The 57,671-nt window shown below is 72.3% G+C and carries 12 protein-coding genes (2 of these 12 running past the window's edge); 6 read left to right on the forward strand and 6 right to left on the reverse strand.

Annotation, left to right across the window (positions count from 1 at the left end; genetic code table 11):
• The 3 genes in view from KOI35_RS10005 to KOI35_RS48840 are tightly spaced (at most 1 nt apart) and all read left to right on the forward strand, a layout consistent with a single transcriptional unit that may run on beyond the window.
• Window positions 1–9,066 carry the 3' end of a type I polyketide synthase gene (locus KOI35_RS10005; RefSeq protein WP_215785857.1) on the forward strand. Its footprint begins 11,211 nt before the window's first position, so only the last 9,066 of its 20,277 coding nucleotides appear in the window; its start codon lies off the left edge, out of view; the stop codon is at window positions 9,064–9,066.
• Between the two features lies 1 nt (window position 9,067).
• Window positions 9,068–15,010: a type I polyketide synthase gene (locus KOI35_RS10010; protein WP_215785859.1), complete on the forward strand. Its 5,943-nt coding sequence runs from the start codon at window positions 9,068–9,070 to the stop codon at window positions 15,008–15,010.
• Complete coding sequence (locus KOI35_RS48840) at window positions 15,007–16,200, forward strand: cytochrome P450 (RefSeq protein WP_215785861.1); 1,194 nt, start codon at window positions 15,007–15,009, stop codon at window positions 16,198–16,200. Before KOI35_RS10010 ends, KOI35_RS48840 begins: the two co-directional genes overlap by 4 nt.
• 64 nt (window positions 16,201–16,264) lie before the next feature.
• Here the strand turns inward: KOI35_RS48840 and KOI35_RS10020 are convergent, their stop codons facing one another.
• The 3 genes from KOI35_RS10020 to KOI35_RS10030 are packed head-to-tail and all read right to left on the reverse strand — an operon-like array spanning window position 16,265 to window position 19,041.
• A complete protein-coding gene (locus KOI35_RS10020) occupies window positions 16,265–16,468 on the reverse strand; it encodes a ferredoxin (protein WP_215785864.1) in 204 nt (67 codons plus the stop codon).
• Window positions 16,469–16,484: 16 nt separating this feature from the next.
• Window positions 16,485–17,660: a cytochrome P450 gene (locus tag KOI35_RS10025; protein ID WP_215785873.1), complete on the reverse strand. Its 1,176-nt coding sequence runs from the start codon at window positions 17,658–17,660 to the stop codon at window positions 16,485–16,487.
• A gap of 13 nt (window positions 17,661–17,673) precedes the next feature.
• Entirely contained in the window at window positions 17,674–19,041 is a 1,368-nt protein-coding gene (locus tag KOI35_RS10030) for a glycosyltransferase (protein ID WP_215785875.1), read from the reverse strand.
• A 94-nt stretch (window positions 19,042–19,135) separates the two neighbouring features.
• Here KOI35_RS10030 and KOI35_RS10035 point away from each other — a divergent pair, with 94 nt between their 5' ends.
• Window positions 19,136–21,625, forward strand: a complete 2,490-nt coding sequence (locus KOI35_RS10035) for a LuxR C-terminal-related transcriptional regulator (protein ID WP_215785877.1) — start codon at window positions 19,136–19,138, stop codon at window positions 21,623–21,625.
• A gap of 29 nt (window positions 21,626–21,654) precedes the next feature.
• On the opposite strand, the gene mhpA is transcribed toward KOI35_RS10035, so the two are convergent.
• The 3 genes from mhpA to KOI35_RS10050 are packed head-to-tail and all read right to left on the reverse strand — an operon-like array spanning window position 21,655 to window position 25,374.
• Entirely contained in the window at window positions 21,655–23,205 is a 1,551-nt protein-coding gene (mhpA, locus tag KOI35_RS10040; RefSeq protein WP_215785879.1) for a bifunctional 3-(3-hydroxy-phenyl)propionate/3-hydroxycinnamic acid hydroxylase MhpA, read from the reverse strand.
• Between the two features lie 13 nt (window positions 23,206–23,218).
• The gene (locus tag KOI35_RS10045) at window positions 23,219–24,358 is read right to left on the reverse strand and encodes a 3-deoxy-7-phosphoheptulonate synthase (protein WP_215785881.1); all 1,140 of its coding nucleotides are present in this window, start codon (window positions 24,356–24,358) and stop codon (window positions 23,219–23,221) included.
• On the reverse strand, window positions 24,358–25,374 hold the full coding sequence (locus tag KOI35_RS10050; protein ID WP_215785883.1) for an FkbO/Hyg5 family chorismatase: 1,017 nt from the start codon (window positions 25,372–25,374) through the stop codon (window positions 24,358–24,360). Before KOI35_RS10050 ends, KOI35_RS10045 begins: the two co-directional genes overlap by 1 nt.
• A 208-nt stretch (window positions 25,375–25,582) precedes the next feature.
• Here KOI35_RS10050 and KOI35_RS10055 point away from each other — a divergent pair, with 208 nt between their 5' ends.
• Entirely contained in the window at window positions 25,583–33,280 is a 7,698-nt protein-coding gene (locus tag KOI35_RS10055; protein ID WP_215785885.1) for a type I polyketide synthase, read from the forward strand.
• Window positions 33,277–57,671, forward strand: partial view of a type I polyketide synthase gene (locus tag KOI35_RS10060; RefSeq protein WP_215785886.1) — the 5' portion only. 2,860 nt of this gene lie beyond the right edge of the window; 24,395 of the gene's 27,255 nt are visible here — the first part of the coding sequence; the start codon lies at window positions 33,277–33,279; its stop codon lies off the right edge, out of view. Before KOI35_RS10055 ends, KOI35_RS10060 begins: the two co-directional genes overlap by 4 nt.

Raw genomic sequence — 57,671 nt, forward strand, 5'->3', positions numbered from 1 at the left:
CTGCGGCCGCGCTACCTGGCCGGCCACTCGATCGGCGAGGTGGCCGCGGCGCACGTGGCCGGCGTGCTCTCGCTGGGCGACGCCTGCCGCCTGATCGCCGCGCGCGCCAACCTGATGCAGGCCCTGCCCGCGGGCGGCGCGATGGTGGCAATCCAGGCCGCGGCGGACGAGATCGAGCTGACGGCGAACGTATCAATCGCCGCGATCAACGGCCCGCAGTCGACAGTCATCTCCGGTGCTGAGGACGAGGTCCTGGCAGTAGCCGCGAAACACGAAAAAACCCGGCGGCTGAAAGTCTCCCATGCCTTCCACTCGCTGCTGATGGAACCGATGCTGGCCGACTTCCGCGAGGTCGTCGCCGGGCTGGAATTCCACCAGCCGCGCATCCCGATCGTGGCGTCCGGCGACGTGACCGACCCCGAGTACTGGGTTTCGCACGTACGGGACGCGGTCCGCTTCCACGACAACGTGGTCAAGCTGGGCGAGCTCGGCGTCACCGCGTTCGTCGAGCTCGGCCCGGACGGCGTGCTCTCCGGCATGGCCGCCGCGTCGGCCCCCGAGGGCGCCGAGCTGGTGCCGCTGCTGCGCAAGAACCAGCCCGAGGAACTGGCGACCGTCACCGCGCTCGCCCGGCTGTGGACGAGCGGCGTAGCCGTCGACTGGCGGGCCTGGTTCGACGGCACCGGCGCCCGGACGACCGACCTGCCCACCTACCCGTTCGACCGCCAGCGCTACTGGCCCACCGCGGGCGTCGGCATGCGCCCGGGCGACCTGGCCGGGTACGGCCTCAGCTCGCCCGGCCACCCGCTGCTCGGCGCGACCGTCACCGTGGCCGACTCCGACGAGGTGGTGCTGACCGGTCGCGTCTCGCCGCGTGACCAGCCCTGGCTGGCCGATCACGTCGTCGGCGGCACGATCCTGTTCCCCGGCACCGGCTTCCTCGAGCTGGCCATGCGGGCGGGCGACCTGGTCGGCTGCGAGCGCATCGCCAACCTCACGCTGGCCGTGCCGCTCGCGCTGGAGGCCCACCAGGCGGCCGCCATCCAGGTCCGCGTCCGCGCGCTGGACGCGAACGGCGAGCGGTCGATCGGCGTCTACTCGCAGCCCAGCGACGACCGCGGCACCATGTGGACCGAGCACGCCCTGGGGACACTGGTTCCCGCCACCGGGACGGTCACCGGGCTCGACACCCGGTCCTGGCCGCCCGCCGGGGCCCAGCCGGTCGAGCTGGACGGCTTCTACGACCAGCTCGCCGAGCGCGGCGGCCTCGCCTACGGCCCGGTCTTCCGCGGCCTGCGCGCGGCCTGGCGACTCGACGGCGACCTGTACGCCGAGGTGAACCTCCCCGAGTCGGTCGAGGACGCGCCCATGTACGGCGTCCACCCGGCCCTGATGGACGCCGCGCTGCACGGCATCGGCCTGGTCGAAGGTGCCGGTCAGGGCCTGCCGTTCGAGTGGAGCGGCGTCGCCCTGCACGCCACCGGTGCGTCCACGCTCCGGGTCCGCCTGCACCGCACCGGCACCGACTCGGTGTCGGTCACCGCGGCCGACCCCGACGGCAACCCGGTCATCACCGCCGACGGCCTGATCATCCGTACGCCGTCGGCCCCGCCACGCGCCGCCGTCACCGGTTCGCCGGTGCTCGAATCGCTCTTCCACGTCGAGTGGGCGCCGGTCGACGCCTTCGGGAGTCCGCGCCCGTGGACGATCCAGGGTGACGACCCGTTCGGCCTGGCCGCCCATCTGCCGGCCGTCGAGGGCGACCCGGAACTGCTTCTCGTGCCGATCGCCGGTGGCGAGGGGCCCGAGGCGGTCCACGAGCTGACAACCGCCGTTCTGGCCACGCTGCAGGACGCCCTCAAGACCACGGCTCGGACCGTCTTCGTCAGCCGGGGCGCGGCCGCGGTGGGCGAGGAGCCGATCAGCGACCTGGCCGCGGCCGCCGCGTGGGGTCTGGTGCGCTCGGCCCAGGCCGAGAACCCGGGCCGCTTCCTGCTCGTCGACATCGAGCAGGCGGCGGACATCGTCCCGGCCGCTTTCGCCGACGACGAGACCCAGATTGCCGTACGCGGTAACGCCGTCAAGGCCCCGCGACTGGCCCGCCTGGCCTCGGCGCCCGCGCTGGTACCTCCGCCGGACGGTCCGTGGCGCCTGGCCACCGCGGCCAAGGGCAGCCTGGACGCGCTCACCCTGGCCCCCAGTCCCGAGGTGCTCGAGCCGCTGACGCCCACGCAGGTGCGGGTGGCCGTACGGGCCGGCGGTCTCAACTTCCGTGACGTGCTCAACGCGCTCGGCATGTACCCGGGCGAGGCCGGACTCTTCGGTGCCGAGGCGGCCGGCGTGGTCACCGAGGTCGGCGCCGACGTGACCGGCGTGGCCGTCGGCGACCGCGTGATGGGCATGATGTTCGGCGGGTTCGGCCCGGTCGTGGTGGCCGAGGACCGTTACCTGACCCCGATCCCGGACGGCTGGACGTGGGAGCAGGCGGCCTCGGTGCCGCTGGTCTTCTTGACCGCCTACTACGCGCTGGTCGACCTGGCGAACGTGCAGCCGGGCGAGAAGGTGCTCATCCACGCGGGCGCCGGCGGCGTCGGTATGGCCGCGATCCAGGTCGCCAAGCACCTCGGCGCCGAGGTCTACGCGACCGCGAGCGAGGCCAAGCAGGACGTGCTGCGCGGTCTCGGCGTCGCCGACGACCACATCGCGTCGTCCCGCACGACCGAGTTCGAGCAGCGGTTCGCGGGCGGCGTCGATGTGGTGCTGAACGCGCTCACCGGCGAATTCGTGGACGCCTCGCTGCGCCTGCTCGGCGAGGGCGGACGGTTCCTGGAGATGGGCAAGACCGACCTGCGCGATCCGGCGAGCCTGCCGGGGATCGCCTACCAGGCGTTCGACCTCGGGCAGGTCGACCTCGACCGGGTCCAGCAGATGCTGGTGGCGCTGGTCGAGCTGTTCGCCGCCGGTGCCATCGAGCCGCTGCCGATCCGCGCGTTCGACGTGCGCCGGGGCCGGGACGCGTTCCGCCACATGAGCATGGCCCGGCACGTCGGCAAGATCGTGCTGACCGTCCCCGAGCCGTGGGACCCCGAGGGCACCGTGCTGGTCACCGGTGGCACCGGCGGTCTGGGTGCCGAGCTGGCCAAACACCTGGTGCACGAGCGCGGCGTACGGAAGCTGCTGTTGCTCAGCCGCAGCGGACCGGCCGCCGGAACCGCGGACGAGCTCCGCGCGCTCCCGGCCGACGTGGACATCGTCGCGTGCGACGTCGCCGACCGCGACCAGCTGGCCGCCGCGATCGCCGGCCGCCGCCTCAGCGCCGTGGTGCACACCGCCGGCCTGCTCGACGACGGCGTGGTCTCGTCGCTGACCCCCGAGCGCCTCGAGAAGGTGCTGCGGGTCAAGGTGGACGCGGCCTGGCACCTGCACGAGCTGACCCGCGACCACGACCTGGCCGCGTTCGTCCTGTACTCGAGTGTTTCCGGTGTCATGGGCGCGGCCGGCCAGGGCAACTACGCGGCGGGCAACAGCTACCTGGACGCCCTCGCCGCCCACCGCCACGGTCAAGGACTGAACGCGACCTCGCTCGCCTGGGGCGCCTGGGCGCCGGGCGTCGGCATGACCTCCACGCTCGACGCGGCCTCGCTGGAACGGATGGAGCGCTCGGGCATGCCGCCGCTGCCGCTCCCGCTGGGCCTGTCGCTGTTCGATGCGGCCGCGGCGTCGGACCTTGCCCTGCTCGTGCCGACCCGCCTGGTCACCGGCGGTTCGGGTCCGGCCCAGGTCGCCGGACAGGTGCCGCCGATGCTGCGCGGCCTGGTCCGCACCCGCCGGGCCGCGGCCAGCGGGGGTCAGGTGGCCGGCCGGCTCGAGCGGCTCAAGCCGGCCGAACGGGCCCGCGCGGTGCTCGAGACCGTCCGCGAGGAAGCCGCCGCGGTCCTCGGTCACGCTTCCGGCCAGGCCATCGACGTCGCGCAGGAGTTCCGTCAGCTCGGCTTCGACTCGCTCACCGCGGTCGAGCTGCGCAACCGGATCAGCACCGCGTTCGGCCTGACCCTGCCGGCCACGCTGGTCTTCGACTACCCGACGCCGCGTGCGCTGGCCGAGCACCTCCTCGCCGAGATCTACGGCGACGAACGAGCGACCGCGGACGACACCGTCAAGGTGGTCGACGACGCCATCGCGATCGTCGGCATGGCCTGCCACTTCCCGGGCGGCGTCAACTCGGCCGACGACCTGTGGGACCTGGTCGCCGCGGGCCGCAGCGCGATCGGCGGGTTCCCGGCCGACCGGGGCTGGGACCTCACCATGCTCTCGGGCGAGGGCGCGGGCAGCAGCATCACCCAGCGGGGCGGTTTCGTCGACGGGATCGCGAACTTCGACCCCAGCTTCTTCGGCATCTCGCCGCGGGACGCGCTGTCGATGGACCCGGCTCAGCGCATGCTCCTCGAGACGGCGTGGGAGGCCATCGAACGTACGGGAATCGACCCCGTCTCTCTGCGTGGCAGCCGCACCGGCGTGTTCGTCGGCGCGGGCGGCACCGACTACGCCCACATGCTGCTCAGCTCGCTGGACAACATGGAGGGTTACAACGGCACCGGTACGCTCCCGAGCGTCACCTCCGGCCGCGTCTCCTACACCCTCGGGCTCGAGGGGCCGGCCATGACCATCGACACCGCCTGCTCGTCGGCGCTGGTCGCGACGCACCTGGCGGCGCAGGCGCTGCGCGGCGGGGAGTGCTCCCTCGCCCTGGCCGGCGGCGTGCAGCTGATGTCCGGGCCGGGCGCGTTCATGGAGTTCACTCAGCAGGGTGGCCTGGCCGCGGACGGCCAGTGCAAGCCGTTCTCGGACAGCGCCGACGGCACCGCCTGGAGCGAGGGCGTCGGCGTCCTCGTGCTCGAACGGCTGGCCGACGCGGTCAGGAACGGTCACGAGGTGCTCGCCGTGGTCAAGGGCTCGGCGATCAACCAGGACGGTGCCTCGAACGGGCTCACCGCCCCCAACGGGCCGTCCCAGCGGCGCCTGATCCGGCAGACCCTGGCCACGGCCGGGCTCACCGCGGCCGACGTCGACGCGGTCGAGGCGCACGGCACCGGAACCGTGCTGGGCGACCCGATCGAGGCCCAGGCGCTGCTGGCCACCTACGGCCAGGACCGTGAGACGCCGCTGCTGCTCGGCTCGGCCAAGTCGAACATCGGCCACACACAGGCCGCGGCCGGTGTCGTCGGCGTCATCAAGATGGTGCAGGCACTGCGGCACGGCGTTCTCCCGGCGACTCTCAACGTCACGGCGCCGACCACCCACGTGGACTGGACCACCGGCCAGGTCGAGCTGCTCACCGAGCGGCGGGAGTGGCCCGAGACCGGCCGGCCGCGCCGCGCGGGCGTCTCGTCGTTCGGCCTGAGCGGCACCAACGCCCACCTGATCCTCGAGCAGGCGCCGGTGACGGAGCCACCCGCGCAGGCGCCGACGCCGATGGAGATCGTGCCCCGGGTCGTGTCGGCTCGCACCGGCAAAGCGCTGGACGAGCAGATCGCCCTCGTCGACGCGCTCGACAACGACCTGGTCGACGTCGGTCACTCGCTGCTCACCGGCCGGTCCACCTTCGAGCACCGGGCCGTGCTGCTGGGCGACGACGTCGTCCGGGGCGTGGCCGCCCGCGACCGCCGTCTGGCCATCCTGTTCACCGGGCAGGGTTCGCAGCGCGCGGGGATGGGACGTGAGCTGTACGAGCGGTTCCCGGTCTTCGCGGCCGCCTACGACGAGGTCACGTCCCGCCTCGACATCGGCGACGACCTCGACCGGACCGGCAACGCTCAGCCCGCCATCTTCGCCCTCGAAGTGGCGCTCTACCGCCTGGCCGAGTCGTTCGGCATCGCCGCCGACCGCCTGGCCGGTCACTCGATCGGCGAGATCGCCGCGGCCCACGTGGCCGGGGTCCTGAGCCTCGACGACGCCTGCACGCTCGTGTCGGCCCGCGCCCGCCTGATGCAGGCCCTGCCGGCCGGCGGCGCGATGGTCGCCCTGCAGGCCGCCGCGAGTGAGGTCGTGGAAACGAGCGATCTGTCGATCGCCGCGGTGAACGGCCCGGAGTCGATCGTCGTCTCCGGCGCGGAAGCGGCCGTAGCGGCGATCGAGGCGGAAATGAAGGGCCGCGGGCGGAAGACTAGCCGTTTGCGGGTCAGCCATGCGTTCCACTCTTCCCTGATGGAACCGATGCTCGACGAGTTCCGCACGGTGGTGGCCGGCCTGACGTTCGACCGGCCCACCGTGCCGATCGCGGCCGCCGGCGACGTGTCCACCCCGGACTACTGGGTGCGGCACGTGCGCGACACCGTGCGCTTCGCCGATTCCGTACGGACCCTGGCCGACGACGGTGTCACCGCGTTCCTCGAGCTCGGCCCGGACGGCGTGCTCGCCGCCCTGACCAGCGAGCAGGCGCCCGAGGGTTCGGTCGTCGCGTCGCTGCTGCGCAAGGACCGCCCCGAGGAGCTGTCGGCCCTTACCGCCCTGGCCCGCCTGCACGTCAACGGGGTCACCGTCGACTGGTCCCCGGTCTTCGCGGAAACCGGCGCCCACCGGGTCGACCTGCCCACCTATCCGTTCCAGCGCGAGCGGTTCTGGCCCGCCACCGGCGTGGCCCGCACCGACGCGACCGGGCTCGGCCTGCGTTCGGCCGCCCACCCGCTGCTCGGCGCCGCGCTGCCGGTGGCCGGGCGCGAGGGGCTGGCGCTGACCGGCCGCCTGACCGCCGACGCGCTGCCCTGGATCGGCGCCGACCGGCGGTTCCCCGAGGCGGGCTTCGCCGAGCTGGCCATCCGCGCGGCCGATCTGGCCGGCTACGACCGGGTCGCCGACCTGACCGTGACCACGCCGCTGGTGCTCGACACCGCCACCGACCTGCAGATCTGGGTCGGCCCGGACGCGATCACCATCCACTCCCGCCCGGCCGGCGCCGAGGGGGAGTGGACGTCACACGCCACCGGCACGGTCGCCGCCGACGCGGGCCCGGTCCCGTCGATCGGGCCGGACGACCAGCTGGTCGAGGTGGCGCTGCCCGAGGACGTCACCGACGCCGACCGCTACGGCATTCACCCGGCCCTGCTGGCGGCGGCGCTTTCGGTCGACGACATCAAGAACGCGCCGGTTGCCTGGCGCAACCTGACGCTGCACGCGGTCGGTGCGCCGGTTCTGCGGGTCCGCCTGACCGCGGACTCCGCGCTGGCGGCCTTCGACCTCGACGGCAACCCGGTGCTGTCGGCCGAGGCGGTCACCCTGGCCGAACCGGCCGAGGTCGTGACCCGCAAGGGCGGCGAGCCCCTGCTGCGGCTCGACTGGACGCCGATCGAGACACCGGCGGCGTTCGACGGCCGCTGGGCCGAGACGACCGACCTGAGCACCCTGACCGACGTGCCCGACGTCGTGGTCCTCCCGCTGCGACCGGACGCGGACGCCGACCCGGTGGCCGCGACGCACGAGCTGACCGCCCGCACCCTGGAACTGGTGCAGCAGTGGACCTCGGACGAGCGGTTCACCGGCAGCCGGCTGCTGGTGACCGTCGGCGACGACCTCGCGTCGTCGGCCGCGGCCGGACTGATCCGGTCGGCGCAGTCGGAGAATCCGGGTGCCTTCCAGATCGCGTACGGGGAAACCGACCTTGATCTTCTGAAGGTTGTCCCGACGCTGACCGACGAGCCGCAGGTCCGCCTGCGTGACGGTGTCGTCGAGGTCGCCCGGCTGGCCCGCGCCGGAGACGACGCGGCCCCGGCCCGCGCCTGGGATCCGGACGGCACCGTGCTCATCACCGGCGGTACCGGCGGCCTCGGCGCCCAGCTGGCCCGGCACCTGGTCGGTCGCGGCGTGAAGCGGCTGCTGCTGGTCTCGCGGCGCGGCCCGGACGCCGAGGGTGCGACCGAGCTGCGCGACGAGCTGACCGGGCAGGGTGCGCTGGTGACCGTGGTCGCCTGCGACACCACCGACCGTGAGGCCGTGATGTCGCTGGTCAAGGGCGAGTCCAAGCTGACCGCGGTGGTGCACACGGCCGGCGTGCTCGACGACGCGACCATCGGCTCGCTCACCCCGCAACGGCTGTCGACCGTGCTGCGGCCCAAGGTGGACGGCGCCTGGCACCTGCACGAGGCGACCCGCGAGCTCGACCTGGCCGGCTTCGTCCTCTACTCGTCGGTGTCCGGCGTGATGGGTGCGGCCGGTCAGGGCAACTACGCCGCCGCCAACGCCTTCCTGGACGCCCTCGCGGCCCACCGGCAGGCCGAGGGGCGGCCCGCGACCTCGCTCGCCTGGGGTCCGTGGCAGCAGGCCGGCATGGCCGCCGACCTGGGCGGTCGCAGCGACCTGCCCGCGCTGACGGTCGAGCAGGGCCTGGCCATGTTCGACAGCGCCACCAGTCGCGACGACGCACTGCTGGTGCCGGTCCGGCTCGGCGCGAGCACGCCCGGCATGACCGTTCCCGCCCTGCTGCGGGGTCTGGTCCGGGCCGGGCGCCGCACCGCGGGCGGCCGGGCGTCGGCCGAGGGGCTGCGCCAGCGGCTCGACCCGATGACCCCGGCCGAGCGTTCCGCGCTGCTCATCGAGCTGGTGCGGGCGCACGCGGCGGGCGTGCTCGGGCACGCCTCGCCCGAGACGGTCGAGACCGACCGTGAGTTCCGCCAGCTCGGGTTTGACTCCCTGAGTGCGGTGGAGCTGCGCAACAGTCTCACCGAGGCGACCGGGCTGCGCCTGCCGGCCACCCTGGTCTTCGACTACCCGACCCCGATCGCGCTGGCCGGGCACCTCGGCGACGAGATGTTCGGTGCCGTCGAGGAGGGCTCGGCCCTGCTCGGCGAGCTCGACCGGCTGGAATCCGCGCTGTCCGCGAGCACGGCCGGCGACCGGGACTCGGCGGGCGTGGCCGCACGACTTCGGGAGCTGCTGGCGCGCTTCGCGAACGGTGCGGACGCGCCCGCCGAGGACAAGGCGGTGGCCGACCGGCTGAACGCCGCCAGCACCGACGACATCTTCGCCTTCATCGACCAGGAACTGGGCCGAGGCAATCAGCAGAAGGGCCACTGACGTGCCGGACGAACAAGAGAAGCTCGTCGAGTACCTCAAGTGGGTCACGGCGGACCTGCACGAGACACGCCAGAAACTGGAGCGGGCCGAGGCCGGCGCGCACGAGCCGGTGGCCATCGTGGGGATGGCGTGCCGGATGCCGGGCGGGGTCACCACCCCCGAGCAGTTCTGGGAGGTGGTCTCGGGCGACCGGGACGTCATCACCTCGTTCCCGGGCGACCGCGGCTGGAACCTCGACGTGCTGGCCGGCGACGCGGGCGGGCACAGCGCCACACTGCAGGGTGGCTTCCTGTTCGACGCGGCCGAGTTCGACCCCGAGTTCTTCGGCATCTCGCCGCGCGAGGCCCTGGCCATGGACCCGCAGCAGCGTCTGCTGCTCGAGACCTCGTGGGAGGCCTTCGAGCGGGCGGGTATCGACCCGGTCTCGCTGAAGGGCAGCCGCACCGGCGTCTTCGTCGGCACCAACGGCCAGGACTACGGCCACGTGCTGATGATGTCGGGCGAGGACGTCGAGGGCCACGCGGGCACCGGCACGGCGGCCAGTGTCATCTCGGGCCGCCTGTCCTACACCTTCGGGCTGCAGGGCCCGGCCGTCACCGTCGACACCGCCTGCTCGTCGTCGCTGGTCGGCATGCACCTGGCCAGTGCGGCGCTGCGGGCCGGGGAGTGCACCCTGGCGCTGGCCGGCGGCGCGACCGTGATGAGCACGGCGGCCAACTTCGCCGGTTTCACCCGGCAGGGCGGACTCGCACCGGACGGGCGCTGCAAGGCCTTCTCGGACGACGCCGACGGCACCGGCTGGTCCGAGGGCGCGGGCATGCTCGTGCTCGAGAAGCTCTCGGACGCGCAGCGCAACGGCCACCCGGTACTCGCCGTGCTGAAGAGCAGCGCGATCAACCAGGACGGCGCCTCCAACGGGCTCACCGCCCCCAACGGGCCGGCCCAGGTGCAGGTGATCCGGGCCGCGCTGACCCGGGCCGGGCTGACGCCGTCCGATGTGGACGCCGTCGAGGCGCACGGCACCGGAACCGTGCTGGGCGACCCGATCGAGGCGCAGGCCCTGCTGGCCACCTATGGCCAGGGCCGGGACAAGCCGCTCAAGGTCGGCGCCGTGAAGAGCCACATCGGCCACACCCAGGCCGCCGCCGGCGTCGCCGGTGTCATCAAGATGGTGCTCGCGCTGAAGAACCACCAGCTTCCCCGTACGCTCCACGTCACCGAGCCGTCGACCCACGTCGACTGGACCGCGGGTGCCGTCGAGCTGCTGACCGAGTCGCAGCCCTGGCCGGTCGGTGAGCGTCCGCGCCGGGCCGGGGTGAGCGCGTTCGGCGTCAGCGGCACCAACGCCCACGTCATCATCGAAGAAGCACCCGCTTCGCCGCCGTCCGAGCGAGTCGTTTCCCGTACGCCCAAGGTGGTCCCCTGGGCAGTATCGGCGCGCTCGGCCGCCGCCCTCGACAAGCAGATCGAGTCCCTCCGCACGGTGTCCGACGATCCCGTCGACGTGGCGCACTCGCTGATCACCACCCGCACGCTGTTCGCGCACCGCGCCGTGCTGGCCGCCGGCCCGGGCGGCGTCACCGAGCTTGCCCGTGGCGTGGCCGCCCGGCGCCCGCTCGCCGCCCTGTTCAGCGGCCAGGGCAGCCAGCGGATCGGCATGGGCCGGGAGCTGTACGACGCCTACCCGGCCTTCGCCGCCGCCCTCGACGAGCTGTTCGCGCGTCTCGACCCCAAGCTGCGCGAGGTGATGTGGGGGACCAGCCGCGACCTGCTCGCCGAGACCGGCTGGACGCAGCCCGCGCTGTTCGCCGTCGAGGTCGCGCTCTACCGCCTGGCCGAGTCGTGGGGCGTCGTGCCCGCGTTCGTCGCCGGCCACTCGATCGGCGAGGTGGCCGCGGCCCACGTGGCCGGCGTGCTCTCGCTCGACGACGCGTGCAAGCTGGTCACCGCGCGCGCCTCGCTGATGCAGGCGCTGCCCCGCGGCGGGGCGATGGTGGCGATCCAGGCCGCACCCGACGAAATCGAGCTCACCGCGAACGTAAGCATCGCGGCGATCAACGGCCCGCAATCGGTCGTCATCTCCGGCGCTTCAGCGGAAGTCGAAGAGATCGCCGCGAAGTTCGAGAAGACGAAGCGGCTGTCGGTCAGTCACGCGTTCCATTCGGTGCTGATGGATCCGATGTTGGACGACTTCCGCGTGATCGTCGGCGGACTTACGTTCCACGAACCGCAGATCCCGGTGATATCCACCGGCGATGTGACCGATGCCGAGTACTGGGTCCGCCAGGTCCGCGAGCCGGTGCGGTTCGCCGACGCGGTGGCCGAGCTGACCGAGCGCGGCGTGACCGCGTACGTGGAGATCGGCCCGGATGCGACGCTCAGCGGGCTCGCGGCCCGCGACGGCGCGATCACCGCCCCGCTGCTGCGCAAGGACCGGCCCGAGGAGGACGCGCTGCTCGCCGGCCTGGCCCGGCTGCACGTCGGCGGGGTGCCGGTCGACTTCGCCGCCTACCTCGACGGCACCGGCGGGCGCACCGTCGAGCTGCCCGCCTACCGCTTCGACCGGCAGCGCTACTGGCCGTCCGGCGGCAGCGGCTTCGGGGCCGACCCGGCCAGCCTCGGCATCAACCCGGCCGGGCACCCGCTGCTCGGTGCCGCGGTCACCGTGGCCGGCTCGGGCGACCTGGTGCTGACCGGCCGGCTGTCGACCACGGCCCAGCCCTGGCTGGCCGACCACGTGGTCGGCGACGTCATCCTGTTCCCCGGCACCGGATTCCTCGAGCTGGCCGTGCGGGCCGCCGATCTGGCCGGCTTCGCCCGGGTCGAGGGCCTGACCCTGGCCGTGCCGCTGGTGCTGCCGGCCGACCGGCCGGTGGCCGTGCAGGTGCGGGTCAGCGAGGGCCGGGTCGGCATCTATTCGCAGAACGGCGACGAATGGGTCCAGCACGCCACCGGTGAGCTGGCCGAGGACGAGATCGTCCCGGCTGACACGAGCGAGTGGCCGCCCGCGGGGGCCGAGCCGATCGAGCTCGACGGCTTCTACGACCAGTTGGCCGCCCACGCCAAGCTCGTCTACGGCCCGGCCTTCCAGGGCGTCAAGGCGGCGTGGAAGCGCGACGGCGAGGTGTTCGCCGACGTGGTCCTGCCGACGGCCGCCGGCGGGGTGGACGAGTACGGCCTGCACCCGGCCCTGCTCGACGCCGCGCTGCACCCGATCGTCTTCCTGGGCGAGGAGAGCAAGGGGCTGCCGTTCGACTTCCGCGGTGTCTCGCTGCACACGACCGGTGCCACCGCCCTGCGCGTACGCCTGACCCCGCTGCCCGGCGGCGAGGTGCGCGTCACCGCCGTCGACGGCCGCGGCGTCCCGATCGTGTCCATCGAGTCGCTGGAGCTGCGCACGACGTCCCGGTCGTCCGCGGCCGCGGTCAACGCGTCGTTCCGCATCGACTGGACCGCCTCGCCGGTGCCGGACGCGAGCGTGCACAGCACGTGGGGCGTCATCGGCACCGACCCGCTCGACCTCAGCTTCAAGATCCACTCGGCCGGGCAGACCGTTGTCGCGTACGGCGACACGCTCGCCGCGTCGGGCAGCGTCGCCGACGTCTACGTCGTGCCGCTCATCCCGGCGCCGGGCACCGACCCGGCGGTAGCGGCCCACGCCCTGACCCGGACGGCGCTCGAGATCGTGCTCGAGGCTGTCAACGACGACCGTTTCCAGGCCAGCCGGGTCGTGTTCGTCACCAGCGGCGCGGTGCTGCTGCCAGGTGAGTCGGACGTGGATGTCGCGGGCGCGGCGGCCGCCGGTCTCGTGCGGTCGGCGCAGTCGGAGAACCCGGGCCGGTTCCTGCTGGCCGACCTCGACAAGTCGGAGATGTCGGCGGCGGTGCTGCCCCGGCTGCTCACCGGCGAGGAGCCGCAGGTCGCGGTGCGCGGGGGGACGGCGTACGCGCCCCGGCTCGTGCCGCTGACCGGTGACCGCCCCGAGCCGCGTACGTGGGACCCGAACGGCACTGTCCTCATCACCGGCGGCACGGCCGGTCTCGGCGCCGACCTTGCCCGTCACCTCGTGAACAACGCCGGCGTGAAGCACCTGCTGCTCGCGTCCCGTCGCGGTGGCGCGTCGGAACTCGTCGGCGAATTGGACGCCACGGTCACGGTGGCCTCGTGCGACGTCACCGACCGTGCGGCCGTCGAGGCGCTGATCGCGTCGGTTCCCGCTGAACACCCACTGACGGCGGTCATCCACGCGGCCGGTGTGCTCGACGACGGCCTGGTCGCCACGCTGAGCCCCGACCGGGTCGACCCCGTGCTCGCCCCCAAGGCCGACGGCGCCTGGCACCTGCACGAGGCCACCGCCGGGCTCGACCTGGCTGTCTTCGCGCTCTACTCGTCGGTGGCCGGCCTGATGGGCGGCGCCGGGCAGGGTAACTACGCGGCGGCCAACTCGTTCCTGGACGCGCTCGCCGAGCTGCGCCACGCCCGCGGGCTGGCCGGCACGTCGATCGCGTTCGGCCCGTGGGAGCCGTCCAGCGGCATGACCGCCGAGCTGAGCGCGGCCGCCCTGGAACGCATCGCGCGGTCCGGCTTCCCGCCCCTCACGAGCGCCCAGGGCCACGCCGCGTTCGATGCCGCCGTCGCCGGGACTGTCCCGGCGGTGGCCGCGCTCAACCTCAGCTCCGGAGGCGCTCGCTCGGCCTCCGGTCAGGTGCCGCCGCTGCTGCGCAGTCTGGTGGCGGCCGGCCCCCGCCCGGTGGTGCGGGCCGACCGTACGGCGGCCAGCGTGCGCGACAAGCTCGCAGCCCTCGACCCCGAGGCCCGCGTGACGTTCCTCGAGCAGATGGTCGTCGAGGCGGCGGCCAAGCTGCTCGGCCACGCCGACCCGGCCGACCTCGACCCCGAACGCGACTTCCTCGAACTCGGCTTCGACTCGCTCATCGCCGTCGAGCTGCGCAACCAGCTCGCCGACGCGCTGAGCCTGCGCCTGTCCACGTCGATCGTGTTCGACAGCCGCACCCCGGCCGCGTTCGCCCGCACGCTGGTGGGCGAGCTTCAGCAGAACCCGGCCGAAGCCGCCGCCAGTGACCTGGTGGTCGCGCCGAAGGGGGAGACGGTCCACGAGCTGTTCCAGCAGGCGGTGGCCGAGGGCAAGTCGCTGGCCGGCCTGCGCCTGCTGTCGGCGGTCGCGGCCCTGCGGCCCAGCTTCGAGTCGCCGGCCGAACTCGAGGAGCTGCCCCAGGCGGTCACCCTGGCCGAGGGGTCCCGCGAGCCCCGGCTGATCTGCATCAGCTCCCCGGGGGCCAGCGCCGGCGTGCACCTGTACGCCCGGATGGCCGCCCACCTGCGCGGGAAGCGCCACGTCTCGGCCCTGCCGCTGGTCGGGTTCGCGCCCGGCGAGCCGCTGCCCGCGACCACCGAGGCGGCGGGCCGGGTGGTGGCCGAGAGCGTGCTGCACGCGTCCGACGGGGAACCGTTCGTCCTGATCGGACACTCGTCGGGCGGCACGCTGGCCTACTTCGCGGCCGGCATCCTCGAGCAGACCTGGGGCGTCAAGCCGGAAGCGGTCATCATGCTCGACACGCTGAGCCTGCGCTACGACGACAGCGAGAACATCAACTTCGACGCGACCAGCAACAACTACTTCACCAGCATGGATTCGCCGGCGGTGAGCATGAACAGCGCGAGGCTGTCGGCGATGTCGCACTGGTTCGTCAAGATGACCGGCATCGGCGACGAACCGACCGTGCCCAAGCTGATGATCCGCTGTGCCCAGGAGGCCGAGGGCACCGACTTCGAGACCGCGTCGAGCGTCGCCACCTCGGTGCCGGCCGACGAGGTGCGCGAGATCGCGACCCACCACATGGCCATGGTCATGGAGGACGCCGCCATGACCGCGCAAATGATCGACGAGTGGCTGACCGATCTGAGTTCAAGGAGTGTCGAGTGACTACCACCACGCATGACGAGCTTCCGCTGGTCACGCTGGACCAGCCGACCATCATGACGTTCGGCGACCTGCGGCTCGACCTGCAGAAGCAGGCCGGACTGTGCAAGATCCGGACCCCCGCCGGGCACGAGGCGTGGCTGGTGACCCGGCACGCCGAGGTCAAGGCGCTGCTCAGCGACACCCGGCTGGGCCGTTCGCACCCCGACCCGGCCAACGCCCCCAAGTTCCTCAACAACCCGATGCTCGACATGCTCATCACCGACGCGCCGCCGGCCGTCGAGCGCCAGGAGCACATGAAGAAGCAGCGGCTCTACACCGGCAGCTTCGCCGCGCGCCGGGTGCTCGACCAGCGGGCCCGGGTCGAGGCGATCAGCGAGCGGATGCTCGACGACATCCTGGCCAAGGGGATGCCGGCCGACCTGCACGGCGACTACTCGATGCCGTTCTCGCAGGAAGCCCTGTGCGACATGATGGGCGTGCCCGACGCCGACCGCACCGAGCTGCTGAGCATGATGGACCGGGTCGGCAACGCCAACGATGAGGCCGACTCGTACGTGGGCATGGATACGCTGTTCGCCTACTCGCTGGGCATCGCCGCGAAGGTGCGGGCGAACCCGGGCGACAACGTGATCTCCCGCTTCACCGAGGCCGGCCTGCCCGACCAGGAGATCGCCACCCACATCGTGGCGCTGCTCTTCACCGGCCTGTCCGGGCTGGCCAGCCACATCGACTACGGCATCACGCTGTTCCTGCGCAACCCCGACCAGCTGGCCCTGGCCATGGCCGACCCCGAGGTCATGTCGCAGGCGGTCGAGGAGGTGCTGCGGGCCACCATCGGCTCGCCGGTGCTGCCGCGCTACGCCCACGAGGACATCGAGCTCGACGGCAAGACCATCAAGCAGGGCGAGCTCGTGATGATCGACTTCTCGCTGGCCAACTACGACCCGCGGGTGTTCGAGGAGCCGTTCGCCTTCCGGGTCAGCCGCTCGCCCAACCCGCACTTCACGTTCAGCTACGGCATGCGCCACTGCACCGGGGCACCGCTCGTCCGCATCGTGCTGCACGTCGCGTACAGCACGCTGTTCCGCCGCATTCCCTCGCTGAAGCTGGCCGTGCCGTACGAGGCGCTGCACCGCCACCCCGGCGGCCGGCTCGCCGGCGGCCTCGCGGAGCTGCCGGTCACCTGGTGATCTGACACAGCGAAAAGCGGCCGGGCACACGCCCGGCCGCTTCTCTTTTCGGGGGGATGGGGACTTAGTCTTCGACGAGCACGATCGACTGCGACGGGCAGATCATTTCGGCCGTACGGGCGTGGTCGAGCTGCTCGTCACCGGCGGGTTCCTTGTTGAGGACGACGACGTAGCCGTCCTCGTCCTGGTCGAACAGCTCGGACGCGGTCAGCACGCATTGCGCGGCCCCGACACACTGCCCCGGCTCGATCTCGATGCGGGCTGCCATGGGAATCCTCCGTTGGTTACCAGGTGACCGGCAGGGCGTGCAGTCCGTACAGCACGCCGTCGTACTTGAAGGGCAGTTCCTCGACCGGCACCGCGATGCGCAGCGTGGGCACCCGCTCGAACAACGTCCGGTAGGCCAGTTCCATCTCGACCCGCACCAGGTTCTGCCCGAGGCACTGGTGAATGCCGTAGCCGAACGCGACGTGCGCGCGGGCCGAGCGGCTGGGGTCGAAGTCGGCCGGGCACGCGTACTGCTTCTCGTCGTGGTTGGCCGCGGCCATCAGCGGCACGATGCCCTCGCCGGCCTTGATGAGCTGGCCGCCGATCTCGACGTCCTCGATCGCCACCCGCAGGGCCACGATGTCGGCCACCGAGTGGATCCGCAGAATCTCCTCGACGGCCCGGTCGTCGCCGATCCACTCGGGGTTCTGCATCAGCGTGACCGCGCCCAGCGCGATGTTGTTGGCCGTCGTCTCGTGCCCGGCGATGAGCAGCAGCATGGCGACGCCGGACAGTTCCTCGGTCGTCAGCACGTCGTTCTTGATGAGCCGGCTGAGCAGGTCGTCGCCGGGCCGCTTGAGGCGCAGCGTGATGAGCCGGTTGATGTAGCGCATCAGGTGCTCGTTGGCCTTGGTGCGTTCCTCGTCGGTCGACGTGATGGTGACGAGCACCTTCGTCTTTGCCTCAAAGAAGTCCCGGTCGACCGGGGGCACGCCGAGCAGCATCGAGATGACCAGCGACGGCACCGACAGCGCGAAGTCCTCGACCAGATCGGCCGTGTCTCCCTGGGCCAGCATGGCGTCGATGCTGCGGTCGACCACGTCCTGGATGGCCGGGCGCAGCTCGCGGATGCGCCGCACGGTGAACTCGGGGATGAGCGCCTTGCGGAACCGGTCGTGCTCGGGGGAGTCGAGCGAGACGAACCAGCCCGGCACCTCCTTGGCCGACGGGACGCCGCCGGTCTTGAGCGGGCGCGGGAATCCCTCGTGGTCGGGGTTCGAGCTGATCCGCTTGTCGGTCAGGACCTTGCGGACGTCCTCGTGCCGGGTCACCAGCCAGACGGGCTCGCCGCTGGGCAGGACCGCCCGGGCCAGGCCCTCCCGCTCGCGCATCTCGACGTATTCCGGCGGCGGGAACGGTTTGCCCGGTCCCCGCAGCAGGAAGGGAACGGTTTCCTGGTCGGTCGTGGACATGGGTGATCCTCCGTCAGACGTTGGCCGGCGCGGCCAGCAGTTCGGTCACGAGGTCGGCCGCCCGGGCCCGCCCGCCCGCGGCGAGCTGAAGCTGACCGAAGGACTCGGCCCTGGCCCGGAACGACTTGTCGGTCAGGACGCGGGTCAGCTTGTCGACCACGTCGTCGGGCCGGAACGTGTGCGGGTCGTCCAGGCTCAGGCTCACGCCCAGGTCCTGGCCCCGGACGGCCTGGTCGTAGCAGTCGACCCAGAGCGGGCGCATCACCATCGGCTTACCGAAGTAGAGGCTTTCGTGGTACGCGTTCCCGCCGCCATGGGTGAAGAAGAGCTTGACGTTCGGGTGGGCCAGCACGTCGAGCTGCGACGGCACCCACGTCTCGACGCGCAGGTTGGCCGGCCGTTCGGCGGGCAGGAACCGTTGCTGGTCCTCGGGCAGCTTCCACAGGAACTGGTGCGCTGGCATGCGCCGGGTCACCTCGACGATCGACGCCACCTCGGTCGCGGTGAGCCGGGTGATCGTGCCGAATCCGAGATAGACGACCGAGGGATGCTCGTCCAGCCACTCGTTCAACTCGCCCGCCTCGGCCTGCGGAAGTGGGGGGACGAGCGCGCCGACCGTACGGAAGAAGGAAGGCAGTTCGAACGGATAGTCGAGCTCGGGAATCGAGTAGTTGAGCACGAACTCGGCCTTCTCGACGCGGGTCATCTGCCCCACCGCGGCCGGATCGATGCCCAGCTCGGCCCGCACGGCGGTGTCCTCGGCGTTGCGCTGCCGCATCGTCGGCGACAGGAACAGCGTCAGCATCCGCCAGCGGAAGAACCGGTTGGCCAGCCGCTGCACCGGGGTCATCCGGTTGGAGAAACCGGTGTGCGGGACCGGGAAATCGGCCGGCGTGTACGACTTCCCGATCGGCACCAGCGAACTGACCGCGTTGCTGGGGATGAACGGGTTGCTCAGCACGTACGGAATCTTCTTCGTGATGGCCAGCTGAAAGCCGTACAGGCACATGCTCTCGATGACCATGAGCGCCGGCCGGATGTCGTCGACGGCCTTCTCGAGCAGGCGGTACTTCTCGGCCAGCAGCCGCGGGACGAAGGTCTTCTCGATGACCGCGCGGCGGGCCTTGAACCGGGACTTCTGGGTGACCGCCGCGTAGGTCTCGTCGTCCCAGGTCACCGAGGACAGCTCGGAGATGACGTCGCCGAGCGGAACGAACCGCGCGCCGGTCGCCTCCACGTCGGCCTTGCGGTTGTCGTCGCTGGCGAAGTACAGGTCCTCGACGCCCCGCCGCGACAGTTCCTCGGCCAGCACGAGCATGGGGTTCAGCAACCCGCTCTCCGGCATGCTCACGAACAGAACCGGCCCGTGGCGTTCAGTCATGCGTGCATCCTGGCGGCCCGAACTCCGGAAGATTCCTAGTCTTGCCGCTCGTACTCTGCGAATCAGGCAGAGACGACACGACGAGGTGGGCGGCATGGCATCCGGGTTGGCCGAACGGGAGTCGCAGTGGGACACGCTGGACCGGCTCGCCGGTCTCGCACGGGCCGGCAAGGGCCAGGTCGCGCTGATCTCGGGACCGGTCGCCACCGGCAAGACCACGCTGCTGCAGTTGTTCGGCGAGCACCTGGAGACGTCCGGCTTCACCTGGCGGCGGGCCATCGGAGCGGAATCAGAAGAGGCTTTGCCGTACGGCGTCACGACGCAACTGCTCGGCCCGGTCGACCCGGACCACGGCCTGCCCGAGCTGTGCCGGGCCGCGCTCGGCTCGGACGAGCCCGTGCTCATCACCGTCGACGACGTGCAGCACGCCGACGAGCCGTCCCTGGAAGTGCTGCTGGCCTGCGTCCGCCGGCTCGCCGGGGCCCGCGCCCTCATCGTGCTCACCGACAACGCCGCCCCGGGACCGCTGCACACCGAACTCCTCCGGCACCGGCACAGCACCCGTCTGGCGGTGGCGCCCCTGAGCGAGACGGCCGTGGGCGACCCGGAGGCGTTCGCGCTGACCGGGGGTAATCCGCTGCTGCTGGCGGCGCTCGGCGAGGACGCCGGCGAGCCCGGCCCGAACTACCGCCAGGCCCTGCTGAGCTGCGTGCACCGCTGCGGGCCGGAGCAGGCGCGGATCGCCGCCGTGCTCGGCGATTCGCCGGGGGAGACCCCGCTGCTCACCGCGGCCGGGCTGCTGGCCGACGGACGGTTCCGGCATCCGGCGGCGCGCGCGGCGGTGCTGGCCGAGATGACGCCGGGGGAGCGGACCGGCCTGTTCGCGTGGGCCGCGCGACTGCGGCACGAGCAGGGCGCCGACCCGGTCGTGGTGGCCGAGCTGCTGACCGGGGCCGACCGGGCCGACGAGCCGTGGGCGGGCGCGGTGCTGGTCGAGGCGGCCGAGCAGGCCGTGCAGCGGGAACGCATCGAAGACGCCGTACGGTATCTGGAACTGGCCCGGACGACGGCCGAGGGCGCGGCCCGGTCGGCGATCGTCGCCCGGCTCGCGCGGATCGAGTGGCGGATCCGACCGGCCGCGGCCAACCGGCACCTGGCCGAGCTGATCACGGCCGACCTCGACGACCGCGACTCCATCAGCCTCGTGCGGCTCCTGCTCTGGTACGGCCGGTCGGACGAGGCCGTTCCCGTCCTCGAACGGGTGCGCGCGTCCGGCCCCGCCGGGCTGCACGCGCTGGAACTGTGGCTGGCGGCCAATCACCCGCGCCTGGCTCGGCCGGGTACCCCGCCGCACGCGGGCGACGACACCCCCGGGGCGGTGGCGGCCGACCGGTCGACCGCCGCGATCCTGGCCGTGCTGGGCCGGAGCGCGGCCGAACCGGCGGTGGCCGAGGCCGAACTGATGCTGCAGGTGGCCCGGCCCAGCGACAGCCTGGTGTGGGGCGCCGAGGCGGCCCTGCAGGCGTTGCTGGCCCTGCTCTACGCCGACCGGCTCGATCAGGCCCGCTCGTGGTGCGACAAGTTGCTGGCCGAACCGGGTTCGGTGCCGGAACAGGCCTACCTCACGGCCGTACGGGGGGAAATGGCTCTTCGCCGGGGTGAGCTCGCGGCCGCGTGGGACGACGCCACCGCCGCGCTCGAGCTGGTGCCGCCGGCCGGGTGGGGTGTGGCGGCCGGGTTGCCGCTGGCGTGTGCGATCGTGGCGGCGACCCGGATGGGCCGGATCGACGACGCCGCGCGGCTGCTGGCCGAACCGGTGCCGGACGCCATGCTGCAGAGCCGGTGGGGCGTGCACTACCTGCACGCGCGGGGCGAGCACTATCTGGCCACCGGGCGGGACTACGCGGCGCTGGCCGACTTCCTGTCCTGCGGCAAGCTGACCGCCGAGTGGGGTATGGACGTGCCCGGGCTGGTGCCGTGGCGGACCAGCGCCGCCGACGCCTGGCTGCGCAAGAGCGAGAACCGGGCCGAGGTGCGCCGGCTGCTCAACGAACAGCTGGCGCGGGTCGGTCCCGGCCCGTCCCGCACGCGTGGGGCGGCGCTGCGTCTGCTGGCCGCGACCAGCCAGGCCCACAGCCGGCCGCAGCTGCTGGCCGAGGCGGTGTCGATCCTGCGCGACTGCGGCGACCGGTTCGAGCTGGCCCGGGCGCTGGCCGACCTGAGCCGGGCCTACCGGGGTGTCGGGCAGTTGCGCCGGGCGTCCCCGATGGCCCGCCTGGCCGCCGGGATCGTCGAGGAGTGCGGCGCGGCGATCCTGCACGACGAGGTGCTACCGCTGCGCACCGGGCACGACGCCGCCGGCGAACCCGACACCCGGCAGCGGCTGGCCACGCTGACCGAGTCCGAGATGCGGGTGGCCGTGCAGGCCGCGGCCGGGCTGACCAACCGCGAGATCGCCGCCAAGCTGCACATCACGGCCAGCACGGTCGAGCAGCACCTGACCCGCGTCTATCGCAAGCTGCACGTCACCCGCCGCCGCGATCTGCCGCCCGAGCTGCACAGTCACCTGCCGCTGGCGGCCTGACGACCTCGCCGGCCAGGGCCGGGGGGCTCCTACCTCGGGAGGAGGTCGGCGCGCAGCTCCTTGACCAGAGTGGACAGGTCGGGGCGGGAGGACGCCGTGCCGTACAGGTAGAAGTCGGGGCGCACCAGGGCGCCGACCTGCTTGGTGCCGGTCAGGTAGGGCAGGTAGACACCGTCGGTGTCGATGACCTCGTGGTCCTTCAGGTTCCGGTCCGGTACGCGACCCGGCAGCACCCGCACCACGTGCGCGCCCAGCTCCTTGAGGAACGACTGGTCGTCCTCGTCGAGCACCAGCCCCGGGTCGAACGTCGCGAACAGCACGAACCCGCGCCCGACCAGGTCGTCGAACATCGCCGTGCGGCCGCCGCGGGACACCCGGCCCTGGGGGACCAGGTCGCCCGCCAGGCCGGCCACGGCGCCCTCGGCGTTGCGCCGCACGATGCCGTCGGTGAGCGCGAAGTACTGCGGCACCCCGGCCTGCGCGGGGTCCTGCTGGCGGGCGAACATGACCCGGTCCCGGACGGCGGCCGCGGCCGGGTCGAGTTCCGAGATCATCTTGCCGACCTCGATGGCCAGCTCGGTGGTCCGGCGCACGTGCGGGTCACGCTCCTGCACGTACGCGGTCATCACCTGCGCCGAGGCAACCTCGCGGAGCACCAGGTCGAGCTTCCAGGCCAGGTTGACCGCGTCGCGGATGCCCGAGCACATGCCCTGGCCGATGAACGGCGGCATCAGGTGGGCCGAGTCGCCGGCCAGCAGCAGCCGGCCCCGCTTCCAGTCCCGAACGATGCTCGCCTTGAACGTGTAGACGATGTGCCGGGTCAGGTCGGCGTTGTCCGGCGTGACGCCGTGCGGTTCGAGCAGCTCCCACATCCGGGCCTCGCTGCTGAGTTCCTCCAGCGACTCGCCCGGCAGGCGCATGAACTCCCACCGCCGGTGGCCGCGACCGCTGGAGACGATGGTGGTGGGCCGTTCCGGGTCGCAGATCTGCAGATCGTTGGGCTTGAAGGTGCGCGGCTCGTGGAACACGACGTCGCACAGCAACCAGTCGTGCTCGAAGTTGAGGTCCACGATGGACGTGCCGATGTGCTCGCGGACGAAGCTGTTGGCGCCGTCGCAGCCGACCACCCAGCTCGCGGTCAGCTCGCCGTTGAGCTCCACGTGATCGCCGTGGTCGACCAGTTCCGTGACGTCGTATCCGGTGCGCAGTTCCAGGTTGGGCAAGGTCTTGGCGTGCTCGCGCAGCGCCGCCTCGAAGGTGGGCTGGTGCATGATGACCGCCTTGGGCCACCCGTCCCGGTCCGGCACGTACGGGTTGTCCAGGTGCAGCAGCGTCTCGCCGGCCGCGTTCAGGAAGTCGTACTCGCCGACCGGCTCACCCAGCTCGTACAGGTCGTCGTTGAGCCCGACGGTCGCGAAGTTGCGCGCCGTCTCGCCGTCGAAGGCGACCACCCGCGGGAACGGGTACTGGTCCTGATAGCGCTCCAGGATCGCCACCCGGTGCCCGCGCTGGGCGACCGCGATGCCCAGCACGAGGCCGACCGGGCCGCATCCGACGATCGCGACATCGACGTCGGGCATCTCTTCCTCCGGTTCAGAAGACAGTCTCGATCAGGGTGCGGGCCTGAACCGGGTTGAGCCGCGGATCGCACAGCGACTCGTAACGTCGTCCCAGTTCGTCCTCGGCCACACCGGCGCCGACGCACTCGGTGACGTCGGCCGCGGCGACCTCGAGATGCAGGCCGCCCGGGTGCAGTCCGAGCCCCTCCAGCGCGGCCCGGAACAGCCCGGCCTCCGCGATCATAGAGTCGAGATGTCTGGTCTTTTCCCCGGATTTCGCGCGTACGGTGTTGCCGTGCATCGGGTCGCTGAGCCACACCACGGGATGACCCGCCCGCCGCACGGCCCGGGCGATCGGCGGGAGCGCCTCGGCCACCCGGCCGGCGCCCATCCGCGCGATCAGCGTGAGGCGGCCCGGCTCGCGGTGCGGGTCGAGGCGCTCGCACAGGTCGACCACACTCTCCGGGCTCGCGGTCGGCCCGACCTTGCAGGCCACCGGGTTCGTCACCGCGGCCAGCATCGCCACGTGCGCGTGGTCGGCCTGCCGGGTGCGCTCGCCGATCCACGGCAGGTGGGTCGAGGCGAGGTAGAGCCCGGCGCCCCGGCGCACCTGCGGCCCTTCGTAGTCGAGCAGCAACGCCTCGTGGCTGACCCACAGCGAGCCGCGGAGACCGGCCAGCACGCGGGCGCTGTGGTCGTACGCCTGCAGCAGCCGCTCCGGGTCGGGCACGCGGGCCGCCGGATGGGGCGCGGGGGAGTTGACGATGTGCCCGCGAAACGTCGGCATCTCGATTCCGGCGACCGTTTCCGTGGCGCTCGACCGCGGCTTGGCGTATTGCCCGGCCATCCGCCCGAAACGCATCACCGGCTGCCCGGTGGAAAGGGTCAGCGAGTCGGCCAGGTCACCGATGACGGCCGCTTTGGCCGCCGTTACCGAAGGGCCCGACTCGTCGAAACTCTCGGCGCAGTCGCCGGCTTGCAGTAATAGCGCGTCACCGGTCGCCACGCGCGCAATTCCGGCACGCGCGGCCTCGATTTCCGATTCGGTTACGAGCGGTTCACGGAAACGTAATTCCGTACGCATACGGGAAAGTGAAGGGTGGTCACTCCACGCGGGTTGTTCGCGTGCGGGGAGTGACTCCCACCGTTCCTCGAGATCGGCGACGGTAAACATCAGTACGCGATTCCCTCGATCTCGACCAGCAGGTCGGACCGGCACACGTCCACGTTGAGGTAGCGCACCTCGGCGGCCGGCGAGAAGGCCCGCTCGCAGATGCCGCGGACCACCGGGATGTCCTCGGCGTGCCGCACGTACACCTTGATGTGGTCGAGATTGGCCAGGAAGTAGCCGTCGCCGATGCCGTGCTCCCACAGGTTGCTCGCGCCGATCACGCGGGCGATGTTCTCCAGCGAGAGGTGGGTCTGCCGGACCAGGTCGCCCTCGTGCCGCGACTCGTGGCCGGTGATGCTGGCGGTGCCGCTGACGTAGACCCGGCCGCCCATCCGGGTGGCCCGGGCGAACTTCGGCGCCTTCGGGCCGTAGCGCTGCGGGTAGTGGTAGGCCGACACCTGCTGCGGGTTCTCGATCGCGATCGGCGAGCCGGAACGGCTGGTCAGGAAGTAGAAGCCGATGCCGCCGCCGAGCGCGCCGATGCCGGTGGCGGCCGGGATCTCGGTCTCGTTGAACCGCATCGTGGCGAACGCGTCGGCCCGGCCCAGGCAGAAGTCGCGGTAGTTCTCCAGGCCCTCGGCGTTGTCCTCGTTGATCGCGCCGACCACGTTCCACATCCGGTAGCAGTTCGGATAGCCGAGGTCGCGGATCAGGCCGAGCGCGGTCAGATAGGCCTTCTCGGTGGCTGTCGCGTAGTGGCCGCTCTCGGCGATGCGACCGGCGACGAACAGGAACTCGCCGTCGTGCGCGTAGGCCACGCCGTCGTGCATGCCGGCCGTCACGTCGTGCGGGGTCGTCCACAGCTCGCTGAACGAATCGGCCTTGCCGTGCGCCATGTGCAGGGCGAGCCGGGGGCTGCGGGCGGACAGGATCGGATCGGCCGCCGCGGTCGTGTAGTCGACCCGGCCGAGCACATTCTCCCGTGCCGCGATCATGTCGGCGACATCGGGATCGACGAGGGTGGTGCTCAGTGCGTATCCCTGGTCGATTCCGTTTTCGGACAGTGGTGTCTGAGTCATGGTCGCTGCCTTTATCTCGGCGATAACCGGGCAGGCTGGACGCTAGCAGCGGCCTTTCGAGGGAAATTCCAGCCTCGTTACGGCGGGGCGTTCGGGGTCGAACATAGGGGGGTCCTAGGGGGTCGGCAGGGGCGGACAGCCGGGATTCCTGATATTTCCTCGCAACGGCCGCCGCTAGCGTCGGATTCATAGCCGGGAGGGATGTCGCATGCTGCGCGCCGAATTGATTCGCCCGCTGTGCGAAATCGTGCGGGAGCACGCCGTACAGCGCCCGCGGAAGGTCGCGTTCGCCGATCGGCGGCGCGAGGTCACGTACGGCGAACTGGAACGTCGTACCCGCCGTCTGGCCGGTCATCTGTCCGGTCTGTGGCTGCAGCCGGGCGACCGGGCGATGATCTTCCTGGGTAACCGGGTCGAGGTCGTCGAGGCGTTCGTGGCCGTCTCCCGGGCCGGTGGCGTCGTGGTGCCCTTCAACCCGGCCGCCAGCGGGGCCGAGCTCGCGTACGCGCTCGACGACAGCGGCGCCCGCGTCATCATCACCGACGCCGCTCACCTCGATCAGGTCCGGCGGTTGCTGCCCGGCCGATCGCACCTGCGCGTCGTCGTCACCGGACCGGAGAGCCTTCCCCGTACGGGTTCCCGCGGCCTGCTGTCCTTCGAGGAGCTCGCCACCACCGAGCCGGCCGCGCCCCCGCGCGACGACCAGGGACTCGACGATCCGGCGTACATGCTCTACACCTCGGGCACGACCGGGAACCCGAAGGGCGTCATCTCGACCCAGCGCAGCTGCCAGTGGTCGATCGCCGCCTGCTACGCCCCGATCGTCGGCCTGAACGAGGACGACAAGGTGCTCTGGCCGCTGCCGTTGCACCACAGCCTGGCCCACATCCTCTGCGTGCTCGGCGTGACCACGGTCGGCGCCACCGCCCGCCTGCTCGACAGCTTCACGCCGCAGGACATCCTGGGCGCGCTGCGCGAGGACCGTTACACCTTCATGGCCGGCGTGCCCGCGATGTACCACTACCTGGTCGGCGCCGCGGCGGCCGCTTCCGCTTCGGAACCACTGGATGTCAGCTCGCTTCGACTGTGCTTGACCGCGGGCTCGATCTGCCCGGGCGCCCTGCGCGACTCGTTCGAGCAGACCTTCGGCGTCCCGCTGATCGACGGCTACGGCAGCACCGAGACGTGCGGGCTGATGGCGGTGAACTGGCCGACCGGCGCCCGGGTGGACGGCTCGTGCGGCCTGCCGGTGCCCGGTCTGGGCCTGCGCGTGGTGGACCCCGAGACCGGCTTGGACGTGCCGGCCGGCACCGAGGGCGAGGTCTGGGTGCGCGGGCCGAGCCTGATGCTGGGCTACCACAACCAGCCCGAGGCGACGGCCGAGGCCACGGCCGGCGGCTGGTACCACACCGGGGATCTGGCCCGCGGCAACGAATTCGGCTACCTCACCATCACCGGCCGCAGCCGTGAGCTGATCATCCGCAGCGGCGAGAACATGCACCCGGCCGAGATCGAGGAGGTCCTGCTCTCGGTTCCGGGGGTGGCCGACGCCGCGGTCGTGGGCCGGCCGCACGACGTGCTGGGCGAGGTGCCGATCGCGTTCGTCGTGCCCGGGCCGTCCGGGTTCGACGCCGAGGAGTTGTTCGCCGCCTGCCGCGACCGGCTGTCCGGGTTCAAGGTGCCCGAGGAGCTGTACGAGATCGACGAGATCCCGCGCACCTCGTCCGGCAAGATCACCCGGCATCTGCTGCTCGACCGGCCGGCCCGGTTGCGCGCGGCGGCCAGCGGCCAGCACGAGTCGCTGCTGCGGATCGCGTGGTCCCCCCTGCCCTCCACGCCCCTCTCTTCTGTGGCGGCGGCTGCGGACGGCTCCGATGTCTCAGTCGTTTCCCTGGCACCGGCCGGGTTCACGACCGCCGTCGAGGCCCGGCGTGAGGTCACCGGTGTCATCGAGGCCTGGCTTCACGACCAGGACCCTTCCGCCGTTCGCCTCGTGCTGGTCACCCGCGGGGCCGTGTCCACCGGTGACGGCGAGCCGATCGGCGACCTCGCGCACGCCTCCGCCTGGGGACTGCTCCGGGCGGTCCAGGCCGAGCACCCCGACCGGATCCAGATCGTGGATGTCGACGACGACCCGTCCCCGGAGCTGCTGGCCGAGGCCGTGGCCACCGGCGAACCCCAGATTGCCGTACGGGGAGGAATCGCTCTTGTTCCTCGCCTGACGCGCGTCTCCACGGCCGTCGACAGCGGGGCCGGCCCCCGGCTCGACCCGCGCGGCACCGTCGTGATCGCCGGAGCCACCGGACCGCGTGGTGTCGAGCTGGTCAAGCATCTGGTCACCGCCTACCGCGCCAAGCATCTGCTGCTGCTCGGCCCCTCCGACGACACCACTGCGCGACTGATGGCCGACCTGCACGAGCTGGGCGCCAAGCCGGTGCTGGCCGACTGCGACGTGACCGACCGCGTCGCCCTGCAGGCCGCGCTCGGCAAGACCCGCCGGCCGGTGACGGCCGTGGTGCACGGGGACGCCGAGTGGCGGACCGGCTTCGACGCGATCGCGACCGGCGTGGCCAATCTGCACGAGCTGACCGCCGACGCCGACCTCGCCGCGTTCGTCCTGCTGGGATCGGTGCCGGGCGCGCTCGGCCGGCCCCGCCACCCCGAAGAGGCCGCGACCGCCGCCTACCTGGACGCGTTCGCCCGCTTCCGCCGCGACCGGGGCCTGCCCGCGACCAGCGTCGCCTGGGACACGTCGCTGCCGGTCCCGGACTGTCTGGCCCTGTTCGACCTGGCCGCCCGGATGGACCTGGCCGGCTGTGTCGTGCTGCGGCTGGCCGGTCTCGACCTGGTCGATGACGGCACGGTTCCCCTGCTGCTGCGCGACCTGGTCGACCTCACCCCGCGGCCGCACCTGGACGAGCAGGAGCAGTCCGAGTTGCGCGCGCAGCTGGCCGCACGCCCGGCGTCCGTCATTCTCGGGCTGGTGCAGCGCGCCGCGGCCGAGGTGCTCGGCATGCCGGTCGACGGCCGAACCGCCGGACGCACGTTCCGCGAGCTCGGTGTGACCTCGGTCGGCGCGGTCCAGCTGCGGGACCGGCTCATCGCGGCGACCGGCCTGACCCTGCCGGGTGCGGTCGTCTTCGACTACCCGACCGTCGAGGCGCTGGCCGGGCACCTGCGGGCGGCCCTGCTCGGCCGGGCCGACGAGCCGGAGCCGATCGACCTCGGGGCGGGGGTGCCGGACGAGCCGATCGCCGTGGTCGGGATGGCCTGTCGCTTCCCCGGCGGCATCCGCACCCCCGAAGACCTGTGGCAGCTGGTCGGTGCGGGTGGCGAGGCGCTCGGCGAGTTCCCGGCCGACCGCGGCTGGGACCTGGACACTCTGCACGCCGGGGCCAGCGCGACCCGGGTCGGCGGCTTCCTGCCCGACGCGGCCGAGTTCGACGCCGAGTTCTTCGGCATCTCGCCGCGCGAGGCGCTGGCCATGGACCCGCAGCAGCGGCTCGTGCTCGAGACCACGTGGGAGCTGGCCGAGCGGGCCGGCATCGACCCGCGATCGCTGCGCGGCACCCGCACCGGCGTCTTCGCGGGCGTCATGTACCACGACTACGGCGCCGACCTGCCCGCGCCGCCGACCGGGACCGAGGCGTACTGGGGGATCGGCACGGCCGGCAGCGTCGTCTCGGGCCGCGTCGCCTACACGCTCGGCCTGGAAGGCCCGGCCGTCAGCGTCGACACCGCCTGCTCGTCGTCGCTGGTCGCCCTGCACCTGGCCGGGCAGGCGCTGCGCGCGGGCGAGTGCGACCTGGCGATGGCCGGGGGCGTGACCGTCATGTCGACGCCCCGCACGTTCATCGAGTTCACCCAGCAGGGCGGCCTGGCCGCGGACGGGCGCTGCAAGGCGTTCTCGGAGGACGCCGACGGCACCGGCTGGTCCGAGGGCGTCGGGTTCCTGCTGCTCGAGCGGCTCTCCGACGCCGAGCGCAACGGGCACGAGGTGCTCGCGGTGCTGCGTGGCTCGGCGGTCAACCAGGACGGTGCCTCGAACGGGCTCACCGCACCCAACGGGCCGTCGCAGCAGCGGGTCATCCGGCAGGCGCTCGCCTCGGCCGGTCTGCGCTCCGCGGATGTCGACGTGGTCGAGGCGCACGGCACCGGCACCTCGCTGGGCGATCCGATCGAGGCCCAGGCACTGCTTTCCACGTACGGACGGGACCGCTCTTCGCCCCTGCTGCTCGGTTCGGTCAAGTCGAACATCGGGCACACGCAGGCCGCGGCCGGTGTCGCCGGTGTCATCAAAATGGTGCAGGCGATGCGACACGGCGTTGTTCCCCGTACGCTGCACGCCTCCTCGCCGTCGTCCCATGTGGACTGGGCGTCGGGAGCGGTCGAGCTGGCTGTGGATTCCACGCCGTGGCCCTCGGTGGATCGGCCGCGGCGGGCCGGGGTGTCCGCGTTCGGTATCAGCGGCACCAATGCGCACGTCATCCTGGAGCAGGCTTCTTCCTCGTCCTCCTCCTCGCTTTCTTCGGAGCCCCCGGCCTGGGTACCTCTGGTCGTCTCGGCCGCCTCGACGCCGGCCCTGGATGCGCAGATCGCTTCACTCAGTGGCGAGGACGCGTACGACGTCGGATTCTCCCTGGCCACCGGGCGCGCGCACCTCGAGCACCGGGCCGCGTTGGTGGCCGGGCCGGACGGCCTCACCGAGGTGGCCCGCGGCGTTGCCACCGGTGACACGCTCGCGGTGCTGTTCGCCGGTCAGGGCTCGCAGCGCGAGGGGATGGGTCGCACGCTGCACGCGCGGTTCCCCGCCTTCGCCGCCGCCTACGACGAGGTGCTGACCCGGCTGGACATCGGCGACGATCTCGACCGGACCGGCAACGCGCAGCCGGCCATCTTCGCCCTCGAAGTGGCCCTCTTCCGCCTGGCTTCGTCTCTCGGCGTGAAGCCCGACTACCTGGCCGGCCATTCGATCGGTGAGATCGCCGCGGCCCACGTGGCCGGCATCCTCTCGCTGGACGACGCCTGCACGCTGGTGAGCGCCCGCGCCCGGCTCATGCAGGCGCTGCCCGCCGGTGGCGCGATGGTGGCCGTCCGCGCGTCCGAGGCCGAGGTGCTGCCGCTGCTCACCGCGAACGTGTCGCTGGCCGCGGTCAACGGGCCGGCGTCGGTGGTCGTCTCCGGCGCCGAGGACGAGGTGCAGGCCGTGCTCGACCGGCTCGGTCGCGAGTCGACTCGGCTCAACGTCTCGCACGCCTTCCACTCGCCGTTGATGACCCCGATGCTGGCCGACTTCGCCGCGGTGGTCGCCGAACTCACCTTCCACCCGCCGGTCATCCCGGTGGTCGCGGCCGGTGACATGACCTCGCCCCAGTTCTGGGTCGACCACGTGCGCGACGCGGTCCGGTTCGCCGACACGGTCACTCGCCTGGTCGACGAGGGCGTCGGGACGTTCCTCGAGCTCGGCCCGCGCGCCGTGCTCACGCCGCTGGTGGCCGAGCTGGCGCCGGCCGCCGTGGCGGTGCCGATGCTCCGCAAGGACACCGACGAGGAACTCTCGGTCGTCACCGCCCTGGGCCGCCTGCACGTGGCGGGAGTGCCGATCGACTGGGCGGCGTTCTTCCCGGGCGCCCGCCGGGTCAGCCTGCCCACCTATCCGTTCCAGCGCCGCCGGTTCTGGCCCGAAGCCCCGGCGCGGGCGGTGGCGGGCGGCGACGACGCGTTCTGGTCGCTGGTCGACAACGGCGGCCTCGGGGCGGCGTTGCGGGTGGACGCCTCGGTCGAAGGCGTGCTGCGGCCGGCCCTGACCTCGTGGCGCGACCGCCAGCGACGCCACTCCACGGTCGACGGCTGGTGCTACCGCGAATCGTGGCAGCGGCTCGAACCCGCTGCCGGTTCCGGCGCGGCCGGTCCTTCTGCCGGCGCGCCTGGTGCTTCTGCGGGCGCAGCTGGTGCTTCTGCGGGCGCGGCTGGTGCTTCTGTCGGCTCGCGCCCGGCCGCGTTCGACAATGGGATCGGTTCGGGCCCGGCAGGGCGGTGGCTTGTAGTCGTGCCGGACGCGGAGACCGAGGTGCCCCTCCCGGACGCCGTGCCGCGCGAAGTCGTTGTCTTCGGTGACCCGACGCGGGCTCGTCATCGCGATCCCGTGACCGCCTTCGACCAGGGTTCGGGCGGGGAGGACTTCGCCGGGGTGTTGTCGCTGCTTGCCATGCCGGCGGCGCACCCCGGCGGACTCACCCGGACGATCGAGCTGATCCAGGCGCTCGGGGCGGCCGGCATCGATGCCCCGCTGTGGTGCGTGACCCGGGGAGCGGTCGCGGCCGCGCCGGGCGACGTGGTGAGCTCGCCCGATTCGACCGCGGTGTGGGGGCTCGGGCGGGTCGCCGCGCTGGAGTTTCCCCGTCGGTGGGGCGGCCTGATCGACCTGCCTTCCGCCACCCCCTTGTCCGCCGGCGCCTCGTCTACCACCTCGTCGTCCGCCGGTGCCCCCGCCGCTTCCTTGTCGACCGGTGACATGTCCGCCGGTGACATGTCCGCAACGGACGCGATCGCGCGGGTTCTTGCCGGCGCGTGTGCGGGCGAGGACCAGATCGCGTTGCGCGGCGGTACGGCGTACGGGCGAAGGCTTGTCCGTGCCTCGGCGGCGACGCCGGGAAACAAGCCGTGGCGGTCGCGCGGAACTGTGCTTGTCACCGGTGGCACGGGTGGTCTCGGTGGGCGGGTTGCGCGCTGGCTGGCCGGGCGAGGTGCCGAGCATCTTGTGCTGGTGAGCCGCCGCGGTCCGGGAGCGGACGGCGCCGACAAGCTGCGCACCGACCTGGAGGGGCTCGGCGTCAAGGTGACGCTGGCCGCCTGCGACGTGGCCGACCGGGACGCCCTGGCCGCTCTGCTGGCCGAGCACCCGGTGGACGCGGTGTTCCACGCGGCGGGCGTTGACACCGGTGACGGACCCATCGAGACACTCGACTCCGCGAGCCTGGCTGCCCTCGTACGGGCAAAAGCCACTGCCGCTCAGAACCTGCACGAGCTGGCGGGGGACCTCGATGCGTTCGTGATGTTCTCGTCCGGGGCGGCCACCTGGGGCAGCGGTGGCCAGCCGGGGTATTCGGCGGCGAACGCGTTCCTCGACGGTCTGGCCCAGCAGCGGCGGGCCGAGGGCCGTCCGGCCGTCAGCATCGCCTGGGGCGCCTGGGCCGGCGCGGGACTGGCCTCCGATCCGGCGGTAGCGGCCGCCATGCGGCGACGCGGCGTGCTGCCGATGGACCCTGACCTGGCGCTGCTGGCCATGCGACGGGCGCTGGAGGAGGACGCGGTCACCCTGACCGTGGCCGACATCGACTGGGACCGCTTCGTCCCCGGCTTCACCACCGCGCGGCCGAGCGCCCTGCTCTCCGGATTCGTCACCGCGGCTCCGGCCCCTTCGGCCGGCACCCCTCGGCACTTCAGCGGGCGGGAAGTCGAGGACCTGGTGCGCGCCGAGGTGGCGGCGGTCCTCGGGCATGACACCGGTGCCGCGATCGGGCTCGACAAGTCCTTCCGCGACCAGGGCTTCGACTCGATGACCGCGGTCGAGGTGCGGAACCGCCTGCACAAGGCGACCGGGCTCGACCTGCCACCGTCGCTGGTCTACGACCACCCCACACCCCGGGCCGTGGCCACCTATCTGCTGAGCAACCTCGGCGGCGGAGAAGCCGTCGGCACACCCACGGCCGAACTCGAGCGTTTCGAGACGGCGCTGGCCGGAGCCGACGGAGCCGACCGGCAGATGCTGGCCACCCGGCTGGAAAACATCCTCGCGGGACTGCGCGCCCAACCGGCAGCCCGCAAGCCCGAGGCGGACATCAGCACCGCCTCGGTCGACGACCTGTTCGCGATCATCGACGAAGAGCTCCAGGACTTCGCATGACCAATCTCCCCGGAAACGAGGGCGGATCAGTGCCGGACGAGCAGCAGGAAAAGATCGTCGGATACCTGCGGCGAGCTACTGCGGATCTGCGGCGAGCCCGCGAACGCGTGCAGGAACTCGAGGCGCGCCGCGGCGAACCGATCGCGATCGTCGGCCTGGCCTGCCGCTTCCCGGGCGGCGTGACGTCGCCCGAGCAGCTGTGGCAGCTCGTCGCCGACGGCCGGGACGCGGTCTCCGGGTTCCCGGCCGACCGCGGCTGGGACCTGAGCGCGCTGGGCGATCTCGACCTGCCCGACCACGGCGGGTTCCTCGACGGCCAAGCCGACTTCGACCCGGCGTTCTTCGGCATCTCGCCGCGCGAGGCGCTCGGCATGGACCCGCAGCAGCGGCTCCTGCTCGAGGTCACGTGGGAGGCGCTCGAGCGGGCCGGCATCGACCCGCAATCGTTGCGGGGCAGCCGCACCGGCGTTTTCGCCGGCACCAACGGCCAGGACTACGCCGACCTGCTGCCCGCCTCCGAGGGGCACACCGACACCGGCCTGATCGCCAGCGTGCTGTCCGGCCGCATCTCGTACACGTTCGGCTTCGAGGGCCCGGCCGTCTCGGTCGACACCGCCTGCTCGTCGTCGCTGGTGGCGATGCACCTGGCCGCGCAGGCACTGCGCGGCGGCGAGTGCGACCTCGCGCTGGCCGGCGGCGTCACGATCATGTCGACGCCGCACGCGTTCGTCGAGTTCGCCCGGCAGCGCGGGCTGTCGGCCGACGGGCGCTGCAAGGCGTTCTCGGACGACGCCGACGGCGTGGGCTGGTCGGAGGGCATCGGCCAGCTGGTGCTGGAACGGCTGTCGGACGCCGAGCGCAACGGGCACGAGATCTTCGGTGTGCTGCGCGGCTCGGCGGTCAACCAGGACGGCGCCTCGAACGGGCTGACCGCCCCGAACGGGCCGTCGCAGCAGCGGGTGATCCGGGCCGCGCTGGCGTCCGCCGGCCTGCAGGCCGCTGATGTGGATGTGGTGGAGGCGCACGGCACGGGAACCCGGCTGGGTGACCCGATCGAGGCTCAGGCACTGCTTTCCACGTACGGGGTCTCGCGGCCGGCCGATCGTCCCCTGTTGCTCGGCTCGATCAAGTCGAACATCGGGCACACCCAGGCCGCGGCCGGTGTCGCCGGCGTCATCAAAATGGTCATGGCCATGCGGTACGGCGTGGTGCCGCAGACGCTGCACGCCACGACCCCGTCGTCGCGGGTGGACTGGTCCGCGGGGGCGGTTTCCCTCGTACGCGAGAGCCGGCCCTGGCCTTCGTCCGACTCCCCGCGGCGGGCGGCGGTGTCGTCGTTCGGCGTGAGCGGCACGAACGCGCACGTGATCGTCGAGGCCGCCCCGGCTCCGGCGGTCGACGCCGCGCCGGCGGGTGACGCTGCGCTGGTCGACGATGCTTCGTCGGCGGCTGTTGCTTCGTCGGCGGCTGTCGCTTCGCCGTCGGCTCTCGTTTCGCGGGCGGCTGTCGCTTCGTCGGCGGTTGTCGCGGGCGGGCCGGTTCCGATGCTCGTTTCGGCCAAGTCCGCGGCCTCGCTCGACGGCCAGATCGCGCGGTTGCCGTCCGACGTGACACCGCTGGATCTGGGCTTCTCCCTCGCCACCACGCGGGCGCGGCTCGACCACCGTGCGGTGCTGGTCGACGGTGTCGAGGTGGCGCGGGGCGTCGCGTCCGACGGGCCGCTCGCTTTCCTGTTCACCGGTCAGGGTTCGCAGCGGGTCGGGATGGGCGCTGCGCTGTACGCCCGTTTCCCGGCCTTTGCCGAGGCCTACGACGCTGTCGCCGCCGAGCTGAACCCGTTGCTCGACCAGCCGCTGGGCGACGTCCACGTTGATCTGGACCAGACCGGTAACGCCCAGCCCGCGATCTTCGCCCTCGAGGTCGCCCTGTTCCGCCTGGCCTCCTCCTTCGGTGTGAAGCCCGACTACCTGGCCGGCCATTCGATCGGCGAGGTGGCCGCGGCTCACGTGGCAGGCGTGCTCTCACTCGAGGACGCCTGCAAGCTGATCGCGGCGCGGGCCGACCTGATGCAGGCCCTGCCCGCCGGTGGCGCGATGGTCGCGATCCAGGCCGCCGAGTCGGACATTTCACTTACTCCGGGCGTGTCGCTCGCGGCGGTCAACGGCCCGAACGCGGTCGTGATCTCCGGTGCGTCGGACGAGGTCGAGGCGATCGCGGCTCGGTTCGAGAAGACGAAGCGGCTCGCGGTGTCGCATGCGTTCCATTCGGTGCTGATGGACCCGATGCTGGATGACTTCCGTGTGATCGTCGACGGACTTACGTTCAACGAGCCGCAGATCCCCATTGTGTCCACAGGTGACGTGACCGACCCGTCGTACTGGGTTTCGCATGTCCGGGACACGGTCCGGTTCGCCGACAATGTGGCGCGGCTCGACGGCGCGCGCTTCTTGGAGATCGGCCCGGACGCGGTGCTGTCGGCGATGGTCGACGGCGGCGTGCCTTCGATGCGCCGCGATCGGGACGAAGAGCAGACCTTCGTGACGGCTCTGGCCCGTCTGCACGTCACCGGTGTCGCGGTCGACTGGTCGCCGTTCTTCACCGGCGGCCGTCGCGTTGAGCTGCCCACCTACGCGTTCGACCACCAGCGCTTCTGGCCCTCGGCCCAGGCCGCCGCCCTCCCCGGCAGCGACCACCCCCTGCTCGGCGCGGCCGTCGAGCTCGCCGACGGCCACGGTCACCTGTTCACCAGCACGCTCTCGGTCCGGACCCAGCCCTGGCTCGCCGAACACGTCGTCGGCGACCGGATCCTGCTGCCCGGAACCGCCTTCGTCGAGCTGCTGACCCGGGCCGGGGACGAAGTGGGCGCCGGCCGGATCGATGACCTCACCCTGACCGCCCCGGTCGTGCTGCCCGAGACGGGTGCGGTGGGGATCCAGGTCCGTGTGGCCGAGCCCGACCCGGCCGGCCGTTGCGCCGTGACCGTCCACTTCCGGGGCGATGACGCTTCGCCGTGGAAGCCCTGTGCCACCGGTGTCCTGGCCCCGGGCGCCTCGACATCCTCGTTCGACGCCACGGCGTGGCCGCCGGTCGACGCCGCCCCGGAGAACCTCGACGGTTTCTACGAGCGATTCGCCGAGGACGGCTTCCGATACGGCCCGCTCTTCCGGGGCCTGCGCGCGGTCTGGCGGCGCGGCGACGAGCTGTTCGCCGAGGTCGCGCTGCCCGACGGCGCCGACGTCATCGGTTTCGGACTGCACCCGGCGCTGCTCGACGCCGCCCTGCACGCCGCGCGTTTCGCCGGGGCGGGCAACGGCGTGCCCTTCGCCTGGCAGGGCGTGTCCCTGCACGCGACCGGGGCAACCTCCCTGCGCGTCCGCCTCACCCCAGGCGCCGGCGGTGCGACAGCGATCGCCGTGGCCGACCCGACCGGCGCTGCCGTAGCCACCGTCGAGGCGCTGTCCACCCGCGAGCCCGCCACGACCACAGATGACGACACGGCCGACTCGCTGTTCGAGCTGGGGTGGACGCCGGTCACGGAATCGGTTTCGTCCTTGCCCGGGCCGATCGCCGAGGTCATCGACCTGGCTGACGCCCCCGGCGGCACCGGTGTCATGGTCCGACTCGCCTCCGGCGCCGCAGCCGGCCCGACCTCTTCGGCCCACGAGCCGGCTGAGCGCCCGTTTTACGCGGCGGCCTCCGCTCACGCGCTCACCGAGCGCGCCCTCGGCCTGGTGCAGCAGTGGCTGTCTGACGAGCGGTTCGAGGGGCAGCGGCTCACCATCGTCACCCGCGGCGCGACCACCGGGGCCGACCCGGCCGCGGCCGCCGTGTGGGGACTCGTGCGCACCGCGACGACCGAGAACCCGGGGCGGTTCGCGCTGGTCGACGCCGACGACGAGTCATTGATCCCGGCCGCGTTCGCCTCTGACGAACCCGAGCTGGCTCTGCGCGACGGCGAGATCCTGGCCGCCCGCCTGGCTCGGGCGACCGCCGCCTCCGCCGAGCCCTTCGTGTGGGGCGACTCGGTGCTTGTCACCGGTGGCACCGGCGGCCTCGGGAAGCTGGTCGCGCGGCACCTGGTGACCGAGCACGGCGTGCGCAAGCTCGTGCTCCTGAGCCGGCGCGGCGGCGACGTCCCGGCCGAGCTCGACTCCCTGCGCCGGCGTGACGGTGACGCCCCGATCGGCCGGCGTGGCGGTGACGGCCCGGACGGCCGGCGTGAGGTTGGCGCGGCGGGCGAGTTCGACTTCGACGTGACCGTGGTGGCCTGCGATGTCACTGACCGGGACGCGCTTGCTGCGGTGCTCGCCGAGCACCAGGTCACGTCCGTGGTGCACGCGGCCGGTGTGCTCGACGACGGCGTGATCGGGTCGCTGGCCCCGGACCGGCTGCACGCGGTGCTGCGGCCCAAGGTGGACGCCGCCTGGCACCTCAGCGAGCTGCTGCCCGCGTCGGTGCCGCTGGTTCTGTTCTCGTCGGCGGCCGGCACGTTCGGCATCCCGGGGCAGGCCAACTACGCCGCCGGCAACGCCTTCCTCGACGCGCTCGCCCTGCGGCGACCGGCCACGATCGCGCTGGCCTGGGGACCGTGGGCTCCCTCGGCCGGTCTCACCAGCACCCTGTCCGACGTCGACCTGGCCCGCATGGCCCGCTCCGGCATGCCCCCGCTGGCCGTCGAAGCCGGTCTGCGGCTGCTCGACCGCGCCGTTGACATCGGTGTCGCGGCGCTGGTGCCGATCCGGCTCGACCTGACCGCCGTACGGGCGCGGGGTGAGATCGAGGCTCGCCTGCGCGGGCTTGTCCGGGTCCGCACGCGCCGGGCCGCGGCCGGAACCGGCGCCACCACCGGGCTGCGCACCCGCCTGGCCGGGCTCGCCGCCGCCGAACGCGCCGACGCCCTGGTCGAACTGGTTCGTGGCCGCGTTGCCGACGTGCTCGGCCACACCGGCACCACCGCTGTCGACGTGAACCGCGCCTTCCGGGACCTCGGCTTCGACTCGCTCACCGCGGTCGAGCTGCGCAACAGCATCGGCACCGAGACCGGGCTGCGGCTGCCCGCCACGGTGGTGTTCGACTACCCGAGCGTGACCGCGCTGGCCACCTTCCTCGGCGAGGAACTGTTCGGGGCCGACGTCGTGGCCGACCTGCCCGCGCCGATCGCCACAGACGACGACCCGATCGTGGTCGTGGGCATGGCCTGCCGCTATCCGGGCGGGATCACGTCGCCCGAGGACCTGTGGCGGCTCGTGCTGGACGGCACCGACGCGATCAGCGAGTTCCCGGGCAACCGCGGCTGGGACGTCGACGCGCTCTATGACACCGACCCGGAACGCACCGGCACCACGTACACGCGGCATGGCGGCTTCCTGCACGATGCCGACCAGTTCGACCCGGCGTTCTTCGACATGTCACCGCGCGAGGCCGTCGCCACCGACGCCCAGCAGCGGCTGCTGCTGGAGACCTCGTGGGAGGCGCTCGAGCGTACGGGCGTGGACCCGCACTCGTTGCGCGGCAGCCGCACCGGCGTGTTCGCCGGTGTCATGTACAACGACTACGGCACGCTGCTGGGCGCCGAGCACGAGGGCTACCAGGGCACGGCCAGCTCGCCGAGCATTGCGTCGGGCCGTGTGTCGTACACGTTCGGCTTCGAGGGTCCGGCGGTCACCGTTGACACGGCCTGCTCGTCGTCGCTGGTCGCCATGCACCTGGCCGCGCAGGCGCTGCGCCAGGGGGAGTGCTCGCTCGCGCTGGCCGGCGGTGTCACGGTGATGTCGACGCCGGGTACGTTCGTGGCGTTCTCGCGGCAGCGCGGGCTCTCGGCCGACGGACGGTGCAAGTCGTTCGCCGACTCGGCCGACGGTGTCGGCTGGGCCGAGGGCGCGGGCATGCTGGTGCTGGAGCGGCAGTCCGACGCCGTCCGCAACGGGCACCGGATCCTGGCCGTGGTGCGCGGTTCCGCGGTCAACCAGGACGGCGCGTCCAACGGGCTCACCGCCCCCAACGGCCCCTCACAGCAGCGTGTCATTCGCCAGGCGCTCGCCTCGGCCGGTCTGCGCTCCGAGGATGTCGATGTCGTGGAGGCGCACGGCACCGGCACCACGCTCGGGGACCCGATCGAGGCTCAGGCGCTCCTGGCCACGTACGGGCAGGAAAGGGAAACGCCCCTGCTGCTCGGGTCGATCAAATCGAACATCGGGCACACGCAAGCCGCGGCCGGTGTCGCCGGTGTCATCAAAATGATCATGGCGATGCGGTACGGCACCCTGCCGCGCACGCTGCACATCGACGCTCCCTCGACACACGTCGACTGGGAGGCGGGCGCGGTGGAACTGCTGACCGCCGAGACGCCGTGGCCCCCGCTCGACCGTCCGCGGCGGGCGGCGGTGTCGTCGTTCGGCGTGAGCGGCACCAACGCGCACCTGATCGTCGAGGCCGGTCCGCCGGTCGCGGCTCCGTCCGAGGTCACGCCGCCCGGGCGCGTGCCGATGGTGGTGTCGGCCAAGACCGCGCCGGCGCTCGACACCCGGATCGCGCAGCTGCCCGCCGAGGTGGCTCCGCTGGATCTCGGTTTCTCCCTGGCCACCTCGCGGGCGTTGTTCGACCACCGCACCGTGTTGATCGACGGTGTCGAGGTGGCGCGGGGCGTCGCGTCCGACGCGCCGCTCGCTTTCCTGTTCACCGGTCAGGGTTCGCAGCGGGCCGGGATGGGTGCTTCGCTGTACGCCCGTTTCCCGGCCTTTGCCGAGGCCTACGACGCCGTGGCCGCCGAGCTGAACCCGTTGCTCGACCGGCCGCTGGGCGACGTTCACGTTGATCTGAACCAGACCGGTAACGCCCAGCCGGCCATCTTCGCCCTCGAGGTCGCCCTGTTCCGCCTGGCCTCCTCCTTCGGTGTGAAGCCCGGCTACCTGGCCGGCCATTCGATCGGCGAGGTGGCCGCGGCTCACGTGGCCGGCGTGCTCTCACTCGAGGACGCCTGCAAGCTGATCGCGGCGCGTGCCGGCCTGATGCAGGCCCTGCCCGCCGGTGGCGCGATGGTCGCGATCCAGGCCGCCGAGTCGGACATTTCACTTACTCCGGGCGTGTCGCTCGCGGCCGTGAACGGCCCGAACGCGGTCGTGATCTCCGGTGTGTCGGACGAGGTCGAGGCGATCGCGGCTCGGTTCGAGAAGACCAAGCGGCTCACGGTGTCGCACGCGTTCCATTCGGTGCTGATGGACCCGATGTTGGACGACTTCCGCGTGATCGTCGACGGACTTACGTTCAACGAACCGCAGATCCCCATTGTGTCCACAGGTGACGTGACCGATCCGTCGTACTGGGTTTCGCATGTGCGGGACACGGTCCGGTTCGCTGACAATGTGGCGGAGCTCGACGGCGCGCGGTTCCTGGAGATCGGCCCGGACGCGGTGCTGTCGGCGATGGTCGACGACGGTGTGCCGGCGATGCGCCGCGACCGCGACGAGGAGCTGACGTTCCTGACGGCTCTGGCCCGCCTGCACGTCACCGGTGTCGCGGTCGACTGGTCGCCGCTGCTGACCGGCGGCCGCCGGATCGACCTGCCCACCTATCCGTTCCAGCGCACCGGATTCTGGCCCCCGGCCAAGACCACCGTCGCCGCACCCGGCCTGGAGACCACCGGCCACCCGCTGCTCGGCGTGGTCGTGCCGGCCCCCGACGGTGGTGCCGTCCTGACCGGCCGCCTGTCCTCGACCACCCAGCCGTGGGTGGCCGACCACGAGATCCTCGGCTCGGTGCTGCTGCCCGGAGCCGGCCTGGTCGAACTCGCCCTCCGCGCCGGCGCCGCCGTCGGCTGCGACGCCCTGCGTGAGCTGACCCTGGCCGCGCCGCTCGTGCTGACCACCACGCCGGTCCCGATCCAGGCCGTGGTCTCGGCTCCCGCCGCCGACGGCGAGCGGACGGTCGACCTCTACTCCCAGTCCGCCGGCGCGTGGGTGAAGCACGCCTCCGGCCGCCTGACCCCCGCGACGGCGCCGACGTTCGACCTGACCGCCTGGCCGCCCGCGGACGCGGAACCGATCGACCTGACCGGGGCGTACGAGGCTCTGGCCGCTCGTGGTTTCGGTTATGGCCCGGCTTTCCAGGGCCTGACCCGGGCGTGGGTACGCGGCGACGAGGTCTTCGCCGAGGTGACACTGCCCGAGGGTGTGGCGACCGACGGCTACGGCATCCACCCCGCCCTGCTGGACACGGCCCTGCACGGCGCGATGACCCAGAACGGCGGGGCGACGACGGTCGTGCCGTTCGCCTGGAACGACGTGACCCTGTACGCCGTCGGTGCGTCGTCGGTGCGCGTCCACCTGGTGCGGGGCAGCGATCGCCAGGTTTCGCTGGTGATCGCCGACCCGTCGGGCCAGCCGGTTCTGTCGGTGGGGTCGATGGTGGGTCGCGAGGTGTCCTCCGACCAGCTGGGCGCCGCGCACGCCCCGCTCTACGCGATCGAGTGGCGCCGCATCACGGTGACGCCTGTGGATAACTCGCCTTCCGGGCTTGACAGCGCGGTAATGTCCTCTGCTACCCGGGTGGGCGGGGGAGGCGGTGGCTCTCCGAAGATCATCAACTGCGAAACGCCGCGCGGCGACGTTCCGGCGGCGGTTCGCACGCTGCTGGCCGAAGTGCTGGAAAACGTCCAGCAGGATGAGCCGCTGATCGTCGTCACCAAGAGCGGGGATGTCGTTCAGGCGCCGGTCTGGGGGCTTGTCCGGGCGGCACAGGCGGAATTCCCGGGCCGGTTCACGCTGGTCGAGACGGACGGCACGGAGAACGACGCCCTCCTGGCCGGCATCGCCGCGGCGGGTGAGCCGGAAGCCAGGGTCAGCAAGGGCGAGGTCTTCGTCCCGCGCCTCAAGCAGGCCACCGACGACACCCCGGAGCCGATCGAGTTCGACCCCGAGGGCACGGTCCTCATCACCGGCGGTACGGGAGGCATCGGCGCCGTCGTCGCCCGCCAGTTGGCCCGGGACGGGGCCAAGCTGTTGCTGGTCTCGCGGCGTGGCCTGGACGCACCGGGGGCGCGGGAGCTGGCCGACGAACTGGGAGCGCAGGTCAAGGCGTGCGACGTCACCGACCGGGCCGCGCTCGCGGAACTCGTCGACAGCATCGACAACCTGACCGGGATCGTCCACGCGGCCGGCATCGGGGACAACGGCGTCCTGGCGTCCATGACACCGAAACGTTTCGACCGTGTGCTGGCGGCCAAGGCTGACTCGGCCTGGTGGCTGCACGAGCTGACGGAAGACCGTGATCTGCGGGCGTTCGTGATGTTCTCGTCGGCCGGCGGAATGGTGCTGACCGCGGGACAGGCGAACTATGCGGCGGCCAACGTCTTCCTGGACGGCCTGGCGGCGTACCGGAAGGAACTGGGTCTCAAGGCCACGGCCATCGCCTTCTCGCTCTGGGATGTCGGAGTCGGTCTCGGCCAGGACATGACCGACGCCGACCGGCGCCGGATGGCCAAGCAGGGGCTGCCGGTCATCGGGGCGGACGAGGGGCTCGAGCTCTTCAAGGCCGCGCTCGCCTCGCCGCGTTCGACCGTCGTGCCGATCAAGGTGGACACGGCGGCGCTGCGGAACCGGACCGATGTGGTGCCGGCGCTGCTCCGCGATCTGGCGCCCACTGTCCGGCGGGCGGCCACGCAAAGCCCGGCCCAGGAGGGTCTGGCGGGGCTCACCCCGGGGGAGCGGCGGCGCAAGGTCCTTGATCTCGTACGCGAGCAGGTCGCGGCCGTCCTCGGCCACGGCTCGGTGGACGCGATCGAACCGGGCAAGGCGTTCCAGGAACTCGGGTTCGACTCGCTGACCGCCGTCGAGCTGCGCAACCAGCTCGCCGCCCGCAGCGGGCTCACGCTTCCGGCCACGCTGGTGTTCGACTACCCGACAGCCACGGCGGTCGCGGAGCTCATCGACACCTCGCTCGGCGGCGTGAGTAGAACGGCCGAGGCCGCCCCGGAGAGGATCCACACCGACGAGCCGATCGCCATCGTCGGCATGGCCTGCCGCTACCCGGGAGACGTGCACGGGCCGGAAGACCTGTGGCGTCTGGTGCTCGACGGCGTCGACACCGTGGGCGACCTGCCCGCCGACCGCGGCTGGGACATCGACGGCCTGTACGACCCGGAGCCGGGCAAGGACGGCAAGAGCTACACCCGGCGGGGCAGCTTCCTGCGCGATGCGGCCGACTTCGACCCGAACTTCTTCGGCATCTCGCCGCGCGACGCCCTGAGCATGGACCCGCAGCAGCGCCTTCTGCTCGAGACCTCGTGGGAAGCCGTGGAGCACGCGGGCATCGACCCGTCGTCGCTGCGCGGCAGCCGTACGGGCGTGTTCGCCGGCGTGATGTACCACGACTACGCGCTCAACGTGAACCCGGCGGCCACGGCCGGTGGCAGTGTCGTCTCGGGCCGCGTGTCGTACACGTTCGGCTTCGAGGGTCCGGCGGTCACCGTGGACACGGCCTGCTCGTCGTCGCTGGTCGCGATCCACCTGGCGGCGCAGGCGCTGCGGCAGGGCGAGTGCGATCTGGCGCTGGCCGGCGGCGCGACCGTGATGGCGACGCCGGGCATGCTGATCGACTTCAGCAAGCAGCGCGGGCTGTCGGTCGACGGGCGCTGCAAGGCGTTCGGCGCGGACGCGGACGGTGTGGGCTGGGCCGAGGGCGTCGGCGTCCTGCTGGTCGAGCGGCTGTCCGACGCGCGGCGCAACGGGCACCAGGTGCTCGCCGTGGTGAAGGGGTCGGCCGTCAACCAGGACGGTGCCTCCAACGGATTCACCGCCCCGAACGGCGCTTCGCAGCAACGGCTCATCCGTCAGGCGCTGGCGAGCGCCGGGCTGGACACCGGTGACGTGGACGTGCTGGAGGCGCACGGCACCGGCACCACGCTCGGGGACCCGATCGAGGCCCAGGCGCTCCTGGCCACGTACGGGCAGGAAAGGGAAACGCCGCTGCTGCTCGGCTCGATCAAATCGAACATCGGGCACACGCAAGCCGCGGCCGGTGTCGCCGGTGTCATCAAGATGGTGCAGGCGATGCGGTACGGGGTGGTGCCGCGCACGCTGCACGCCGACGAGCCCTCGCAGCACGTCGACTGGACTGCCGGCTCGGTGTCTCTCGTGACCGCGGAGACGCCCTGGCCGGAGAAGACCGGTTCCCGCCGGTCCGCGGTGTCGTCGTTCGGCATCAGCGGCACCAACGCGCACGTGATCCTCGAGCAGGGTCCGGCGGTCGCCCCGGCCACCGACCGTGGCCCGGCGACCGGGGACGAGCCGTGGCTGCTGTCCGCGGCGACGCCCGAGGCCCTGCGCGCACAGGCTTCGCGACTGCTCGCCGTGACCGACGCCGACCCGCGTGACGTCGCCTTCTCGCTGGCCACCACGCGGGCCGACCTCGAGTACCGGGCGGTGCTCAACCCGGCGAGCCTGGTCGCCTTCGCCGGCGGCGAGGACACACCCGACGTCATCACCGGCCGGGCTCGCGGTACGGCACCCCTCGCGGTTCTGTTCACCGGGCAGGGCTCGCAGCGGGCCGGTATGGGGGCGGCGCTCTACGAGCGGTTCCCGGTGTTCGCGGCCGCCTACGACGAGGTCGTGGCGCGGCTGGAGATCGGCGACGACCTCGACCGGACCGGCAACGCCCAGCCGGCCATCTTCGCCCTGGAAGTGGCCCTGTTCCGCCTGGCTTCATCGTTGGGTGTGAAGCCCGACTACGTGGCCGGTCACTCGATCGGTGAGATCGCGGCCGCCCATGTCGCCGGTGTCATGTCGCTCGAGGACGCGTGCACGCTGGTCGCTGCCCGCGCCCGCCTGATGCAGGCCCTGCCCGCCGGCGGGGCGATGGTGGCGATCCAAGCCGCCGAGTCGGACATTTCACTTACTCCGGGCGTGTCGCTCGCGGCGGTCAACGGCCCTCACGCAGTCGTGATCTCCGGCGCGTCGGATGAAGTGGAAGCGATCGCGGCCCGGTTCGAGAAGACCAAGCGCCTCACGGTCAGCCACGCCTTCCACTCGGTTCTGATGGAGCCGATGCTGGAGGACTTCCGGGCCGCCATCGAGGGGCTCACTTTCCACCCGCCGCAGATCCCGGTCGTGTCCACCGGTGACATCACCACGGTCGACTACTGGGTGAACCACGTCCGCGACACCGTCCGTTTCGCCGACAACATGGCCCGCCTGGACGGCGCCAAGTTCCTCGAACTGGGCCCGGACGCGGTGCTCGCCGGCCTGGTCGAGGGCGGCATCCCCGCTATGCGCCGCGACCGCGACGAGGTGAAGACCTTCCTGGCCGCGCTGGCCCGCCTCCATGTCACCGGTGTCCCGGTCGACTGGTCCGCGCTGATCACCGGCCGCAAGATCACCCTTCCCACGTACGCCTTCCAGCACGAGCCCTTCTGGCTGGAGGCCACGATCGCCGCCGACCCGGCCGCGCTCGGCATGACGGCGGTCGACCACCCGTTGCTCGGCGCGGCGGTCTGGTCCCCCGGCGGCGGCGCAACCTTCACCGGCCGCCTCACCCGCTCGGCCCAGCCCTGGATCGCCGACCACGCCATCCTCGGCACGGTTCTGCTGCCCGGCGCCGCGTTCGCCGAGCTGGCCCTGCGCGCGGGCGCCGAAGCCGGCTGTCCGACGCTGGACGAGCTGACCCTGGCCGCCCCGCTGGTGCTGGCCGACGAGCCCCTGCAGCTTCAGGTGATCGTGGGCGCCCGGGCCGACGACGGCCGCCGCCCGGTCGCCATCCACAGCGGTGGCGGCCAGACCTGGGTCCAGCACGCCGCGGGCTTCCTGTCAGCTTCTCCCGCGGCCACGTTCGACCTGAGCGAATGGCCCCCGGCCGACGCTTCCCCGCTGGTCGTCGACTACGCGGACATCGCCACCCGCGGCTTCGCCTACGGACCCGCCTTCCAGGGGCTTTCCCAGGCCTGGGTACGCGGCGACGACCTCTACGCCGAGGTGACCCTGCCCGATGCGGCGGCCCCGTCCGGCTACGGCATCCATCCCGCGCTGCTCGACGCCGCGCTGCATGCCACGATCCTGCGCAACACCGAGGACTCCACGTCGATCCCGTTCGCGTGGAACGAGGTCGCCCTGCACGCGGTGGGCGCGACGACCGTACGGGTGCACCTCCGCCGGAACGGCGATCGCGAGCTGTCCCTGCGGGTGGCCGACCCGACCGGCCGCCCGGTGCTGTCGATCGGCTCGCTGATCGGTCGCGAGGTGTCGTCCGGCCAGTTGAGCGCTGCGCCGCTGTATGGCATCGACTGGCGCCGCATCACGGTCACGCCTGTGGACAACGCGGGCGGCACCGTCGCTGGGGTTGTGGACAACTCGGCCGCCGAGCTTGACAGCGCGCTAGTGTCCTCTGCTACCCGGGTGGGCGGGGGAGGCGGTGGCTCTCCGAAGATCATCAACTGCGAAACACCGCACGGCGACGTCCCGACGGCGGTCCGCGCGCTCCTGGCCGACGTGCTGGACCGGCTCCAGAAAACCGAGCCGCTGATCGTCGTCACCAGGAGCGGGGATGTCGTTCAGGCTCCGGTCTGGGGCCTGGTCCGCGCGGCACAGGCGGAATTCCCGGGCCGGTTCACGCTGGTCGAGACGGATGGCTCGGAGAACGACGCCCTGCTGGCCGGCATTGCTGCGGCGAACGAGCCGGAAGCCAGAGTCAGCCACGGCGAGGTCTACGTCCCGCGCCTGCACCAGACGGCGAGCGACACCCCGGAGCCGATCGAGTTCGACCCCGAGGGCACGGTCCTCATCACGGGTGGCACGGGTGGCATCGGTGCGGTCGTCGCCCGGCACCTCGCCGGGAACGGGGCCAAGCTGCTGCTGGTGTCGCGCCGGGGCCTCGACGCGCCAGGGGCAAGGGAGCTGGCGGCGGAAATCGGCGCCGACGTCAAGGCGTGCGACGTCACCGACCGGGCCGCGCTCGCGGAACTCGTCGACAGCATCGGCAACCTGACCGGCATCGTGCACGCGGCGGGCATCGGGGACAACGGTGTGCTGGCGAGCATGACGCCGGAACGTTTCGACACCGTGCTCAAGGCCAAGGCCGACGCCGCCTGGTGGCTGCACGAGCTCACCGAGGACCGGGATCTCCAGGCGTTTGTGATGTTCTCGTCGGCCGGCGGCATGGTGCTGACGGCCGGACAGGCGAACTACGCGGCGGCCAACGTTTTCCTGGACGGCCTGGCGGCGTACCGGAAGGAACGTGGTCTCAAAGCCACGGCCATCGCCTTCTCCCTCTGGGATGTGGGCGCGGGCTTCAGCGTCGAACTCGGCGAGGTGGACCGGCGGCGGATGGCCACCCAGGGGCTTCCGGTGATCGGCGCCGACGAGGGTCTCGCCATGTTCACGGCCGCCCTGGCCTCACCGCGTTCGACCGTCGTGCCTATCAAGGTGGACACGGCGGCCCTGCAAGCCCGGGCCGACCTGGTCCCGGCCCTGCTACGCGACCTGGTGCCGGCGAGGCGGAGCCTGGCCAAGGCCGCCGAGAAGCAGGCCCCGGATGTGGACATCCTGGAACTGGTCCGCAGCAAGGTCGCGGCCGTCCTGGGCCACCGCAGCGGCGCCGACATCGATCCCGAGCGGGCCTTCCGCGAGATCGGCTTCGACTCGCTGGCCGCGGTCGAGCTGCGCAACCAGCTCGCCGAGGCGACCGGGCGCACGCTGCCGGCCACGCTCGTCTTCGACTACCCGACGCCGGCCGTCCTCGCGGCGCACCTGGCGGGCGCAGCCGACAAGAAAGCCGCGCCGACAAAACCGAAGATCGACGACGACCCGATCGCCATCGTGGGCATGGCCTGCCGCTTCCCGGGCGGTGTCACCACGCCGGAAGAGCTGTGGCAGCTGCTGCTCGACGGCACCGACGCGATCACCGAGTTCCCGGACAACCGCGGCTGGGACCTCGACGCCCTCTACGACGCCGACCCCGACCACGCGGGCACGAGCTACACCCGGTCGGGCGGCTTCCTGCATGACGCCGGTGACTTCGATCCGGCCTTCTTCGGCATGTCGCCGCGCGAGGCGGTGGCCACCGACGCACAGCAGCGGATGCTCCTCGAGACCACGTGGGAGGCCCTGGAGCGCGCGGGCATCGACCCGCGATCGCTGCGCGGCAGCCAGACCGGCGTCTTCACCGGCATCATGTACAACGACTACCACCTGCTGCTGGGCGACGAGTTCGAGGGCGCGAACATCACCGGCAGCTCGCCCAGTGTGGCCTCCGGCCGTCTCTCGTACGTGTTCGGCCTCGAAGGCCCGGCCATGACAGTCGACACGGCCTGTTCGTCGTCGCTCGTCACTCTGCACCTGGCCGCGTCCGCGCTGCGCCAGGGGGAGTGCGACCTCGCGCTGGCCGGCGGCGTGAGCATCATGTCGACGCCGCGCACCTTCGTGGAGTTCTCGCGGCAGCGCGCTCTCTCGGGCGACGGCCGGTGCAAGGCGTTCTCGGACGACGCCGACGGCACCGGGTGGAGCGAAGGCGCGGGCCTGCTCGTCCTGGAGCGGCTCTCCGACGCCCGGCGCAACGGCCACCACGTGCTCGCCGTGGTGAAGGGTTCGGCGGTCAACCAGGACGGCGCGTCCAACGGGCTGACCGCCCCCAACGGGCCGTCCCAGCAGCGGGTCATCCAGCAGGCCCTGGCCAGCGCCGGGCTCAGCACCGGCGACGTGGACGTGGTCGAGGCGCACGGCACCGGCACCACGCTCGGTGACCCGATCGAGGCCCAGGCGCTGCTGGCCACGTATGGGCAGGAGAGGGAAACGCCCCTGCTGCTCGGGTCGATCAAGTCGAACATCGGGCACACCCAGGCCGCGGCCGGTGTCGCCGGTGTCATCAAAATGGTCCTCGCGCTCGGCCACCAGGCCCTGCCGCCGACCCTGCACGCCGAGACCCCGTCGTCGCATGTGGACTGGACGGCCGGCGCCCTCGATCTGCTCACCGAGCGCCGTGACTGGCCGTCGACCGGCCGCCCCCGCCGCGCGGGTGTCTCGTCGTTCGGTGTGAGCGGCACGAACGCCCATGTCATCCTGGAACAGGCCCCGGAAACTACGGAAAAAGCCGACGTCACGACGCCGGGCGTCACGCCGTTGATCGTCACCGCCCGCTCGGCCGAAGCTCTGAAAGCGCAGGCCGCGCGACTGGTGCCACTGGCCGACCAGCAGAACGATCTCGGTTGGTCCCTTCTCACCACCCGCGGTCTCCTCGAGCACCGGGCCGTGGTCTTCGACGTGGACGGCCTGCGCGACCTCGACAACGCCATCACCGGCGTAGCCACCCCCCTCGGCCGTACGGTGTTCGTCTACCCGGGCCAGGGCTCGCAGTGGGCCGGCATGGGCCGCGAACTGCTCGACACCTCACCGGTCTTCGCCGCCCGCGCCGAGGAGTGCGCCGAGGCCCTGCGGAACTACGTCGACTGGGACCTGATCGACGTGCTGCGCAACGGCACGATGCTCGACCGGGTCGACGTGGTGCAGCCCGCCCTGTGGGCCGTCATGGTCGCCCTCACCGAGGTGTGGCGCTCGCTCGGCGTCGAACCGGCCGCCGTCATCGGCCACTCCCAGGGCGAGATCGCCGCCGCCACCGCCTCCGGCGCGCTCAGCCTGGACGACGGCGCCCGCATCGTCGCCCTGCGCAGCATCGCGGTCGCCGGTGACCTGGCCGGGCTCGGCGGCATGATGTCGGTCGCGCTCGGCGCCGACGACGTCCGGCCGCGCCTGGACGAGCGGGCCGGCATCGCGGGCATCAACGGACCCCGCTCCACAGTGGTCTCCGGCTCGCCCGACGCGCTCGACGAGCTCACCGAACAGTTGGTGGCCGAGGGCGTCCGCGTCCGCCGCATCCCGGTCGACTACGCGTCGCACTCGCCGCAGGTCGAACTGATCCGTGAACGTGTGCTGGCCGACCTGGCTCCGATCACGCCGCGCTCGACGGACATCCCGTTCTACTCGACGGTCACCGCCGAGCCGATCGACACCGCCGGGCTCGACGCCGGCTACTGGTACGCCAACCTGCGCCAGACGGTCCTGTTCGAGCGCGCGACCCGCAAGCTCATCGAGGACGGCTACAGCGTCTTCGTCGAGCCGAGCGCCCACCCGACCCAGACCGTCGGTATCGAGCAGACCCTCGAGTCGGCGGGCGTCGACGGTGTCGTCACCGGCACCCTGCGCCGCGAGGAGGGCGGCCTGCTCCGCCTGCTGACCAGCGCCGCCACCGTCTTCGTGCGGGGCGTGCCGGTCGACTGGGCGAGCCTGTTCACCGGTTCCGGTCGCAGGATCGACCTTCCCACGTACGCCTTCCAGCGCCGCTACTACTGGCCCGAGCCCTCGGCCACCACCGCCCACGGCGCCGCCGAGCCGGTCGACGCCGAGTTCTGGAACCTGGTCGACGCGGGCGAACTGGGCACCGCCCTGGACCTCGACGGCGACGTGGCCGCCACGCTGACCCCGGCCCTGGCCGAGTGGCGGGACCAGCGCCGCCGCCGGGCCGCCGGGGACGCGCTGCGCTACACCGACAAGTGGAAGCCGGTCACCGTGACCGGCGCCCTCACCGGCGAGTGGGCCGTGCTGCTGCCGGCGGAGCCCGCGGACTGGATGCTCGCGGTGGTCGAAGGCCTCGAGACAACGGAGAGCGCGACCAACGTGCTGTCCTTCTCTGGCGCCCCGGACGCACCCGAGGGAGCCGCGGTCTGGCGCATCACCCGCGGGGCGGTCTCGATCGGCCGCGGCGACCAGGTCATCGATCCGGAGCAGGCCGCCGACTGGGGCCGCACCTGGACCGGCCTGATCGACCTGCCCGAGACGATCGATGCCCGTACGCTCGAGCGCCTCGCCGCTGTGCTCGACGGCCCCGAGGACCAGGTGGCCATTCGCGCCGCCGGTGTCTTCGGCCGTCGCATCGTGCACGCCCCGGCCGCGACCGGCCGCCACCGCCTCAGCGGGACCGTCCTCGTGGGCGGCGACGTCGACGACCGGATCACCGAGTGGGCCCGCGCGGCGGGTGCCGAGCAGGTGGTGACGGACGGGCGCGCCGACACCGTCGTCCTGTTCGCCACCGACGCCGTCGACGCGGCCCGCAACGACGGCCGTGCGCGGATGCTGCGCGGCCAGGGCGTGCCGGCCCTGTCCGTGACGTGGGACGGCCCTCAGAATGCCGACGCCGTGCTCGGCGCGCTCGACGCCGACCTGACCACCGTGAGCATCACCGACATCGACTGGACCACGTTCGCCCCGGCCTTCGCGGCCACCCGCCGCAGCAACCTGCTCGCCGACCTGCCCGAGGCGGTCGCCGCCCTGGCCGAGCCGACTATTGAACAAACGGGCGAGGTGCAGCTGACCCCGGCCGACATCCTCGGCCTGGTCCGCACCGAGGCGGCCCGCTGCCTCGGCTACGACAGCCCGGACGCGCTGCCGACCGGCATCTCGTTCCGCGACCTCGGCTTCGACTCGGCCGGTGCCGTCGACATGCGCAACCGTCTGCGCCGCCTCACCGGCGTCAACCTGGCCGCGACCGTCGTCTTCGACTACCCCGAGCCCGAGTTGCTGGCGGCGCACCTGAGTGCCGAGCTGTTCGGCGAGGTGAAGGAACAGCGGGCGGCGACGAGCCAGGTGACGACGAACGACCCGATCGTCATCGTCGGCATGGCCTGCCACTACCCCGGTGGCGTGGGCTCGCCCGAGGACCTGTGGCAGCTCGTCGCCGACGGCCGCGACGCCATCACCGAGGTGCCCGCCAACCGCGGCTGGGACCTCGACGCGGTCGCCACGGCCACCCGCCACGGCGGCTGGCTGACCGACCTGGCCGACTTCGACGCGGAGTTCTTCGGCATCTCGCCGCGCGAGGCCGTGTCGATGGACCCGCAGCACCGCCTGCTGATGGAGACCACCTGGGACGCCATGGAGCGGGCCGGCGTCGCGCCGACCTCACTGCGCGGCAGCCGTACGGGCGTGTTCATGGGCACCAACGGCCAGGACTACTCGGATCTCAAGGTGAACGCCGGGGCGAACGCCGACGCGTACGCGCTGACCTCGACCATCGCCAGCGTGCTGGCCGGGCGTATCTCCTACCTGGCCGGTCTCGAGGGCCCGGCGATGGCGATCGACACGGCCTGCTCGTCGTCGCTGGTCGCCATCCACCTCGCGGCCCAGTCGCTGCGCGGCGGCGAATGCGACCTGGCCCTGGCCGGTGGTGTCTCGGCGATGTCGACGCCGGGCGCACTGGCCGCGTTCACCGCGCAGGGCGGCCTCTCGACGGACGGCCGGTGCAAGTCGTTCTCGGAGGACGCGGACGGCACCGGCTGGAGCGAGGGCGCCGGCGTCCTCGTGCTCGAACGGCTCTCCGACGCCCAGCGCAACGGCCACCACATCCTGGCCGTGGTCAAGGGCTCGGCGGTCAACCAGGACGGCGCGTCCAACGGCCTCACCGCCCCGAGCGGCCCGGCCCAGCAGCGCGTCATCCGGCAGGCCCTGGCCAACGCCGGGCTCGTCACCAAGGACGTCGACGCGGTCGAGGCGCACGGCACCGGCACCCGCCTCGGTGACCCGATCGAAGCCCAGGCGCTGCTGGCCACGTACGGGCAGGACCGGGACGTTCCGCTGCTGCTCGGCTCGCTCAAGTCCAACCTCGGGCACGCGCAGGCCGCCGCCGGTGTCGCCGGTGTCATCAAAATGGTGATGGCGATGCGGAACGGCGTCGCCCCGCGCACCCTGCACCTGGGCACGCCGACCCCGGCCGTCGACTGGACGTCCGGCGCGATCCAGCTGCTTGCCGACGCGGCCGAGTGGCCCGAAACCGGCCGCGCTCGTCGTGCCGCCGTCTCGTCGTTCGGCGTGAGCGGCACGAACGCGCACTTGATCCTGGAGCAAGGCCCGGCCGAAGCGCTGGAGAAGTCCGCCGAGGGACCGGCCATCTGGCCGGTCGCCGCCAAGTCGGCCGCCGCTCTGGACGCCCAGCTCGACCGGATCAAGGTCCTTGACGCGAACCCGGTCGACGTCGGCTTCTCACTGGCCACGACACGTTCCGCGTACGAGCACCGCGCCGTCCTCCTCGACGGCGTCGAGCTGGCCCGCGGCGCCGCGCCCGTGACCCGTACGGTGGCCATGCTCTTCTCCGGTCAGGGCAGCCAGCGCCTCGGCATGGGCCGCGAGCTCTACGCCCGCTTCCCGGTCTTCGCCGACGCCCTCGACGAGGCCCTGGCTCGCCTCGACCCGGCCCTGCGCGACGTGATGTGGGGCGACGACGCCGACGCCCTCAATCGCACCGAGTGGACCCAGTCGGCGCTGTTCGCCATCGAGGTCGCCCTCTTCCGGCTCGTCGAGTCGTGGGGCGTGCGGCCGGACGCGGTCGGCGGCCACTCGATCGGCGAGATCGCCGCCGCCCACGTGGCCGGCGTGCTCACCCTCGACGACGCCTGCACGCTCGTCACCGCGCGCGGCCGGATGATGCAGGCACTGCCCGCGGGCGGCGCGATGGTCGCCCTGCAGGCCACCGAGGACGAGGTAACGCCGCTGCTCAGCGACGTTGTCGACATCGCCGCGGTGAACGGGCCGAACGCGGTCGTGGTCTCCGGCGAGGAGGCTGCGGTCGCGGCGATCGAGACCGAAATGCGCACCCGCGGCCGGAAGACTAGCCGTTTGCGAGTGAGCCATGCATTTCACTCACCACTGATGGAACCGATGCTCGACGACTTCCGCGCGGTGGTGAACGGACTCTCGTTCGCCCGTCCCACCGTGCCCGTCGTCGCATCCGGTGACGTCACGACCACGGAATACTGGGTCCGCCACGTGCGGGACGCCGTGCGCTTCGCCGACACGGTCACCAAGTTGGCCGAGCGGCGTGCGGTCCTGTTCGAGCTGGGCCCCGACGGCGTCCTGTCCGCGCTGGCCGAGGGCTGCGTCCCGGCCCTGCGCAAGGACCGCGACGAGGAGTCCACGCTGCTCACGGCGCTGGCCCGCCTGTTCGTGGCGGGGGTGCCGGTCGACTTCTCCGGTGTGTTCACCGAGGCGAAAAAGATCGACCTTCCCACGTACGCCTTCCAGCGCCGCCGCTACTGGCCTGAGATCGCGGTCAGCGACTCCCTGCGCTTCCGTGAGACGTGGCGCCCGGTCAACCCGGCCGGCGCGTTGACCGGCCGGTGGCTGTCCGTCGGCGGTTCTATCCCCGGCACTCTCTCCGTGGAGACCGACGGCCTGGACCGGGCCGCCCTGGCCGCTCAACTGGCCGCGGCGGGCCCGGCCGACGGGATCGTCTCGATGCTCGACGTGCTCGGCACGACCGCGCTCCTCCAGGCGATCGGCGACGCCGGCCTCACCGCCAAGCTCTGGGCCGTCACGTCCGGTGCGGTCGCGGTCGGCGGCGAGCCGGTCGACCCCGCCCGTACGGGCATCTGGGGTCTCGGCCGGGTCGCGGCGCTCGAGATGCCGCAGCTCTGGGGCGGCCTGATCGACCTCGCCGCCGATGCCGACCCGGCCCGCGTGGCCGCGGTGCTCGCGGGGGACGAGGACGAGGTCGCCGTCCGCGCCGACGGCGTCTACGCCCGCCGCGTGGTGCCGGTCGCCGGCGGCAACCGCGAGGAGTGGACGCCGGCCGGAACGGTCCTGATCACCGGTGGCACCGGCGCCCTCGGCGCGGCCGTCGCCCGTGACCTGGCCGCCCGCGGCGCCGACAAGCTGCTGCTGGTCAGCCGCCGGGGCCTCGACGCGCCCGGCGCGGCCGAACTGGCGGCCGAACTGCCGACGGCCGAGATCGTCGCCTGCGACGTGGCCGATCGCGACGCCCTGACCGCCCTGCTCGCCGAGCATCCGGTCGACGCGGTGGTCCACACGGCCGGCGTTCTCGACGACGGGCTGCTCGACGGCATGACCCCGGCCCGCTTCGACACCGTCTACCGGGCCAAGGTCGGCGCGGCCCTCCTGCTCGACGAACTGCTGCCCGACGTGGACGCGTTCGTACTGTTCTCGTCGATGGCGGGCGCGGTCGGCAACCCCGGCCAGGCCAACTACGCGGCGGCCAACGCGGTGCTCGACGGCATCGCCCAGCGTCGCCGGGCGGCGGGCCGGGCGGGCACCTCGATCGCCTGGGGCGCCTGGTCCGGCGGCGGCATGGCCGCGGGCACCGGCATTCAGGCCATGAACCCGGAGAAGGCCCTGACGGCGCTGCGCCGCTCGGTCGCCGAGCCCGAGCCCACGGTCCTGGTCGCCGACCTGCGTCGCAAGGAGCTGCTGACCGCTCTGCTCACCGCCCGGCCGAGCCGGGTGCTGAGCGAGCTGCCTGAGGCCCGTACGGTCATGGACGAGGTCACGACGGCCCGCGGTGGCGGCGCCGCCGAACTCGACCGGCGACTGGCCGGCCGGGCCTCCGCCGAGCGCCAGTCCGTCCTGCTCGGCGTGGTGCTCGACAGCGTGGCGGCGGTGCTCGGCTACGCCGACGCCACGGCCGTCGGCCCCGACAAGGCGTTCCGTGACCTCGGCTTCGACTCGCTCACCTCGGTCGAGCTGCGCAACCGGATCGGCACCGCGACCGGACGGGCCCTGCCCGCCGGTGTGGTGTTCGACCACCCGACGCCGCGGGCGCTCGCCGCGTTCCTGACCGGCGAGCAGGAGGAGACCGAGACGGTCGCCGAGGGCATCGTCGACGAGCCGATCGCCGTCGTCGGCATGGCCTGCCAGTTCCCCGGCGGCGTGCGCTCGCCCGAGGACTTCTGGCAGCTGCTGGTCGACGGCAAGGACGCGATGGGCCCGTTCCCGGCCGACCGCGGCTGGGACCTCGACCGGCTCACCGCCGAGAGCGCCACCACGTCCGGCGGCTTCCTCGACGGGCAGGCCGAGTTCGACCCGGCGTTCTTCGGGATCAGCCCGCGCGAGGCCCTGCTCATGGACCCGCAGCAGCGCCTGCTCCTGCAGACGTCGTGGGAGGCGTTCGAGCGGGCCGGCATCGACCCGCAGGGGCTGCGCGGCAGCCGTACGGGCGTCTTCGTCGGCACCAACGGCCAGGACTACGCGAGCATGCTGCTCGAGGCCGGACAGGACAACGAGAGCCACGTGCTCACCGGCCTGGCCGCCAGCGTCATCTCCGGCCGCCTCTCCTACACGTTCGGGCTCGAGGGCCCGGCCATGACCGTCGACACCGCCTGCTCGGCCTCCCTGGTCGCGCTGCACCTGGCAGCCCAGGCCCTGCGGCAGGGGGAGTGCTCGCTCGCCCTGGCCGGTGGCGCGACCGTGCTGGCCAGCCCGCGCTCGTTCTACCTGCTCACCCAGCAGGGGGCGCTGCCGGCCGACGGACGTACGAAGGCCTTCTCCGACTCGGCCGACGGCACGGGCTGGAGCGAGGGCGTCGGCATGATCGTGCTGGAACGCCTCTCCGACGCCCAGAAGCACGGGCACAACGTGCTCGCGGTCATCAAGGGCTCGGCGGTCAACCAGGACGGTGCGTCCAACGGGCTCACCGCCCCCAGCGGTCCGTCCCAGCAGCGGGTCATCCGGCAGGCTCTGGCCAACGCGGGTCTGCAGACCTCCGATGTGGACGCGATCGAGGCGCACGGCACCGGCACCAAGCTCGGTGACCCGATCGAGGCCGGGGCGCTCCTGGCCACGTACGGGAAGGACCGTGCCTCCGACGCGCCGCTGCTGCTCGGCTCGCTCAAGTCGAACATCGGCCACACCCAGGCGGCCGCCGGCGTCGCGGGCGTCATCAAGATGGTCCTCGCGCTGCAGCACGGCATGCTGCCGCCGACCCTGCACGCCGAAGAGCCGTCGAGCCACATCGACTGGACGACCGGCGCGCTGCGGCTCGTGCACGACGCCACCCCGTGGCCCGCGCTCGACCGGCCCCGCCGCGGCGGTGTCTCGTCGTTCGGCCTGAGCGGCACCAACGCCCACGTCCTGCTGGAGCAGGCCGCTGTGGCCGACCCTCCGGCGGAGGTGGAAGCGCCGCCAGTCGTGCCGTTCGTGCTGTCGGCCAAGTCGGCGTCGTCGCTGCGCGGTCAGGCCGCACGGCTCGCCCCGCTGACCGGCGCGCCGGTCGACATCGCGCACTCGCTGCTCACCACGCGCTCGCTGTTCGACCACCGCGCGGTCGTGTTCGACGCGGACGGCCTGAACGACCTGGACAACGCGATCACCGGCGAGGTGACCACGTCGGGCAAGACGGTGTTCGTCTTCCCGGGCCAGGGCTCGCAGTGGATCGGCATGGGCCGCGAACTGCTCGACACGTCGCCGGTGTTCGCCGCGAAGATCGACGAATGTGCGGCCGCCCTTTCCCCGTACGTGGAATGGGACCTGCACGACGTGCTGCGCGGCATCGAGGGCCCGATCCCGCTCGACCGGGTCGACGTGGTGCAGCCCGCGCTCTGGGCCGTGCTCGTCGCGGTCGCCGAGGTCTGGCG

The sequence above is a fragment of the Paractinoplanes bogorensis genome, assembly GCF_018829635.1.
In the GTDB taxonomy this organism is placed as follows: domain Bacteria; phylum Actinomycetota; class Actinomycetes; order Mycobacteriales; family Micromonosporaceae; genus Actinoplanes; species Actinoplanes bogorensis.

Excerpts from the sequence above, each read along its gene's own strand:
- KOI35_RS10020 (WP_215785864.1), bottom strand. The coding sequence starts at position 16,468 with ATGGCAGCCCGCATCGAGATCGAGCCGGGGCAGTGTGTCGGGGCCGCG.
- KOI35_RS10025 (WP_215785873.1), bottom strand. The coding sequence starts at position 17,660 with ATGTCCACGACCGACCAGGAAACCGTTCCCTTCCTGCTGCGGGGACCG.
- KOI35_RS10030 (WP_215785875.1), bottom strand. The coding sequence starts at position 19,041 with ATGACTGAACGCCACGGGCCGGTTCTGTTCGTGAGCATGCCGGAGAGC.
- KOI35_RS10035 (WP_215785877.1), top strand. The coding sequence starts at position 19,136 with ATGGCATCCGGGTTGGCCGAACGGGAGTCGCAGTGGGACACGCTGGAC.
- mhpA (WP_215785879.1), bottom strand. The coding sequence starts at position 23,205 with ATGCCCGACGTCGATGTCGCGATCGTCGGATGCGGCCCGGTCGGCCTC.
- KOI35_RS10045 (WP_215785881.1), bottom strand. The coding sequence starts at position 24,358 with ATGTTTACCGTCGCCGATCTCGAGGAACGGTGGGAGTCACTCCCCGCA.
- KOI35_RS10050 (WP_215785883.1), bottom strand. The coding sequence starts at position 25,374 with ATGACTCAGACACCACTGTCCGAAAACGGAATCGACCAGGGATACGCA.
- KOI35_RS10055 (WP_215785885.1), top strand. The coding sequence starts at position 25,583 with ATGCTGCGCGCCGAATTGATTCGCCCGCTGTGCGAAATCGTGCGGGAG.